At 58.8% G+C, this 57671-nt stretch carries 53 protein-coding genes and 1 riboswitch (2 of these 54 only partly in view); of the genes, 24 read left to right on the forward strand and 29 right to left on the reverse strand.

Annotated elements, in window-relative coordinates:
- From uvrA to LZP73_RS05860, 3 genes are all read left to right on the forward strand, one after another.
- Positions 1-613, forward strand: partial view of an excinuclease ABC subunit UvrA gene (gene uvrA, locus LZP73_RS05850; RefSeq protein ID WP_234233538.1) — the end only. The gene continues 2225 nt to the left of window position 1, outside the view; 613 of the gene's 2838 nt are visible here — the last part of the coding sequence; its start codon lies beyond the left edge, outside the window; it ends in the stop codon at positions 611-613.
- A 139-nt stretch (positions 614-752) separates the two neighbouring features.
- The gene (locus LZP73_RS05855; RefSeq protein ID WP_234233539.1) at positions 753-1730 is read left to right on the forward strand and encodes a M28 family peptidase; all 978 of its coding nucleotides are present in this window, start codon (positions 753-755) and stop codon (positions 1728-1730) included.
- 181 nt (positions 1731-1911) lie between these two features.
- Positions 1912-3729, forward strand: a complete 1818-nt coding sequence (locus LZP73_RS05860; protein WP_234233540.1) for a DEAD/DEAH box helicase — start codon at positions 1912-1914, stop codon at positions 3727-3729.
- A gap of 84 nt (positions 3730-3813) precedes the next feature.
- On the opposite strand, the gene LZP73_RS05865 is transcribed toward LZP73_RS05860, so the two are convergent.
- Positions 3814-4431: an HAD family hydrolase gene (locus tag LZP73_RS05865; protein ID WP_234233541.1), complete on the reverse strand. Its 618-nt coding sequence runs from the start codon at positions 4429-4431 to the stop codon at positions 3814-3816.
- A gap of 298 nt (positions 4432-4729) precedes the next feature.
- On the opposite strand from LZP73_RS05865, the gene LZP73_RS05870 reads away from it, so the two are divergent.
- Entirely contained in the window at positions 4730-5662 is a 933-nt protein-coding gene (locus tag LZP73_RS05870) for a TAXI family TRAP transporter solute-binding subunit (RefSeq protein WP_234233542.1), read from the forward strand.
- 5 nt (positions 5663-5667) lie between these two features.
- Positions 5668-7572, forward strand: a complete 1905-nt coding sequence (locus LZP73_RS05875; RefSeq protein ID WP_234233543.1) for a TRAP transporter permease — start codon at positions 5668-5670, stop codon at positions 7570-7572.
- A gap of 20 nt (positions 7573-7592) precedes the next feature.
- On the opposite strand, the gene LZP73_RS05880 is transcribed toward LZP73_RS05875, so the two are convergent.
- The 8 genes from LZP73_RS05880 to metB all read right to left on the reverse strand — a co-directional run bounded on the left by LZP73_RS05880 (position 7593) and on the right by metB (position 15814).
- Positions 7593-7838 (reverse strand): cysteine-rich CWC family protein, encoded by a 246-nt coding sequence (locus LZP73_RS05880; RefSeq protein WP_234233544.1) that lies wholly within the window; start codon positions 7836-7838, stop codon positions 7593-7595.
- The gene (locus LZP73_RS05885) at positions 7835-8221 is read right to left on the reverse strand and encodes a GFA family protein (protein ID WP_234233545.1); all 387 of its coding nucleotides are present in this window, start codon (positions 8219-8221) and stop codon (positions 7835-7837) included. The genes LZP73_RS05880 and LZP73_RS05885 overlap by 4 nt, the downstream gene beginning before the upstream one ends.
- Before the next feature lie 81 nt (positions 8222-8302).
- On the reverse strand, positions 8303-9328 hold the full coding sequence (locus LZP73_RS05890) for a DUF2955 domain-containing protein (protein WP_234233546.1): 1026 nt from the start codon (positions 9326-9328) through the stop codon (positions 8303-8305).
- Between the two features lie 15 nt (positions 9329-9343).
- Positions 9344-10402 (reverse strand): HlyD family secretion protein, encoded by a 1059-nt coding sequence (locus tag LZP73_RS05895; protein WP_234233547.1) that lies wholly within the window; start codon positions 10400-10402, stop codon positions 9344-9346.
- Between the two features lie 21 nt (positions 10403-10423).
- A complete protein-coding gene (locus tag LZP73_RS05900) occupies positions 10424-10909 on the reverse strand; it encodes a MarR family transcriptional regulator (protein WP_234233548.1) in 486 nt (161 codons plus the stop codon).
- Positions 10910-11133: 224 nt separating this feature from the next.
- Positions 11134-12024 carry a methylenetetrahydrofolate reductase gene (gene metF / locus LZP73_RS05905; protein ID WP_234233549.1) on the reverse strand — a complete coding sequence of 297 codons (891 nt, stop codon included), beginning with the start codon at positions 12022-12024 and terminating at the stop codon, positions 11134-11136.
- A gap of 196 nt (positions 12025-12220) precedes the next feature.
- The gene (locus LZP73_RS05910; RefSeq protein WP_234233550.1) at positions 12221-14614 is read right to left on the reverse strand and encodes a bifunctional aspartate kinase/homoserine dehydrogenase II; all 2394 of its coding nucleotides are present in this window, start codon (positions 14612-14614) and stop codon (positions 12221-12223) included.
- 33 nt (positions 14615-14647) lie between these two features.
- Complete coding sequence (gene metB / locus LZP73_RS05915; RefSeq protein WP_234233551.1) at positions 14648-15814, reverse strand: cystathionine gamma-synthase; 1167 nt, start codon at positions 15812-15814, stop codon at positions 14648-14650.
- 214 nt (positions 15815-16028) lie between these two features.
- On the opposite strand from metB, the gene metJ reads away from it, so the two are divergent.
- Positions 16029-16343, forward strand: a complete 315-nt coding sequence (metJ, locus tag LZP73_RS05920) for a met regulon transcriptional regulator MetJ (protein WP_234233552.1) — start codon at positions 16029-16031, stop codon at positions 16341-16343.
- 102 nt (positions 16344-16445) lie between these two features.
- Positions 16446-17180, forward strand: a complete 735-nt coding sequence (locus LZP73_RS05925; RefSeq protein WP_234233553.1) for a sulfite exporter TauE/SafE family protein — start codon at positions 16446-16448, stop codon at positions 17178-17180.
- A gap of 18 nt (positions 17181-17198) precedes the next feature.
- Here the strand turns inward: LZP73_RS05925 and traF are convergent, their stop codons facing one another.
- The 7 genes from traF to LZP73_RS05960 all read right to left on the reverse strand — a co-directional run bounded on the left by traF (position 17199) and on the right by LZP73_RS05960 (position 24272).
- Positions 17199-18011, reverse strand: coding sequence for a conjugal transfer protein TraF (gene traF / locus LZP73_RS05930; RefSeq protein WP_234233554.1), 813 nt, complete (start codon positions 18009-18011; stop codon positions 17199-17201).
- Between the two features lie 546 nt (positions 18012-18557).
- Entirely contained in the window at positions 18558-19112 is a 555-nt protein-coding gene (locus LZP73_RS05935) for a response regulator transcription factor (RefSeq protein ID WP_234233555.1), read from the reverse strand.
- Positions 19109-20440: a sensor histidine kinase gene (locus LZP73_RS05940; protein ID WP_234233556.1), complete on the reverse strand. Its 1332-nt coding sequence runs from the start codon at positions 20438-20440 to the stop codon at positions 19109-19111. The genes LZP73_RS05935 and LZP73_RS05940 overlap by 4 nt, the downstream gene beginning before the upstream one ends.
- Positions 20437-21366: a dTDP-4-dehydrorhamnose reductase family protein gene (locus LZP73_RS05945; RefSeq protein ID WP_234233557.1), complete on the reverse strand. Its 930-nt coding sequence runs from the start codon at positions 21364-21366 to the stop codon at positions 20437-20439. The genes LZP73_RS05940 and LZP73_RS05945 overlap by 4 nt, the downstream gene beginning before the upstream one ends.
- A gap of 107 nt (positions 21367-21473) precedes the next feature.
- Positions 21474-22391: a pseudouridine synthase gene (locus LZP73_RS05950; RefSeq protein ID WP_234233558.1), complete on the reverse strand. Its 918-nt coding sequence runs from the start codon at positions 22389-22391 to the stop codon at positions 21474-21476.
- A gap of 97 nt (positions 22392-22488) precedes the next feature.
- On the reverse strand, positions 22489-23064 hold the full coding sequence (locus tag LZP73_RS05955) for an LON peptidase substrate-binding domain-containing protein (protein ID WP_169564615.1): 576 nt from the start codon (positions 23062-23064) through the stop codon (positions 22489-22491).
- A gap of 149 nt (positions 23065-23213) precedes the next feature.
- The gene (locus tag LZP73_RS05960) at positions 23214-24272 is read right to left on the reverse strand and encodes an alpha/beta hydrolase (protein WP_234233559.1); all 1059 of its coding nucleotides are present in this window, start codon (positions 24270-24272) and stop codon (positions 23214-23216) included.
- Positions 24273-24590: 318 nt separating this feature from the next.
- Here LZP73_RS05960 and LZP73_RS05965 point away from each other — a divergent pair, with 318 nt between their 5' ends.
- Together LZP73_RS05965 and LZP73_RS05970 are read left to right on the forward strand one after the other, a co-directional pair.
- On the forward strand, positions 24591-26984 hold the full coding sequence (locus LZP73_RS05965) for a TonB-dependent receptor plug domain-containing protein (protein WP_234233560.1): 2394 nt from the start codon (positions 24591-24593) through the stop codon (positions 26982-26984).
- A 137-nt stretch (positions 26985-27121) separates the two neighbouring features.
- Entirely contained in the window at positions 27122-27583 is a 462-nt protein-coding gene (locus LZP73_RS05970; RefSeq protein ID WP_234234226.1) for a YhcH/YjgK/YiaL family protein, read from the forward strand.
- A gap of 54 nt (positions 27584-27637) precedes the next feature.
- On the opposite strand, the gene mrcB is transcribed toward LZP73_RS05970, so the two are convergent.
- The 3 genes from mrcB to LZP73_RS05985 form a co-directional block, all read right to left on the reverse strand.
- On the reverse strand, positions 27638-29977 hold the full coding sequence (gene mrcB, locus LZP73_RS05975; protein ID WP_234233561.1) for a penicillin-binding protein 1B: 2340 nt from the start codon (positions 29975-29977) through the stop codon (positions 27638-27640).
- Between the two features lie 3 nt (positions 29978-29980).
- Complete coding sequence (gene hrpB, locus LZP73_RS05980; RefSeq protein WP_234233562.1) at positions 29981-32512, reverse strand: ATP-dependent helicase HrpB; 2532 nt, start codon at positions 32510-32512, stop codon at positions 29981-29983.
- A 113-nt stretch (positions 32513-32625) separates the two neighbouring features.
- The gene (locus tag LZP73_RS05985) at positions 32626-34884 is read right to left on the reverse strand and encodes a putative bifunctional diguanylate cyclase/phosphodiesterase (protein WP_234233563.1); all 2259 of its coding nucleotides are present in this window, start codon (positions 34882-34884) and stop codon (positions 32626-32628) included.
- 225 nt (positions 34885-35109) lie between these two features.
- Here LZP73_RS05985 and thpR point away from each other — a divergent pair, with 225 nt between their 5' ends.
- On the forward strand, positions 35110-35637 hold the full coding sequence (gene thpR / locus LZP73_RS05990; RefSeq protein WP_234233564.1) for an RNA 2',3'-cyclic phosphodiesterase: 528 nt from the start codon (positions 35110-35112) through the stop codon (positions 35635-35637).
- A gap of 20 nt (positions 35638-35657) precedes the next feature.
- On the opposite strand, the gene LZP73_RS05995 is transcribed toward thpR, so the two are convergent.
- Positions 35658-36155, reverse strand: a complete 498-nt coding sequence (locus LZP73_RS05995; protein ID WP_234233565.1) for a GNAT family N-acetyltransferase — start codon at positions 36153-36155, stop codon at positions 35658-35660.
- Between the two features lie 105 nt (positions 36156-36260).
- Positions 36261-37538 (reverse strand): aminopeptidase PepB, encoded by a 1278-nt coding sequence (gene pepB / locus LZP73_RS06000; RefSeq protein WP_234233566.1) that lies wholly within the window; start codon positions 37536-37538, stop codon positions 36261-36263.
- 180 nt (positions 37539-37718) lie between these two features.
- On the opposite strand from pepB, the gene sfsA reads away from it, so the two are divergent.
- The 11 genes from sfsA to LZP73_RS06055 all read left to right on the forward strand — a co-directional run bounded on the left by sfsA (position 37719) and on the right by LZP73_RS06055 (position 47061).
- Positions 37719-38423, forward strand: coding sequence for a DNA/RNA nuclease SfsA (sfsA, locus tag LZP73_RS06005; protein ID WP_234233567.1), 705 nt, complete (start codon positions 37719-37721; stop codon positions 38421-38423).
- Between the two features lie 189 nt (positions 38424-38612).
- Entirely contained in the window at positions 38613-39056 is a 444-nt protein-coding gene (gene dksA, locus LZP73_RS06010) for an RNA polymerase-binding protein DksA (RefSeq protein ID WP_169564604.1), read from the forward strand.
- A 91-nt stretch (positions 39057-39147) separates the two neighbouring features.
- On the forward strand, positions 39148-40023 hold the full coding sequence (gluQRS, locus tag LZP73_RS06015) for a tRNA glutamyl-Q(34) synthetase GluQRS (protein WP_234233568.1): 876 nt from the start codon (positions 39148-39150) through the stop codon (positions 40021-40023).
- A 19-nt stretch (positions 40024-40042) separates the two neighbouring features.
- The gene (gene pcnB / locus LZP73_RS06020) at positions 40043-41512 is read left to right on the forward strand and encodes a polynucleotide adenylyltransferase PcnB (protein WP_234233569.1); all 1470 of its coding nucleotides are present in this window, start codon (positions 40043-40045) and stop codon (positions 41510-41512) included.
- A 6-nt stretch (positions 41513-41518) separates the two neighbouring features.
- Positions 41519-42007 carry a 2-amino-4-hydroxy-6-hydroxymethyldihydropteridine diphosphokinase gene (gene folK / locus LZP73_RS06025; protein ID WP_234233570.1) on the forward strand — a complete coding sequence of 163 codons (489 nt, stop codon included), beginning with the start codon at positions 41519-41521 and terminating at the stop codon, positions 42005-42007.
- A gap of 56 nt (positions 42008-42063) precedes the next feature.
- The gene (gene panB, locus LZP73_RS06030; RefSeq protein ID WP_169564600.1) at positions 42064-42858 is read left to right on the forward strand and encodes a 3-methyl-2-oxobutanoate hydroxymethyltransferase; all 795 of its coding nucleotides are present in this window, start codon (positions 42064-42066) and stop codon (positions 42856-42858) included.
- A 24-nt stretch (positions 42859-42882) separates the two neighbouring features.
- A complete protein-coding gene (gene panC / locus LZP73_RS06035) occupies positions 42883-43728 on the forward strand; it encodes a pantoate--beta-alanine ligase (protein WP_234233571.1) in 846 nt (281 codons plus the stop codon).
- Between the two features lie 43 nt (positions 43729-43771).
- Entirely contained in the window at positions 43772-43924 is a 153-nt protein-coding gene (locus tag LZP73_RS06040) for a hypothetical protein (RefSeq protein ID WP_234233572.1), read from the forward strand.
- A gap of 228 nt (positions 43925-44152) precedes the next feature.
- Positions 44153-45520 carry a Na+/H+ antiporter NhaC family protein gene (locus LZP73_RS06045; protein ID WP_234233573.1) on the forward strand — a complete coding sequence of 456 codons (1368 nt, stop codon included), beginning with the start codon at positions 44153-44155 and terminating at the stop codon, positions 45518-45520.
- Positions 45521-45599: 79 nt separating this feature from the next.
- Positions 45600-46334, forward strand: coding sequence for a hypothetical protein (locus LZP73_RS06050; RefSeq protein WP_234233574.1), 735 nt, complete (start codon positions 45600-45602; stop codon positions 46332-46334).
- Positions 46324-47061, forward strand: a complete 738-nt coding sequence (locus LZP73_RS06055) for a 23S rRNA pseudouridine(2604) synthase RluF (protein ID WP_234233575.1) — start codon at positions 46324-46326, stop codon at positions 47059-47061. The genes LZP73_RS06050 and LZP73_RS06055 overlap by 11 nt, the downstream gene beginning before the upstream one ends.
- A 58-nt stretch (positions 47062-47119) precedes the next feature.
- On the opposite strand, the gene LZP73_RS06060 is transcribed toward LZP73_RS06055, so the two are convergent.
- Together LZP73_RS06060 and LZP73_RS06065 are read right to left on the reverse strand one after the other, a co-directional pair.
- Entirely contained in the window at positions 47120-49276 is a 2157-nt protein-coding gene (locus LZP73_RS06060) for a S46 family peptidase (protein ID WP_234233576.1), read from the reverse strand.
- A gap of 174 nt (positions 49277-49450) precedes the next feature.
- The gene (locus LZP73_RS06065) at positions 49451-50650 is read right to left on the reverse strand and encodes an aromatic amino acid transport family protein (protein ID WP_234233577.1); all 1200 of its coding nucleotides are present in this window, start codon (positions 50648-50650) and stop codon (positions 49451-49453) included.
- 243 nt (positions 50651-50893) lie between these two features.
- Positions 50894-51002, forward strand: a riboswitch (yybP-ykoY riboswitch).
- A gap of 86 nt (positions 51003-51088) precedes the next feature.
- Between LZP73_RS06065 and LZP73_RS06070 the strand changes: the two genes are divergently transcribed.
- The gene (locus LZP73_RS06070; protein WP_234233578.1) at positions 51089-51643 is read left to right on the forward strand and encodes a TMEM165/GDT1 family protein; all 555 of its coding nucleotides are present in this window, start codon (positions 51089-51091) and stop codon (positions 51641-51643) included.
- 63 nt (positions 51644-51706) lie between these two features.
- On the opposite strand, the gene katB is transcribed toward LZP73_RS06070, so the two are convergent.
- The 6 genes from katB to LZP73_RS06100 form a co-directional block, all read right to left on the reverse strand.
- On the reverse strand, positions 51707-53170 hold the full coding sequence (katB, locus tag LZP73_RS06075; RefSeq protein WP_234233579.1) for a catalase KatB: 1464 nt from the start codon (positions 53168-53170) through the stop codon (positions 51707-51709).
- A 231-nt stretch (positions 53171-53401) separates the two neighbouring features.
- Positions 53402-53629: a YgjV family protein gene (locus LZP73_RS06080; protein WP_234233580.1), complete on the reverse strand. Its 228-nt coding sequence runs from the start codon at positions 53627-53629 to the stop codon at positions 53402-53404.
- Between the two features lie 152 nt (positions 53630-53781).
- A complete protein-coding gene (locus LZP73_RS06085; protein ID WP_234233581.1) occupies positions 53782-54255 on the reverse strand; it encodes a cupin domain-containing protein in 474 nt (157 codons plus the stop codon).
- A 33-nt stretch (positions 54256-54288) separates the two neighbouring features.
- Positions 54289-54726: a PaaI family thioesterase gene (locus LZP73_RS06090; protein WP_234233582.1), complete on the reverse strand. Its 438-nt coding sequence runs from the start codon at positions 54724-54726 to the stop codon at positions 54289-54291.
- Positions 54727-54909: 183 nt separating this feature from the next.
- Positions 54910-55359, reverse strand: a complete 450-nt coding sequence (locus tag LZP73_RS06095) for a hypothetical protein (RefSeq protein ID WP_234233583.1) — start codon at positions 55357-55359, stop codon at positions 54910-54912.
- Positions 55360-55447: 88 nt separating this feature from the next.
- Positions 55448-56050, reverse strand: a complete 603-nt coding sequence (locus tag LZP73_RS06100; protein ID WP_234233584.1) for a DUF2238 domain-containing protein — start codon at positions 56048-56050, stop codon at positions 55448-55450.
- A gap of 180 nt (positions 56051-56230) precedes the next feature.
- On the opposite strand from LZP73_RS06100, the gene serA reads away from it, so the two are divergent.
- Entirely contained in the window at positions 56231-57460 is a 1230-nt protein-coding gene (gene serA, locus LZP73_RS06105; RefSeq protein WP_234233585.1) for a phosphoglycerate dehydrogenase, read from the forward strand.
- Positions 57461-57599: 139 nt separating this feature from the next.
- On the forward strand, positions 57600-57671 hold the 5' portion of the coding sequence (ygfZ, locus tag LZP73_RS06110) for a tRNA-modifying protein YgfZ (RefSeq protein ID WP_234233586.1). Its footprint extends 903 nt past the window's final position; only the first 72 of its 975 coding nucleotides appear in the window; it begins with the start codon at positions 57600-57602; its stop codon lies off the right edge, out of view.

Below are 57671 nucleotides of genomic sequence, written 5' to 3' on the forward strand. Positions count from 1 at the left end.
CTGCCAGGGCGACGGACTGATCAAGGTAGAGATGCACTTCCTGCCGGACGTGTACGTGCCCTGCGATTCCTGTAAGGGCAAACGTTACAACCGCGAGACCCTGGAGGTCAGGTACAAGGGCAAGAACATCCACGAAGTGCTGCAGATGACGGTCGAGGATGCCCGCAGTTTCTTCGATGCGGTACCCGCCATCGCCCGCAAACTGCAGACCCTGATGGATGTGGGCCTGTCCTACATACGCCTGGGGCAGAGCGCCACCACACTGTCCGGCGGCGAAGCCCAGCGGGTCAAGCTCGCCAAGGAATTGTCCAAACGCGATACCGGCCGCACCTTGTATATCCTGGATGAACCCACAACCGGGCTGCATTTCGCCGACATCCAACTGCTGCTGGACGTGCTGCATAGGCTCAAGTCCCACGGCAACACCATAGTGGTCATAGAGCATAACCTGGATGTGATCAAGACCGCCGACTGGATCATAGATCTGGGTCCCGAAGGCGGCGCCGGTGGCGGCATGATACTGGCGACCGGCACCCCGGAAACCGTGGCAGAGCATCCGAGCTCACATACGGCGCGCTTCCTCAAACCCCTGCTGGCCCGGCTACCCCAATAAGCGGCCACCGTTGCAGCGACGCCCCAGCGCTCAGGTGCTAGGGCGTCGCTCTTCCAAAGCGGCCCAATGCGAACAAGCTGCACTCTCCTTGGGCAGCTGTGTTATTGTCGGTTCAATGACTCCTTGGTTGCAGCCGAGAATGCCTATGTATCGCACCTTGCTCCTCACCCTATTCCTGGGACAACTCCTGGGCTGCGCCCATGTGCAGCCAAGTTGCAGCGCTCACCCGACGCAGGTCTGGGCGGATCTGACGCAACTGGAAGCCGATATCAGGGTGCTGACCAGTGACGAGCTGGCGGGTCGCAAGACGGGCACCCAGGGCGCGGCCCTGACCCGGGCATATCTGAGTCAACGCTTCGCCGACATAGGCCTGCAGCCCTGGCAGCCGGAATTCGCCGTCCCCTTCAACTATGAGGCGGGTTTCAGCGAGCGCCAGGGGGTCAATCTGGTCGGCCTGCTTCCCGCCAGAGTGCCGAGCCGGCACTGGCGTATCCTGGTGGCCCACTATGATCACCTTGGCGGGCAAGGGACGCGGATATATCACGGCGCAGACGACAACGCCTCCGGCGTCGCCGCCCTGCTGCAATTGGCCGAAAGAGCACGGCACCTCAGGCAGGCGGGCGGCGCCATGGCTGACACCAACCTGATGTTCGTGGCGACCGATGCCGAGGAGCCAGGTCTATATGGCAGCCAGGCCCTGGTCGAGCAGCTCAAGCAGAGACTGCCGAAGGCGAAATTTGAGCTGATGGTCAATCTCGACATGATAGGCCACCCCAGCCATCCCTATGGCATCTACCTGGAAGGCAGTCGTAATTTCAACCAGTTCGCGCGTTTCCGGCCCCGGCTGTCGGCTGCCAATGGCCTCTGCATCCGACTCAGTCACCCCAGGCCTTTAGGCCGCAGCGTCGAGCGGGTCGACTGGTTGCGGGCCTCGGATCATTATCCCTTCCACCAAGCCGGCATTCCCTGGTTGTATTTTGGGGTGCCGCCCCATGCCTATTACCACACGCCGGAAGATACCCTGGATAAAATAGATCTGCCCTTCCTCGGCGCAGTGACCGAGTCGGCATTTGAATTAATTCAAATAAATCGAGAGTTTTTAACAAATCTGCCTTAAGTGGCGCGGTTCTTGCTGTATTTTAGCCCCTATTTGGGATAAAAATAGCGACTGTGATTGGTAAAGGCGGAGTGATGCTGCTATAATCTGGCGTTTTCGGTGCGGGAAATCGACACGGGGTTGATTTTCTGTCTGTGAAACTTAAGCGCAACTCCGTGCGCATCCACAAGGCTACAACCCAATGTCATCCAATGAAAGAACTTTCCGTGAACTCGGCCTGTCCGAGAACTTGTTGCGTGCTCTCGACGAGCTAGGTTATGAAAAACCAACGCCTATTCAATCTGCCAGTATCGATCCCCTCATGGCAGGCCAGGACATCATAGGTCAGGCACAAACAGGTACGGGTAAGACCGGTGCCTTCGCATTACCCTTGTTAAACAAGGTCACCAGCCAGTCTACGCCACAGATTTTAGTCCTGGCACCCACCCGCGAACTGGCGGTGCAGGTTGCCGAGGCTTTCGCCAGCTACGCCAAATTCATGAAAGGCTTCCACGTACTGCCTATCTATGGTGGCCAAAGCATGCAGCAACAGCTGAATGCCCTGAAACGTGGTCCTCAAGTCATAGTAGGCACACCGGGTCGCGTCATGGACCACATGCGTCGCGGCACCCTGAAGCTGGATTCCCTGAAAGCCCTGGTGCTGGACGAAGCCGATGAAATGCTGAAAATGGGCTTCATCGACGACATAGAATGGATCCTCGAGCATACACCGAGCGAGCGCCAACTGGCCCTCTTCTCTGCCACCATGCCGGAACAGATCAAGCGTGTTGCCAATCAACACCTTAACAAGCCGGTCAACATCAGCATCGCCGCCAGTCACACCACGGTCGAGTCTATCGAGCAACGTTTCGTGCAGGTTTCTCAGCACAACAAACTCGAAGCTCTGGTGCGGGTACTGGAAGTGGAAAACACCGAAGGCATCATCATCTTCGTGCGTACCCGTAACTCTTGTGTCGAGCTGGCCGAGAAACTGGAAGCCCGTGGTTATGCCTCATCCCCCCTGCACGGTGACATGAACCAGCAGGCCCGTGAACGCGCGGTAGATCAGCTGAAACGCGGCAAGCTGGACATATTGATCGCCACAGACGTCGCCGCCCGCGGTCTGGACGTTGAGCGTATAGGTCACGTAGTTAACTACGATATCCCTTATGATTCAGAAGCCTACGTCCACAGGATCGGTCGTACCGGTCGTGCCGGCCGTACAGGTATGGCGATACTGTTCGTGACCAACCGTGAGATGCGCATGCTGCGCACCATAGAACGTGCCACCAACAGCCGCATCTCCCCCATGGCCATTCCAACGCCGGAAACCGTCGCCGAGCGCCGTCTGTCACGTCTTGGCGAGCAGATCGCCCAGACCATCAGTGGCGATCTGGAATTCATGAAGAATGCGGTTGCCCAGCTATGCAACCAGCTGGAAGTGGACACAGATCTGCTGGCCGCTGCCCTGCTGCATCAGGTTCAGCAGGAACGCCCGCTGCAATTGCCTTCTATCCACGAACGTGCCCGTGACAGCCGTGATGAACGTGCGCCACGCGAGCGCAGCGAGAGAGGCGAACGTCCACGTCGTGACGCCCGTCCATCACCGACCAGTTTCGGCAGTGCCGAAGCACTCAAAGACAACCCGGACATGAAGATGTGCCGTTTCGTCATAGATGTGGGTCGTGAAAATGGTGTGGGTGTGGGCAACATAGTGGGCGCCATCGCCAACGAAGCCAACATAGACAGCCGCTACATAGGCCAGATCCAACTGTACGATCAGATGACGACCGTCGATCTGCCGGACGGCATGCCGAAGGAAGTGCTGCAACACCTGAGGAAGGTACGCGTCTGTGGCAAGCCACTGAACATACGTGAAGTGGGCGATCAGGTACTGCCGGATGCCGGCCGTGGCGCACCGCGTCGTCCCCGCAGCGACAAGCCCATGGGTGAGCGTAAGCCTCGCGGCGACAAGCCACTGGGTGACCGCAAGCCGCGCAAACCACGCGATAACGGTTAATCACAGCAACGACAGCCCAGGCTGTCGCCGATAAAAAAGGAGCCCATGGCTCCTTTTTTATTGCCTCGGATTTATTGCCTCGGCTCAAGCGCGCTCTTTGGGCCAGGCACAGATCAACTCATGGTAACAGGGGATCAGCAGATCGGCCTGGGAAGCGTAATCCGGCAAGGCATCCGGACAATAGAGGCCACTCCTGGCACCGGCATTGCGCGCCGTTTGCAGATCGTAAATATAGTCACCTATGTAGAGCACCTGCGCCGCCGGGATCTGCCACAGATCGCAGATCCTGTGCAGGCCGTCGGGCGCAGGTTTGGCCCTGGCATCGTCACGGGTCAGCACTGTGGTTATTTCTATCCCAAGTTTGTCGATAGTCAGCTGCGCCGCCGCCCGCATGTTACGTGTCAGGATCGCCAGCGGCATCTCCAGCTGCTGCAGATAACAGATCAGCTCCCTGGCGCCGGCAACCCAGCTGGCCGCCGCCGAGCTGGCCATCTCATACTCATGCACCAGCGCCTGGGCCCGTTGGCGCTCCCCTGGATCCCTCAGCTCATGCAGATGGGCCAGGATATCCGTGCCCGAGGCGATCCCCAGCTCACGCCTCAGGCCGGCGAAGTCCGGGTTGGAATGCGCCAGGGTACCGTCGAGGTCGAAGATCACCGCCCGTATGTCTGTCAGCTTAAAATCATTTTGCACTTGGCTCACTCTGGTATTCCCGGGTTATTTTGTCTGTTGTCTCTGCCTTGCTCTGCAGTCTGTCATTGGGCTGCGACTCATCTTCTGCAGCGCCAGTTAAGCTTAGCCTGCAGGTGCAAGCTTATGCCAGGCTTAACTGAAGCAACCCGGGCAATTCGGCGTCGCGTCGCGCAGCCCGGCTTAAGCACCTGGCTGTTGGCCTCGACGTGAGTGATGACTGGGGTTATGCTGACGCTTCCACTAAAGTCTCACAGCGCTCCGACCAGGTTAGCAATACACTGGCATATAAAAATTAAAGGACTAGATCATGACCTCAAGACTCAAACGCACCCTCCTGGCCCTGTCACTCGCCATCAGCCTGCCCGCAGGCGCCGCCAACTACAGCATAGGCACGGGCAGCCAGAGTGGCACCTATTATCCGCTTGGCGGCATGCTGGCCAAGGTGTGGAGCGACAACATAGAGAATTTCAACATGCGCGCCGAAGTCACGGCCGCCTCGGTGGAAAACATCATCAAGGTCTCCTCAGGACAACAGCTGGTAGGCATAGCCATGGGGGATTCGGTCGCGTCCGCCATCCAGGGACGGGCGCCGTTTCGCAAGCCACTGGATGTGGCCGTGCTCTTCGCCCTCTACCCCAACGTAGTGCAATTCATAGTGCCGGCCGACTCAAGCATTAACACCATAGCGGATCTGAAGGGCAAGAAGATCTCCGTTGGGGCCCCCGGCTCAGGCACCCGGGTCGGCTCTACGGCGATCCTCGAGGCTCTGGGTATTCACCAGGGCGACTTCAAGGCCCAGAGCCTGAACTACACTGCCACCACCAATGCCCTCGCCAATGGTCAGATAGACGCGGGTGTCATCATAGGCAGTGCCGGCGTCGGCGCCATCACTGAATTGGCGCTGACCCGGGATATCCGTATCCTCTCCTTCAGCCAAGCCGAGCTGGCCAAGGTGCATGCCGCTCTGCCCGCCTACAGCGGCATGGAGATCCCCGCCGAGACCTATAACAAGGTCACGGCATTTACGGCCCCAGCTGTGTGGAATGTCCTGGTGGTGAAGAAAGATCTGGATCCTGCGCTGGCCACCCGGATGCTGGAAACCGCCTTCGGCAACATGGACAAGATAAGCAAGGTGATAGCCGACGCCAAGAACACCACGGTCGGCAACATGGACAAGCTGCAGGGGGTGCCGCTCCATGCCAGCAGCCAGGCCTTCCTCACCAAGATGAAGGACCAATAGCCCGAATGGAATACCAAGAGCCCCCAACCGCCAAACTTGGCGGTTTCGATTATCTGATAGGCGCCATCGCCATCGGCCTCACCCTGTTTCAGATCTGGCATGGTCTGGCGGCCGAGCTGTCGGCGCCCGTGTTCTTACCCCTGCACCTGAGCTGGGTACTGGTGCTGATCTTCCTGGTCAGCCCCAGCTTCGCCAAGACGGCGCCCAAGCCGATATATCACTTGGGACGCGGGCTGGACTTCCTCTGCGTCTGCGCCAGCGTCTGGGCCGGCTATGTGCTGTCCAGCTTCGACTATGACGATCTCAGTTTCCTGATGGACGGACTGACCCCAGTCGATCTCTACAGCGGTGCCCTGTTGCTCTGCTTGCTGCTGGAGGCCACCCGCAGAACCGTGGGTTGGATCATGAGTGCCATCGCCATACTCTTTCTCGCCTATACCTTGTATGGCGATGTGCTGCCGGCGCAATTTGCCAGCAAGGGTTTCGAGCTGCAGGAGGTGATCCGCTTCCACATCTTTTCCACCAACGGGGTATTCGGTGCGCCGCTGGCCATCTCGGCCGGGGTGGTATTCGTGTTCGTGCTCTTCGGCGCCCTGCTGCAGGTCACAGGGGCCGGCCAGTTCTTCATCGACTGTGCCTTCGCCATCGCCGGCAAGTACCGCGGCGGCCCGGCCAAGGCCTCGGTGCTGGCCTCGGCGGCGCTGGGCTCCATCTCCGGCTCGGCGATCGCCAATACCGTCACCACAGGCGCACTGACCATACCCATGATGAAGCGGCTGGGTTATAAGCCTGAGCAGGCGGCCGGCATAGAAGCCGCGGCCTCCACTGGGGGCCAGATAATGCCGCCTGTGATGGGGGCCGGCGCCTTCGTGATGGCCCAGTTCACCGGCCTGCCCTATGCGGAGATTCTGCTGGTGTCCATAGCCCCGGCGCTGCTGTATTTCTTCTGCACCTTGCTCTATGTGCATCTGATGGCCTGCAAGCTCGGGCTCGAGGGCATGACCCAGGTGGAGAAGATAGGCGCTGTGGTACGCCAAGGCTGGCATTATCTGCTGCCACTGGTGCTGATCACCGCCCTGCTGCTACTGAGCTATTCGCCGGTATTGGTAGGGCTGGCGGGCTGCCTGGCGATAGTGGTGGCGGCCTTCAGCCGGCGCAAGACCTGGGTATCGGGGGCGGCACTCCTGTCCGGCCTGCGGGGCGGCGCGCTGATGATCTTGCCCATCAGTGCCGCCTGTGCCACGGCTGGGATAGTGGTAGGAGTGGTAGGCCAGACCGGCATAGGGCTGCAATTCACCCAGGCGCTGCTGGCCCTGTCCGGCGGCTATCTCTGGGGGGCCTTCATACTGATCGCCCTGGCCGCTGTGGTACTGGGCATGGGCCTGCCTGTGACCGCGGCCTACATAGTCTTGTCCGTGATGGCGGTGCCGGCGTTGAATGAATTTGGCCTGCCGATCCTCACCGCCCACCTCATCGTCTTCTGGCTGTCGCAGACGTCCAACGTCACCCCGCCGATAGCGCTGGCGGCCTTCGCCGGCGCCGGCATAGCCGGCGCCTCGCCTATGAAGTCTGCGGTCCAGGCCTTCAAGCTGGCCTTCGGTTTCTTCATCATCCCGCTGATGATGGCCTACTCGGGCCTCCTGTGGCGGGCCGGAGAAACTGGAATGGAGTTCAGCCTGGCGATCCTGGCCACCATGGGGCTGATCGTCGCCTTCGCCTGTGGCATAGAGGGGCGGCTGGTGAATGGCCTCAAGCCGGGCATTCGCCTGCTCTTGCTGGCCATCGCCGGCAGCATGTTGGTCGAACAGCCCTTGGTACGCATCGCCGGCTTGCTGGGGCTGGGACTGGTGTTGTTGTGGGATTGGCGCCGCGGCCAGCCAACGCCGGCCTCTCAGACCTCTGAGCTCTAAACTCTAAAGCCTAAGCCCTGTTAATCCAGGCGCTTATAGCCTGAGGCGGCTTCCTGTTGCAGCCGCCTCAGGCAAGCTTCACAGATGCAGGCGCCGGCGTCGGCCGGCTTGGCCAGGGGCGGAAATGTCTGCTGCGCGCACCAGCAATCCTCAATCCCCCGGCCCGCCAGCACGGCGCAGTGATTCGCCTGGCGGCATAGGGGGCAGAACTTGGCCCCGCTGTCTCGTTCCTTAAGCGGCATGGCGGCCTCTCCTGTGTCTGTCATTCTGTTTGCCTGTCGCTCGGATGATTGACGCCATCGAGCAGGGGAATCTCCCCCAACTCATAGGGATCCACGCCCTCGAGGCAGGCCACGTTGAAGGCATATTCGCCCGGTTCGGATCTGCGTTGATGATGGGTATAGATGCCACAGACGGAGCAGAAGAAATGTTTGGCCGTGCGGGTGTTGAAGCGATACAGACTCAGCTTGTCCTCTCCCTCGAGTATCTTGAGATCCGCCAGCGGCACGGAGGCGACGATCGCCCCGCGCCGACGGCACATGGAGCAATTGCAGCGGCGCAGCCTGACCAGCCCCTGGGGCAGACTCAGCGCCAACACCACGGCGCCGCAGTGGCAACTGGCCTTGTGTAGCGGGTGAATCTTCTGCATCTGCCTATCCTCCTCTTGCCTGGCCCCTGCCCGGCTACCGCCATCATATCCCTCCGGTAACAGTCACGACAAGGGTCCGGCCTAGCCGAAGCGGGTCGCCTCGAAGCTGTTGAGGAGTTTATGCAACAGATAACAGGCCAACAGGGTGGCGACTATCGCCACCGAGATGCTGCCGACCCGGTAGAAGGCGCTGAAGATGAAGTCCTTGCCCGGTGCCAGGTACTGGCCGAAGAGGATGCCCAGGGTGGTCATGGCGCCGAAGCCGACGCCCGAGCCGCTGGCCTCCTTCACATGGGCCAGGGAACAGAGCATGAAGCCGACCCACAGCAGCGGCACTATCAGGAGCAACAGCCCGGACCAATTATAGAGGATGAACTGCACCAGCAGGCCTAGGGTGACCCCGAGCACCGTGCCCATGGCGCGCTTGCGGGCATAGCCCAGGGCGCCGTTCCAGTGCATGGGAAACAGCAACAGCACTGTGGTCGCCAGCGCCGATAAGGAATCGCTGAGATCCAGCACCTGGAACACCAGGTAGGACAGGGTCGCGACCCCGGCACCGAGCAGGGCCTCATGGCGCATGCGGTGCGGCGCCTTGGGGGCCGGCTTGGGAGGCGTCCTGGGCGTGACGTCCGGCCACAGGGCCGTCATCAATAATGCCAGCAGCACAGACAGCAGAGTGGCGCCGATATTAGTGACTATCAGGGTATTGAGATCGACCTGGGGGTAACTGGAAAAATGCAGCATTATGCTCAGGTTCAGCACCCCACTGGCCCCGAACAGGAACAGGCTGCCCCTGGACATGGCGGCAAAGCGGTAGAGGAAGAGCACGAACACCAGCGGGGTCATGATCCCCGGCTGATCGCCGAACAGGCCACCCAGCAGGCCGACCTCCAGTCCGGACACCAGCGAAGACAGCAGCATCTGCCGTATCACATGGGCACTCACCCTGGGCACCAGCCCCAGCAGCAGCATGGGAAACACGGTGAAAAAGACCCCGTAGTTCAGGCCAAACAGCTTGCTCAGCAAGAAACCGGTCGTGGCACCACCGGCGATCCTCAGACACTGGCGCACGTCATTGGCGGTCGATGGGATATGGTTCAATAGCATGCTGGGCTCCGCGGCTTAGTAGATATAGTGCAGCAGGCTGATGGCCTTGATCTGCGCCCAGGCCAAGGCACGGGTAACACTGTTGTCGGGCAGCAGCTGTACCGTTGCCCTGGCTCCCGCCGGCAACCGGTGATCCAATCCCTGCTCCAGCTGCAGGTGCAGCCGCAGCCGCTGGGCATCGCGCACCCAGCGATCCGACTCCACCGGCGAGGCCAGTCGGCCGTTGGCATCGAACTGGCCGGCACTCACCCCGGCATCCTGACTTATCACCCCGGCGGGATACAGACGGCCGGGCTCGCTGTCGAAGGCGATCAGCGCCCGGGAATCCGCCGCCAGGTTGCGCAGACTCTTCTCACGAAAATCGGCGATGATATCCAGCTTGTCCGATACCAGCGCCAGCAGCGGCTGGCCCTGGGTGGCGAAGCTGCCGACTTCGAGCTGCAGGTTGGTGACTATGCCGTCCTGATCGGCGCGCACCTTGGTATAACTGAGGTTCAGCTGCGCCTTGGCCAGCATGTTGCCGGCCTGGCGCAACTTGAGATTGCCTTCCCCCTCGCTGCCGCGGCTGACTCTCAGCTTGTCGACCCTGGCCTTGGCGGCGAGCAGCTGGGCGTGCGCCGATGCCGCATCACTGTCGGCCTGATCCCTGAGTTGCTGCGACACCCCATGGCTGGCGAACAAGGCATTCAGACGCTTGGCCTCGCTGCGTTTCTGCGCCGCTATGCTGGTGTTGGCCTTGACCTCGGCCTCGGCCGCCAGCAGGGCCGCATCCAGCTCGGCATTGTCCTGGCGCGCCTGCTCCAATGCCAGCTTGGCCTGCTCCAGTGCCAATTCGAACGGCGCCGGGTCTATCTGGAACAGCAGCTCGCCCTTGGTCACACTCTGGTTGTTGGCTACGCCTATGGCCAGGATCTTGCCGCTCACCTGAGGAGTCACCTTGGTCACTACCCGGGTGGCCATCGCCTGGGGCGTCAGCGGCATGGCGGTGTCGGCAAACAAAAAATAGCCAAAAACCAGGGCGAAGCCCAGCATGGCCGATTTAACTAAACGGGAAAAATGTTGATCCGGTGTCATCTCGTGTCTCACTTATCTCTGCTACTTACAGTCTTGCTTGGGCGTGGCGCTGGCGGTCGCCAGTTTGGCACTGGCGTTGTCGCTGATGAGGCCTATGATCCGCTCGAATTCGCTCAACTCTGTCTCGCTTATGCCCTGCAACAATTCCCTTCTGACCTGCATTATGTGGGCCTCCACCTGCGCCACCAGTTCGTGCCCGGCTGGGGTGAGGCTGACGATCCTCGCGCGCTTGTCCTGGGTGCAGGCATGCCGGCTCACCAGGCCCTGCTGCTCCAGCTGTCCCAGGGTGCGCATCAGCGAGGCCACTTCGATTTCCAGCGCCTCGGCGAGCACCTTCTGGCTCAGGTTATCCCCCAGGCGCACCAGCTTCCACAGCGCTGTCCAGCGCGAATAGGTCAGGCCCATGGGCTGCAATTCCATGCAGGCCACGTTGCACCACAGCCTATGCAGGCGTCCCAGACGCTCCGCCAGCGACAACTCTCTCAACCTCTCAAGTTCGGTTTTCATCAGTACACCCAATTTACTTAGCCTGCTAAGCATTATAGTTAGTTAGCAGGCTAAGTAAATAGCCGGGATGAAAATTTTGCGCTCACCGGCCGGCATCCCAGGGCTAAGTCGCCGGAAAACCTGGCAATTAAGGCATGAAAAATTTGAGTGACGGGAAACTCAGGCAGGCATAAAAAACGCCGGCTATGCCGGCGTCTCTAGGGGGAAAACTGTGCTGGACGGGATCAGACCCCGGGCCTGACACCCAGGGTATGGCAGATGGCGTAGGTCAGCTCGGCGCGGTTGAGGGTATAGAAATGGAAGTCCTTGACCCCCTCGCGGGACAGCACCTTCACCATGTCGATCGCCACGTTGGCACCGACCAGCTGACGGGTGGCGGCATCATTTTCCAGCCCCTCGAATTGCTGGTGCAGCCAGCCCGGCAGCGACACATTGGTCATGCCGGCGAAACGTTTCAGCTGGGTGAAGTTGGTCACAGGCAAGATGCCGGGCACTATCTCCACGTCTATGCCGGCGGCGACGCAGCGATCGCGGAACCTCAGGTAGGACTCGACGTCGAAGAAGAACTGGGTGATGGCCCGGCTGGCACCCGCGTCTATCTTGCGCTTGAGGTTGATCAGATCCGCCTGGGCATTGGCGGCATCCGGATGCACCTCCGGATAGGCGGCAACCGAGATGTCGAAGTCGGCCACGCTGCGCAGCAGACGCACCAGATCGGCGGCGAAACGGGTCGGCTTGGGGCTGCCCGCCGGCAAGTCGCCGCGCAGCGCCACTATGTCACGCACCCCTGAATGCCAGTAATGCTTGGCCAGCTCCAGCAGTTCCTCGTCGCTGGCATCCACCAGGGTCAGATGCGGCGCCGCCACCAGCTTGGTCTCATTCTGGATGCGTTCTATCACGCCGTGGGTGCGGTCACGCACCCCGGAGTTGGCGCCGTAGGTGACGGACACAAACTTGGGATTGAGCGGCTCCAACCGGCGCACCGAGTTCCAGAGTATCTGTTCCATTTCAGGGCTTGAGGGCGGGAAGAATTCGAAGGACACATTGATGTCGCCATTGAGCTCAGACAGACTCTGGTTCAGCGAATGTGAATGTTGTGCGTGGTGAAAAGCCATGTGTGCTCCCTCGAAACCTGTAATGTTATTCTTAACGGACGTTTAGACGTCTATATGTCCACATACTAGAGAAACTGAGAGTTAAGTCAAGTCAAAATATGCCCTCATGGGATCATTTTCAGCATGGGGAAAACCAGGCAATAAAAAAGGGCTCGAATGAGCCCTGCATGCAGCGAAACCCGGTCGAACCAAGACGTCACTCCAATAACAGATCGCGGCAGATCTGCGCCAGATCCGACTGCACAGCGGCGGCCGTGACCTCACGGCCGGCGCCCGGACCGCGGATGATCAGCGGATTGCCCTGATAGAAGGCGCTGCGGATCACGAACACGTTGTCGCCAGGGGTCAGGTTGGCATAGGGATGATGCCTGTCCACCCATTGCAGGCCGACCTCGGCCTTAAGCTCAGCGTCCAGGCTGTCGAGCGAGGCGACATACCTGAGCACCTTGTTCTGCTCGGCTGCGGCGGCAAACTGCTGCAACATATCCCTATCCAGCTCGGCGATGCGCGCGACAAACTGCTCCAGGGGCAAGCCGGCGAGCGCCTCAGGTACCAGGGAATTGAGCTGGATATCCGCCAACTCCAGCTCCAGACCTATTTCGCGGGCGAGGATCAGCAACTTGCGCTGCATGTCCCGCCCCGAGAGATCGTCCCTGGGATCCGGCTCTGTGATCCCCAGGCCCTTGGCCTCAAGCACAAGTTCAGAGAACGGCTTGCTGCCATCATAGTTTTCGAACAACCAGCAAAGGGTACCGGAGAAGATGCCACCGACGGCCTGGATCTTGTCACCGCTGTTATGCAAGTCGTTGAGCGCATGCTGAATGGGCAGGCCCGCACCACAGCTGGCGTTATAGCGCCAGAATAAGCGTCTGTTGCCCAGCTGTTGTTTCAACTCACGATAGAAGGCCAAGGGACCCGAGCCGGCCAGTTTGTTGGCGCTGACCAGGTGAATGCCGCGGGCGAAGAACTCGGGATACTGCAGGGTCAAACTGGCGCTGGCGCTGATATCCAATGCCACCAGCTCATCACAGTCGAGCCCTTGCAGTTGTTCCAGGAGTCGATCGAATTGCCAGGCACAGGCGTTTGCCTCGAAGTCTGAGCGCCAATTGGCGGCATCTATGCCTGTGTCACAGAGCAGCGCTCTTTTCGAGCCGACCAGGCCGAGGAGTTCGACGCTGGCCTCGAGTTCGTTACTGAGTCCTGCGGCCGCACGGCCGAACAAGTCTATCCAGGCCTGACCTATGTTGCCGACGCCGAGCAGCACCACCCCTATGCGCATTCTCGGACCGGCGCAGCGGCGGTGTACCTTCTGGGTCAGGAGGTTCACCTGTGCCTGGGGCACCAGGGTCACCAGGCTGGAGTCACCCGAATACAGGGGCCTGGCATCGCGGCTCAGCAGCCGGGCGAAGCTGCGTCTGAAGTTCGCCGCATCGGCGCTCACCAGCGCCACCAGCCCCAGCTGATTGTCGACCCTGAGATCTTCGAGTGCGAGTTCGGCCGCCAGGGTTTGCAACAGGGCCGATACCTGCTTCTCATTCTCCTGGGTGAAGGCCAATTCGACCCTTTGCTGCGCCAGTGACCAATGGGCCAGGGGCATCAAACCGGCTTGCTCGAGCAACAACAACAGTTCGCCCAATTCATGGCTCAGCTTGAAATTGAACAGTGAAACGCTACTCAGGCTGGTCACCACAGGGGCACTGGCCGATGAGCTCTGTGGTGCTATCAGGGTAAAGTCCGTGTGTGATGCATAGCTGGAGCGCACCGCCAGGCTGACGCGGGTATCAAACAATGGCTGCAGGGTGCGGGAATGCAGCACAGGCGAGCCCAGGCGGGCCAGGCGATCGGCTTCGGCCAGCGACATGCTGGCAAGCAGCTTGGCATCGTTGATCTTGTTGGGATCTGCGTTGAACACCCCTTCCACATCCGTCCATATGGTCACCCTCTCTATGTCGGCCAGGCTGGCGATCAGGGTGGCGCTGAAGTCGGAGCCGTTGCGCCCCAGCAGCAAGGTGTCACCCCGGGTATTGGCGCAGATGAAACCTGTGATCACCAGGCGCTCGTTGGGATGGGCGGCCAGCAAGGCCTGCAGCCTGTCCCTGGAGTCGGCCACCCGGATCTTGGGCACGGCGCCCTCGTCGGCGATCAGCAGGCCACAGGCATCCACATGGGAGGCGGCCACACCCGATTCGCGCAGCAGCGCCGCCATCAGGCGTGCCGACCAGCGCTCACCGAAGCTCACCACCTGGTTGAGCTGGTAGTCGTTGCGCAGCTCCAGCGACAACAGGCTGATCAGCTGAGCCTTATCCGTCGCCAGGCGCTCACGCAGTTCCCTGGCATGCTCGTTGGATAACAGCTGTTCGATCAGATTCTGCTGATAGGCTATCAGCTGTTGCAGCTCTTCCTGCCATAGCTGACCGTCGTCGCGCAGCGCCAGCAGCTTATAGAGGAAATTGGTGCTCTTGCCCGCGGCGGAGACCACCACGAGATCGTCGCTGTGGCCATGGGTCAGCAAGATATGCACCACCCGGCGGTAGCAATCTGCGTCGGCCAGACTGGAGCCGCCAAATTTGTGCAAATGACAACGCGCCATGGGTTACTCCTTAATCAACGTTTTAACTTAGTGTTACCGGCGACAGGCGGCGACGGCCGCCAGGCCGGCACTGATATCGGCCAAGAGATCCTCGCCATCTTCGATACCGACGGACAGCCGCAGCAGGGTGTCCTTGATGCCGGCGTCGCAACGCGCCTCTGGCGCCATCGCCCTGTGGGTCATGGTGGCAGGCACAGCCACCAGGCTCTCGACCCCACCCAGGCTCTCGGCCACGGAAAACAGCTTGAGCGCCCCGAGAAAGGCCACCAGTTCCGCCTCGCCGCCTGCGAGCTCGAAGCTCAGCATGGCACCGAAACCCAATTGCTGCCTGGCGGCTATGGCATGGCCAGGATGACTGGCGATCCCCGGGTAGTAAACCCGGCTCACCTGCTCGCTGGCCTGCAGCAGCTCGACGATGCGCTGGGCATTGTTCTGATGTTCACGGATACGCACCGCCAGGGTGCGCAGCCCCCTCAGGGTCAGGTAGCTGTCGAAGGCCGAACCCGTCAACCCCAGGGTGTTGGACCACCAGTGCAGGCGCTCGCCGATTTCAGGGTCTTTGGCCACCACGGCGCCGCCGACCACGTCGCTGTGACCATTGATATACTTGGTGGTGGAATGGAGCACCAGGTCGGCGCCGAGCAACAGCGGCTGCTGCAACACGGGTGACAGGAAGGTGTTGTCCACCAGCACCAGGGCGCCGACCTCATGGCTGGCACTGGCTATGCTGGCGATATCCACCACCCGCAGCAGCGGATTCGATGGGGTCTCCAGCCAGACCAGCTTAGGTTTCTGTGCTATGGCCTGGGCCAATGCGGCTTCATCCCCCTGATCGACCACGATCAATTTGAACGCTCCCTTGTTCGCCAGGTTGGTGAACAGGCGGTAGCTGCCGCCATAGCAGTCGTGGGGCACCACCAGGAGATCATCAGGGCCGAGCAGGCTGGTCACCAGGGTGATGGCCGCCATGCCGGTGCAGGTCACTATGCCGGTACTGCCATGCTCCAGCTTGGCCAGGGCTTCACCCAGGATACAGCGGGTCGGGTTACCCGAGCGGCTGTAATCGAACTCTCTGGGGTTGGTGTGACCGTCGAAGGCATAGTTGGTCGACAGATAGATGGGCGGCACCACGGCACCATGCTGAGTATCGCTCTCTATCCCCTGACGCACTGCCACTGTGGCTAATCGACGCTCAGTCATGTTCGGCTCCTGAAGGCTGGAATCACACCATAAAGATGTCTGGACGTCTAAATGTACCTAAGCCGGACAGTAGCGTCAATAAGAGTTTGGCCGTTTGGACGTCTAAACATAAAGAAATCCATTCCTAATCATGGTGAATTCGCAGCAATAATTTGACTGTGCTTCGTAAGGGGTTAAAATCTGCCCCGAATTTAAAGATTTTACAGGTGAGTGCATGACTGAATGGAATGGTGAATACATCAGCCCTTATGCTGAACATGGGAAGAAGAATGAACAGGTCAAGAAGATCACTGTCTCCATTCCTCTGAAAGTACTGAAGGTACTGACCGACGAACGCACCCGTCGCCAGGTCAACAACCTGCGTCATGCGACCAACAGCGAGCTGCTGTGCGAGGCCTTCTTGCACGCCTACACGGGTCAACCCTTGCCAGATGATGCAGACTTGTCCAAAGACGCACCGGACAGCATCCCGGCCGAAGCCAAGCGTCTGATGGACGAGATGGGCATAGAGTGGGAAGACATGGAGTAAGCATTTGCTTACCCGGGTCGAAAATACAAAGTAATAAACACAAAGGGATCGGATTGCGATCCCTTTGTGTCATCGGAATCTTAGCTTGTCCATGAGCCCTTCATGATAGAAGTCCACACCCTGGCGCTGGCGTCACTTATCATCTTCTTCGGCGCCCTGACCCAGAGCCTGATAGGTTTCGGCCTGGCTGTGGTCGCCAGCCCGCTGTTGTACATAGTGGATCCCCAGCTGGTGCCGGCGCCCGTGATCATGATGGGCTTCGCCATTTCCCTGCTATCCCTGTTCAGAGACAGAGGACATCTGGAGTTCGGCGGCCTGCAATATGCCCTGCTCGGGCGCATCCCCGGCGGCCTGCTCGGCGCCAGTCTGCTGCTGTTCGCGCCGCAACCCCTGCTCGGCCTGGCGATCGCTTTCATAGTGGCCATCGCGGTGCTGTTAAGCCTGTTCAGATTCAGCCTGCCGATCAACAGGATCAGCCTCTTCTGTGCCGGGGTCGTCTCGGGTATCTTCGGCAATATTGCCGCCATAGGTGGACCGCCCATGGCCATACTCTTGTCGGGCAAAGATGCGAGGCAGTTTCGCGCCGCCCTGTCGGCCTTCTTCATCTTCAGCTCGCTGATCGCCCTGGCCATACTGGCGCTGACCGGGCTGCTGCAAGCCAAGCATCTGTGGTTGTCCTTGCTCTTGCTGCCATCCGTGCTCGCCGGCTATCTGGTGGCGGGACGCCTGATTGGCCTGGTCAACAAAGACAAGACCAGGGCGGTAACCCTGATCTTGTGTGGTGTGAGTGCATTGGTATTGACTGTGAAGTCGAGCCTGAGCCTCTTGGCCCAATGAAGGGGAGCGAACCCGGCATCAGAAATGATAGGAAGTTTGCAACACAGCGCCCATCGCATCATCCGTGCCGTACATGCCAACCAGGTCCAGATTGAACACGCGTCCAAGGCTAACCCCAGTGCCTATGGAATAACGCCCGGCCGTCTTAGCCTCAAGATCTTGCCTATACCCGAGGCGCAATGACAACCAATCGGTCGCCCTGAGTTCACCGCCCATGCGCCAATACTGGCTACCGTCGATGTCGGCAAACTCATAGTGACGGGTCAGCTCTATGTCTGAGCTCAGGGTCAGCATGGACCAATCGTAGGCGATACCCGCAGTGACGCTGGGGGCGACCCTGTAGGTCTGTACCCGCCCCAGGGGGTCGACCCTCTCCAGCTCACGCCTGAACAGATTGCGGCCCGAGACGCCCAGAGTCAGTCCCTCGGTTAATTCCATGGCAACCCCGACATCCAGATTGAACCCGAGATCTTCGTTGCGGTAACTGTCATTATCTAACTCACCGGCCTCAAGGTTGTTGCCAGCCATGGCATAGTAATGACTGTCCAGGTATTGCAACCCGGGGGAGAGCCCAAGCATGACAGGCATGTTGACTATCGACAGCGGAAAACTCAGCGCTAAGCCGAGATCCGCCACTGAGCCTGCAGTCATCTGCCCCCGGGACAGCAAGTCGGTCTCCGCCGGCGAATTGCCGGGATCCAGGCGATGCAGATGGATGAAGCGGTCAGAGGTCGCCATGGCGTTGCTGCGGGCCTCATAATCGCCCTGAGCGCCATAAGATGCCGCGCAGTAGATAACTGAGCATGCCAGTGCCAACCACTTCAATTTCATCTCATTCATCCTCTTGCTTTTATCGTTTAAAGATAGCTCAAGGCCAGGGCGGCGCCGTAGATTTTTTCCGGAGCAACACATTTACCGCCCTGCGCTTGCAAGGCGAATGTGGCCAAGCTGCCCCAAGCAGGTAAATATGAGGATATGTAAGATGTTAAATGGACAATTTGGCACTCTGACCCGCGCCCTGTTCGAGCGGGAAAGCTGGGATGCTCCGCACGGCTATTGGCTGCGGTGATCCGCCGCCGGTTTATTGAGTAACTTACATTGCAGGGTCCGCCTGTGCATTCCCTGCCTGTACGGCTATTGGCAACGGTGATCCGCCGCCGGTTTCTTGAGTAACTTGCGCTGCAGGGTCCGCCTGTGCATTCCTTGACTGTACGGCTATTGGCTGCGGTGATCCGCCGCCGGTTTCTTGAGTAGCTTACATTGCAGGGTCCGCCTGTGCGTTCCCTGCCTGTACGGCTATTGGCAACGGTGATCCGCCGCCGGTTTCTTGAGTAACTTACATTGCAGGGTCCGCCTGTGCATTCCCTGCCTGTACGGCTATTGGCAACGGTGATCCGCCGCCGGTTTCTTGAGTAACTTGCGCTGCAGGGTCCGCCTGTGCATTCCCAATTGGCGGGCGGTGGCGGATACATTGCCCTGATTGGCACTGAGCACCTGCTGAATATGCTCCCATTCCAGCCTCTTGGGGCTCAGTGGCGCTTCATCGACCCATTCATCCAGTTCGCTCTGCCGGCTCGGCGGACTCATTTGTGCCAAGGCGGCCAACAAGGTCTGAGTGTCGACTGGCTTGGCCAGGTAGTTGTCTGCCCCGAGGCGAATGGCCTCGACCGCAGTGGCTATGCTGGCGTAGCCCGTCAGCAATATCAGGGTGACTCGGGGCAATAGCTGCCGCAAGGGCACTATCAATCCCAGGCCATTGGACTCTGCCAGTTTCATGTCGAGCAAAATATGGCTGGGTTTGAATTGACGCGCCGCCAACAGGGCCTCATTGGCATCATGGCTCAGGCGGCACTCGAAGCCATGACGCCCCAGGCGCCTGCCAAGCACTTCGGCCAGGGCCAGATCGTCTTCTATGATCAATATGCGGTTCATGCCTTCTCCTCCGCGAGCGAGGCACAGTCAGCTGCAACACCGGGCTCCATGCCGTCCTCCTCAGCGTCTTCAACCCGCAGCACAGGCAGCCAAATTTCCGCTACCGTGCCCCCCTCAGGATGGTTAGCCATGAGCAATTTCCCGCCGAGCCGCTCCAGGCTGGCATGGCTGAGCAGCAACGCCGCCCCCATGCCTTTGGGGTTACGCACCAGGCTGCTGCCGAGCTGTGCCAAGACTTCGGGAGCAATGCCCGGGCCAAAATCCCGAATGCCGATGCAGAGCTGCCGCTGCGAGCGGGAATAGCGGACACTCAAGTGCACCTCAACGTCGGCTGCATGCTCCAGATTGGCACGGACGGCATTTTCCAGCAGCGCCATGATGGCGGGGATCAGGCTCATGTCGGTCAAGATGCAGATCCGCGCCAAGGCGTCTGCTTCTGCGTCCAGGAGCCAGTCCACCCGGGTCTGGGGCATCAGCAGCAAAATCTTTTGCCTCAGGCTGCGAATCACCGCATCGACCCTTTCCTCCACTTGTCTGCCGGAGCGGATGAACTCGGTGGCGGAGCGCAACTCATTCAGCGTGTGCTCGCAGCGACTCAGGGCCGCATCCATCTCAGTGATGGACACAGACGGCCCGCCAATGTCTTCTCTTATCTCATCATGCAACAAACGCAGGCTGGACAGCGGCGTCGCCAATTGGTGAGCCATCTGGGCCGAGGCCGTGCCCAGTGCCAACAGTTGCTCCTGCCTCAGCTGTGCCTCACGCATGTACGCCAGTTCGGCATCCTGACGGCGCATGCGTGAGGCGATCACGGCCACGCTCGTGGTCATCACCAGTGCCGAGATCAAAAAATTGAGCCACATTCCCAGGTAGTGCGAGCTCATGTCCATGCCATGATGCTGCATCTGCTCTGCGGGTAAACTGAAGAGCATCAGGCTGTAGGCCAGGGTCGACATCAGGGTCAAGAGCCAGGGGGCCCAGATGGGCAAGGTCACAGCCGCCAGCGCTATGGGCAACAAGAGCAAGGAAATGAAGGCATTGGTGGCACCGCCGGAGAAATACAGCCAGCTTATCCAAAACAGGCTGTCGACGGTCAGAGCGACAAACAAGCCGGATCTGGTGGCGAATAGGGCCTTACCCAGCCTGAGGGTGAAGCCCAGGTATAGCGCTTCCAGCACCCAGATGAGGACCAAGGGGTCAAGCTGCAGGCTCAGGCCGAAGGTATCGGCGGCAAACAGGCTGAGAATAAGCTGCAATACCAGGGCCAGGCTGCGCAGCAACGCCACCTGGGTCCTGGAGTTGGTCGTGATAAGGCCGCTGACTCTCACTGTGCCGCGGCCCCGGTCGGCATGACTCCGGCCTCGGCCAATGCCGGTCCGGACTGCGCCAAAGCCGCCTCGACACCTGCCATGAAGCTCAACCCGGGCAAGATCCCCAGACGTGCCAAACGCTCACATTTCAGGGTACAGTCATGGGGGCGTTTGGCGCTGTCACCCGGCTCATCCATGGGATGCAGATGAGCCGTATCCAGCCCGAGCAAATCGGCCAGGGCCAATGCCATCTGATACTTAGTCAGGGTTTCCCCGGCGCTGAAATGATAAATGCCGCTCAGAGGCCGGCCTTGCAACCTCAGGCGCAAGAGCTGTGCCATGGCGGCGGCAACATCGGCCGTCGAGGTGGGGCGGCGCATGGCCCAGTGATCCAGCGCCTGTGGACGCTTGTCGAGCAGAGATTTAAGCAACACGAGCACAGCCGATTCCTCGAGTCGCTCGACTCTGCCATAGAGTATCGGCAACCTGAGCACGGCGGCGTCGGGAACTGTCTCGGCCACTATCTGCTCGCCGCGCCACTTGGACTCACCGTAAAAGTTCAGGGGATTGGGCCTGTCCTGCTCGGCGTATGCGGGCGCTGTGCCGTCAAACACATAATCGGTTGAAATGTAAAGCAGCCAGGCACCATTGGCCTTAGCCGCCTCGGCCAAGGTACGGGTGGCATTCAAATTCAGCGCCAGCGTCGCCTGAGGATCCTGCTCGGACACATCTGGGCGGCGCTCCGCCGCACAGTGAATGATCACCTCGGGCTTATGGCTGGCGACGAAACGCCGGACCTGCTCCGCCTGGATCAGATCCAGGCTATGTTGCCCTGCGCCGACACGACTCAAGCCGGTGGCGATCAGCCTATGCTCACCCTCGAGTCGGGCACAGACCGCCCTGCCCAACAGGCCGGTGGCTCCGGTGATCATAATATTTGCCATGTCTTCCCCTGACGCTATCTGTTGCTGACTGGGCCTAGTCTATGGATTATTGCCTGATTGCGCACGGCTTTATCACCAGGGATGTGACCCAGGTGGCGCTTCCCTGGCTAGAGGGTCAAACCCTCGCAGGCCAGATCCCGGCTTAGTCCGCTGACGGGATCTATGAAGCTCAGTCGCCTGGCCAGTAATTGCAGCGGCTGGGCGAAATCATCCGCCCCCTTGGGCTGTAATTGCGGGTAAAACCTGTCGTTGAGCAAGGGCATGCCCAGGCTCTGCATATGCACCCTGAGCTGGTGTGTCTTGCCCGTGATGGGGCTGAGTTCGAATAGGCCCAGATTGCCCTTGACCGCCACCAAACTGATTTCCGAATGACTGTTGGCCTCGCCCTCTGCCACTCTCATGGTGAAGCTGGGCAGGCCCTTCTGCAGCCGGTTCTTCACTGTCCAGTGCACCGGCAACTGCAGCTCGCCGGCCGCCAGTTGCGCCTGCAGTGCCGGAGTCAGCCGGGCCAATGCCTGATACTCCTTGCGTATCTGCTTATCGACAAACAGGGCATGATACAGGTGCCGGGTCTCGGGGGTGACCGTCATCAAGATGATACCGGCCGTCTCCCTGTCCAGCCTGTGTGCCGGGACTATGGTGCTGATACCCGTCTTCAACCTGAGCCTATGCACCAGGCATTCGTTGACGAAGTTGCCGCTCGGGGTCACGGGCAAGAAATGTGGTTTATAGACGAGGATCGCATGCTCATCCTGATGCAGTATCCGTTCTTCGAAGGGGATCTTGGCCTCGACAGGCACCTCGCGGTAGTAGTAGACCCTGGCCATGGGACGGCATTGGGTCTCCCGTGTTATCAGGCTGCCATCGAGCCAGTGCACCTTGCCCTCCAGGACCCGGGTCCGCCAGGTCGCGGCATCGATACGATTGAAATGTTGCACCAGAAATTGCAGTACCGTCGAGTCCGGGTCAATTTCACGGGGCAAGACGACATAGGAGGGCTGGGCGGCGCGGGCACTGGCGGTCATATTCAGGTTCTGGTCGATAAGGCAGCGGCAACGAAAGCCTTATTCTAGCCGCTTTTCGCTTTTTCAGTCCATAGCCAGAGCCCAAGCCGGGCCTGGGCTACTCGACGTGGGACTTGATCAACTGCAGCACAAAATCCATGGTCTTATGGCAATCGGGTTGGTTCACCAGCAGCAGTTTATCCCTGTTGTACATGGGCAGCACCTCGAGCCAGCGCTGGCTCACCCATGAAGCATCGTCCAGATTGACATGATTGTAGAGTTCCAGCAATTCGGGATTGACATGGTAGAACTGTTCCAATGCCGCACTGATCAGCTCGAACTCGCCGCTGATGGGTTCTTGGGCCCAGTTCTGGCATGGCAGAGTACTGGCGAGCCACAGCTTATCCAGCTGCTGAGCCGCAGAGAGGATTTTCACCCGCTGACGCCCTTCCAGCACTATGCTGAGACTGTCGTCCTGCAGCTGATTGAAGTCTATGATCTCGCACTGGGTGGCCGTGGGATAGCAAGGGGGCTGGCCGTGTCGCCTGGCGGTGGCGAAGGCCAGTGGGTAGTATCCTTTGAAGACATTGGCGACCATGGTCAAGTAACGGGGTTCGACGATCCGCACTTCTATCCTTCCATCGGGCAGCAACAATGCATCCTGCGTAAGTAACGCCATTTGCTGTGTTTTCATGGCCACCCCCTTCCCCCAAGAGATCGGAAAAGTGTCGATTTGTTTGATCAACGACTTAAGTGTAGCAGTTGGACCAACTTCGGCCATCCAGCGCCACGCTCTCAACTATTAGACATAGACAGGAGGAGATTTGTTGCAGCCGGGGAGATTTAAACGAAGGGCTCCAGGCATTGCGCCAGCGTGCCCTTGGTGATGATTTGGTCCAGCTCCTCGGCCAGGCGCTCACTCATGGCGGCGGCTTGGCGCCAATAGGCCATGCGGCTCTCGGTATCCAGTGTCTTGAAATCTTCCCTGTCGGGGATCTTGGCGAAGGGTAGACTGGCAATAAATGCTGCCGAAGGCGTTAAGATCAAGGCATTGTCATAGTTCACTCCCGCCCGGCGCCACCCCAGGGACTTGTCGAACCAACCCGGGGTGATCTTGGGGTAAAAGTGCGGATACAAGGTCAAGCCGGGGGCATGGGATAGGGGCAGATCGAAATGATAATCCGTGATGCCGCCATCATAGTAATGCCCAGCCTCAACCCCTGGGATCTCGGTTACAGGAGCCAACAGCAAAGGAATAGATCCTGTTGCCAGCATCACCTTGGCCGCATTGTCCCGGGTCAGGCTGGCCTGACGGCTGGGCAGATCCTGCAGGCAAGCGAAGGGCGAGGCGGGATCTTGCTGGCTGAAGACGAAACGTTCGAAGTGCCAGCCCAGGGTCTTGCGGCTCACTAGATTGCTCATGGCGGTCCCCGCCAGGCCGGCAGTCAATGCCAGTCGCCCCTCGGCCCGGTTCAAATGTCTGCCGCGGCACACCAGTAAGTGGCTGCGAATGACGCCATTGCCGGCCAGAGCCGCGGCGCCCTTGTCGCCCAAAATCCCCTGCACCATGAGTTGAACCTGGGCACTGACGGCTTCCCGGCTCGGCTTAGTCTCGTAGCGCTGGCCTATGTAGAAGTCCTCGAGCCTGGCATAGGCCTCAAGCGGCGCCTGCTGTGCCAGACAGGCCAGACGCCAGGCACCGGACGAGGCGCCCAGGGTATAGAGCGGCGCCTGCCTGTCCTTGAAAAACTCGCCGAACAGATACTTATCCACTCCGGCAATGCCCAGCCACTTGGGGCCGCCTGAGGCCGCCAGCAGTTGGCTGAATAGCTCGGGCCTCAGCCCTTGCTCGGAGAGTGTCTTGTATGCCGTCGGACCGGCGAGCAAACGCAGTGCAGGCAAGTCTGTACTCCAAAAAGTCGGTAAAAAATCGCTTCAAAAGATTACAACAGCCATTCCTGGCTGTCTAAATTTTCGCGTTAGCTCAGTCCAAACATCAGAAAATTAACCTGAAATTGTTGAATTTTTAAGCCATTACTCGACAAAGCAACAAAAATGCCGCAAAAATAGAATCACTCGACAACAAGAGCAACCCATAGACAACATACAGCTATAACACCGGGCTCTGAGTTATCACTTTTACGTCTATTGGCATCATTTGTAACAGTGGTAACCTGCGCGCCTTTAACAGTTTGATTAGAAAAATTATCGGGAGATTATATGCGCTTAGGACTCCTCGCATTGGCGGTAGCCGCCAATTTCAGCCTGCCTGCCGCCAACGCCGCGGACGAGCAAGCCCAGGTCGAAAAAATTACCATCATAGGCTCACGCATCGCGCTGCGCACTGTGACCGACAGTGCCGCACCGGTCGACATCATCACGGCCGAACAGCTCGAGTCCACCGGCATGACGGAAACCGCCAAGGCGCTGCAGTTCGCCGCTCCCAGCTATAACTTCCCCTTCTCGTCGGTGACGGATGGCTCGGACGCAGTGCGTCCCGCCAGCCTGCGCGGCATGTCGCCGGATCACACTTTGGTGCTGGTCAATGGCAAGCGCCGTCACGGTTCGGCGCTGGTTCACCTAAGCGGCACCGTCGGCAAGGGCTCCTCCAACGTCGACTTGAATGCCATCCCCATGACGGCCATCAAACGCATCGAAATTCTCCGCGATGGCGCTTCGGCCCAGTATGGCTCGGATGCCATCGCCGGGGTGATCAACGTGGTGCTCAAGGACAGTGCCGACGGCGGCAGCCTGAGTGCCCAGGCAGGCCAAACCTACGAAGGTGACGGCCAGCAGTGGCGGGTTGGCCTGAATCATGGCATGGGCCTGGGAGATGACGGCTTCATCAACCTGTCGCTGGAAGCCCATCACAAGGATTCCACCAACCGCGCCGGGCTGGATCCGCGTCAGCAGTACCCCAAGCTGGCCAACGGCAGTGAAGATCCCAGGGAACTGACCTTTAACAAACTGAACCACCAGGTCGGCGATGCCGAATACGACAACCTGGGCCTGTTCGTGAATGCGGGCAAGGCCATGGGTGACAAGGCCGAGTTTTATGCCTTCGGTGGCCTGAGCAAGCGAGAAACCAAATCCGGTGCCTTCTACCGCCGGGCTCTCGACTCCCGCAACCTGCTGGAAATCTACCCCGACGGCTTCCTGCCGAAGATCAACCCAGACATAGTCGATGGCTCCCTGGTGCTCGGCACCAAATTCGAACTCGGCGAATGGAACCTGGACGCTTCGGCCGGCTATGGCAGCAACGCCTTCACCTACAATGTCGACAACACGCTCAACGCCTCTCTCGGTCCAGACAGTCCGACCCGTTTCGATGCCGGCACCCTCTCTACCACAGAGACCAATGTCAGCCTGGATGCCTCGCGTTATTTCGATTTCGCCAACGACTCGGAAATCATGCTGGCAATAGGCTTGTCATGGCGCCAGAACGGCTATGAGATTGAGGCGGGTGAATCAGGCTCTTACATCAACGGTGGTTATATGGACAGGCCGGCCGGCAGCCAGGGCTTCACCGGCTTCACCCCCGAGTCGGAAGTGGACGAGACCCGCTCCAACAAGGGCATCTTTATGGAGCTGGAAAACCAGCTGACCAATGAATTTTACTGGGCGGCGGCGCTACGCTATGAAGACTATTCAGACTTCGGCGGCAACACCAGCTGGAAGCTCAGCGGGCGTTATGACTTCAACGACAACTTAGCCCTGCGGGCGACGGCCAATACCGGCTTTCGCGCCCCCAGCGTGCAGCAACTCTATTTCACCAACATCTCCACCCTGTTCAACCCGGATCCCGTCACCGGTCAACTGGTGCCGACAGAGTCGGGTACCTTCAATACCCTTTCCCCTGTCACCAAGGCGCTGGACATAGGCCAACTGGAAGCCGAGATTTCCCAGTCCTACAGCCTGGGGCTGGTATATACCAACAACGACGGTCTGGCCGTGACCCTGGACGCTTACCAGATCTCGGTCGACGATCGCATAGTGCTGTCCAGCCAGCTGACACCGGATGACTCGCCTCTGGTCGCCGCCGCCTTGGCGACGACCAGTGCCGAGTCGGCACGTTTCTTCATCAATGCGGTCGACACCCGTACCCGGGGCATAGATCTGGTCATGACCCAGAATATGGATATGGGTCACTATGGGAACTTGAGAGCCAATCTGGCCTATGGTTACAACAAGACGGAAATTGAAGACATACACTTGCCCAATGTCCTCGATGGCTTGGAAACCAAGCTCTTCGATGCTATAGAACAGACCCGCATGACCAAGGCGACGCCAAATCACACAGGCAGCGTTGGCCTGACCCATGACTTGGGCGACTTCAGCACCAACCTGCGCCTGAGTTACTTCGGCAGCTACAGCGTGGGCTACTCCAGTGGCGATGTCGAATACGGCGACAAGTGGGTGACGGATCTGTCGGTCAAGTATGCCGCCACGGATGCGCTCAGCTTCACCGCCGGGGTGCAGAACCTGTTCGACGTGTATCCGGATAAACGCCCGGATGACAACAACTTCAACGGCATCTTCGTTTACCCCCTGACCAATACCCCCTTCGGATTCAATGGCGGCTATTACTTCCTCGAGATGAGGTACAGCTACTGATCCCGATGTGACTTGGGCTGGAGCCAAGACATAAGCAACGACATTAACAACAAAAAGGCCATCACTCGATGGCCTTTTTTAATTGCCCTGGGCAAGGCATAATCTGCGCCATCAGTCTCCTCTATCAGGGCAAACAAATGCTAGTCGACACCCTTGGCAACCGCCATTTCTACACAAGTCTCCATCCCCGCCTGGCCAGGGCGCTGGCACATCTGGCAGCAACAGACTTCGGCAAGCTGGAGGCAGGCAGCTACCCACTGGAAGGTGAAGACATCTTCGTGATAGTCAACGACTATGAGACCAAGCCGAGGGACACAGAGCCCTTCGAGGTCCACAGGAAATACATAGACGTGCAATATGTGGTCAGCGGCGAAGAGGAATTCGGCTATCTGCCACTGGCACAGCAGACGCCATCCAAGCCTTATTTCGAGAAGCACGACTATGCCGAGTTTGATTATGAGTCCAACCGGAGCGATGCCTCCTATATCAAACTCAAGGCCGGCATGTTCGCCCTCTTCTTCCCGGGTGACATCCACATGCCGGGCACGGGCGATACCCCGACATCGGTGCGCAAGGTGGTGATCAAGGTCAGAGTCTGACCTCAGAGTGCAAACTAGGGATGACGGCCAAACTCTGTTTGGCCGTCATCTGCCCTAGTGGCCGCCGAGGATCTTCTTCCACCAAGGCAGGGGCTCGCCACAGTTGGCGGCGGGACGATAGCTCTGACGCAGTGCCGGCAAGGCGACGACCCGGCGGCAATCCGCCTGCTTGGCCTCCCCTGTGTCGACATCGAAATACCCCTGCACCACATTGTCTTCCGGCGTCATCCGCAGGCCGATAGGCGGACGGTTATTCAGGAATGCCTGGTATACCGCCATGGCGCCGCTGCTGCCATAGAGATTGGTCTTGCCATTATCATCCAGACCAACCCAGATGGCGGCCACGTTACGCTCATCGAAGCCGGCAAACCAGGAGTCACGACTGTCGTTACTCGTGCCTGTCTTGCCCGCCAGCGCCACCCCTGGGAAGGCGCGTCCGAGTCTGGCACCCGTGCCCGATTGCACCACCTGCTGCATGCCATACTGCACCAGGTAGTCAGTGCCAGGATCTATGGCCTGATCCTGCGCAGGTCTGGCGACCGGCAGCTGTTGGTTATCGCTGTCCAGCACGGAAGTCACACTGGAAAGCTTGCGGTAGCGGCCGTGATCCGCCAACGTCTGGTACACCTGAGCCACCATGAGTGGCGAGCCATTCACCGCCCCGAGCAAGATGGACGGATAGCTGGGCACAGACTCGGACCAGCCGGCCTTGTCCAGGGTCTGGATCACTGTGTCTATCCCTATCGCCACCCCGAGATTGACGGTCGGCACGTTCATCGACTTCTTGAAGGCGGTCAGCAGCGGCACTTCACCGCTGAATGTCTTATCCACGTTCAATGGTGACCAGGTCTTGCCCTGCTCATTCGTGAGTGTGATGGGCTGATCCGCGAGCGGTGTCGCCAGGTTATACTTATCCCCCTGGGCCAGGGCGCTGGCATAGACGAAGGGCTTGATCAAGGAGCCTATGGGACGGCGGATCTCCAATGCCCGGTTGAAACCATCGAACCCCGGCACCTTATCCCCCACCATGGCCGCGATGCCGCCGGTATACTTGTCTGTCACCACCATGCCGACCTGCAGCTTGGCGTTATTCTTGTCGAAGCGCTTGAAACTCTGGCTCACGGCCTGCTCGGCCGCTTCCTGCGCCATGGGATCCAGCGTGGTATAGACCTTGATGCCGGACTGCTTCAGCAGGCTATCCCCGTAACGCTCGGCCAGCTCCTGCTTCACCAGGGCATAGAAGGCGGGGATCTTTTGATGCACAGGCTTGCTGGCATTTCTGAGTCCCAGCGGCGACTCGACGGCCGCCTTGTATTGGGCCACATTCAGCTCACCCGCTTCCATCAGCAGCCGCAGCACCAGATCGCGCCGCTCCTGGCTGCGCTCCGGATAGCGCCAGGGATTGTAGTAGGAAGGTCCCTTGATGGCCGCCACCAGGAAGGCCTGTTGCGGCAGGGTCAGTTCACCCAGGGGACGGCCGAAGTAGAATTGCGACGCCAGCCCCATGCCATGCACTTCACGGGACTTATCCTGGCCCATGTAGACCTCATTCAGATAGGCCTCGAGGATCTCATCCTTGCTGTAACGGAAATCTATGATCAAGGCCATCACGGCTTCGCGCAGCTTGCGTACCAGCGAGCGCTCGCTGGAGAGAAAGAAGTTTTTCGCCAGCTGCTGAGTCAGGGTCGAGCCCCCCTGCACCGTCCGGCCGGCACTGAGGTTGACGAAGGCGGCCCTGATGATGGCCAAGGGATTGACCCCATGATGCTGGTAGAAGCTGCGATCTTCAACCAACAGCAGGGCGGCGATGATCGGCTTGGGGATGTCGGCCGCGGGCACGAATAACCTGTCTTCGCCATCGCCCGTCACTATCCTGTCCAGCAGCACGGGTTCCAGATGGAATACGGCCAACTGCCGCTTGTCTTCGACCCGCTCAACCGAGCTAACGCCCTGGCCGTCGAAGCTTATCATGACCCTCTGCTCCGCCTGGTTGCCTTCCGGATGCCGGAAAGGCCGCCGCCAGAGTTCGATGCGGGTGCTGGATGCCGAGAACTCGCCCACCTGACGGGGATTGGCCACCTTGCGATAGCCGAGCAATTTCAGCTCAGCCATCAACTGGGGATGACTGATGGCAGCCCCTGGATATAAGGCCATGGAGCGGCTGAAGACCTGCGCCGGCAGGTGCCATTTCTGCCCTTCGAACTTGCGGGCTATGACCTGATCCAGGTAAATGCCATACAGGCTGATGGCGGCGAAGAGTATTATCCCCAGCTTCCAGCCAAGGGACCAGAGGCGTCCGAGCCAGCCACGGGCCGGCTTATTGGCCGGCGTTTTTCTCGCACTTTTATTGGGGGTCTTTCTGGGTGCTTTTTGGGGTGTCGCTTTTATCGTCATAGTCTAATCATTACGAGAAGCCGCGCCCGAGGCCAACGTCTTCTTCTTGGTAAATTTTGTCGGTAAGGTGTTGGCCGGATCATCCGGCCACAAATGCTTGGGATAGCGGCCACGCATCTCCTTCTTGACCTCATGGTAAGGTCCCTGCCAGAAGCTGGCCAAATCCGCCGTCACCGCCAGCGGTCGCTGTGCCGGTGAAAGCAGGGTCATAGTAACAGGGATTTTTCCCTGGGCAAGCATTGGGCTCTGGGACATGCCCAGGGCTTCCTGCAAGCGTACGCTCAGCAGGGCGCGACCGTTGGCATCATAGTGGATCCTGGCCCGGGTCCCGGTCGCCATAGGCCAACTGGTCGGCAACAGGGCATCCAATTTCTGTTGTTGCTCCCAGGACATGAGATTGCGCAGCAGGCCATGGCAATCTATGCGCGCCAGTTGCGCCAGGTTGTTGACCTGGGTCAGGTAGGGCGCCAGCCAGGATTCCAGCGACGCCAACAGCGCCTCATCCGTGAGGCTGGGCCAGTCTTGATCTTGGTAATGTTCGCCCACCAAGGCCAAACGCAGCTGCAACTGTGTCACGCTCTCATCCCAGTTGAGCAGCCCCAGGCCCTTGCGGCGCAGCTGTGCCAGTATCGCGGCGACTATCTGGCTCCGATCCAGATTGGCAATGGCCTGGGTGCTCAGGAGTATCTGTCCCACCTTGGCCTGACGTTCGGCATAGAAACGCCCCTTGGCCTCATCCCAGCCACACTCTTGCTGCCGCGTCACCAGGAAGTCCAGCTCCCGCTCCAACAGAGTGACATCGAAGCGACCGGCGAGGTACACACGCCCGGCGGTTCTGCCCTCCGTCTGCTGGAAGTCGGCAATCACCAACCAGGGATGTCCCGCCAGCGCATCCTCCGGCGCCAGGCTAACCCCTGTGCCATTCGCCAGCTGGTAGCCGTCCACACCCCTGGCCTTGGCGATCCTGTCCGGGTAGGCCAAGGCCAGCAATAGGCCTATGTCCTGATCCCCGGCATGGGACACGGCCTCGGCCAGGGCGCCGCCCAGCTTGAGCTTCTGCTGCCATGACCTGACCTGGGAGCCTGTCTGTCCCTGGCAGGCCAGTGCCAGATAGCCGCCTATGTCAGCCCCTCTCCTTGGCAGGCCCCTGGCCTCGAGCACACCGGCCAGCAAGCAAGCCAGGGTCGCCAGCTCGGGACGCCGTTGTTTTTCGGCCAACAGTTTGGCCTTGAGCAGCATGTGCGCCAGCCTGGGGTGGCAGCCCAGGCGATGGGCCGCCTGCCCCAGGGGGGTGATCTTGCGTCTGGCATCAACCAGCTCCAGCTGGGTCAACAACTCCCAGCCCAGGGTCTCATGCACCTTGGGCGGCGCCGTCAAGAGGGTCAGCTCCTGCAGGGATCTGGCCCCCCAGAAGGCACAGTCGAGCACCATGGGCAGAAGATCCGAATGCAAGATCTCCGGCTCATCAGCCTTGGGCATCCTGTCGTGCTCTTCCTGACTCCAGAGCCGCAGGCAGTAACCCGGGGCCAGACGGCCGGCACGGCCGCTGCGCTGGGTCGCCGACGCTTGGCTGATACGCTTGAGTGCCAGGCGGCTGACCCCTGTCCTGGGGTTGAAGCCCGCATGGCGCCGATAGCCGCTGTCGACCACCAGGCTGATGCCTTCTATGGTCAAACTGGACTCGGCCACATTGGTCGCCAACACCAACTTGCGGCGCCCGGCGGGAGCGGGGGCGATCGCCTTATCCTGAGCCTGGGGTGACAGCTCGCCATAGAGGGGGCAGATGCTGAAGCGCTCACCATCGAGGCGCGCACCGAGAAACTCCGCCAGCCGCAAAATCTCCGCCTTTCCCGGCAGGAAGGCCAACAGGGAGCCGGCAGCCAATTCGGCCGGCACCGGCGAGTCGGGCCCGAGCAACTCGAGCACGCAGCGGCCCATGTGCTCCAACCAGGCTTGCTGGCCCTTGACGGGACGATAGTCGACGGCGACAGGGAAACTGCGGCCCTCGCTGCTAAGGGACTTGGCCTCGGGCATGAGTTCGGCCAGGGGCAGGCCACTGAGGGTGGCCGACATGGCCAGGATCTTGAGATCGTCACGCAGCGAGGCCTGCACCTCGAGCGCCAGCGCCAGACCGAGATCTGTGGTCAGGTGGCGTTCATGGATTTCATCGAAGATGATCACCCCAACCCCCTTGAGTTCAGGGTCTTGCTGGATCATCCGGGTCAAGATGCCTTCGGTGACGATTTCCAGGCGGGTTTGACAGCCGACCCTGGACTCGCCACGGATACGAAAACCCACCTCTTGCCCCAGGCATTGGCCACGGCGCTCGGCAATGAATTGCGCCACGCTGCGGGTCGCCACCCGGCGGGGTTCCAGCATCAGGATGCGGCCGGCTATCTCGGGCCAGTCCAACATGGCCAGCGGCAGGGCCGTCGACTTTCCTGCGCCTGTGGGAGCCTCGAGGATCACTTGGTCATGGTGGGCCAGAGCCTCGCGGATTGCGGGTAACAAGGCATGTATGGGTAGCTGGTTCAAGGGACAAGTATCGCAGAGTGATTCATGGCGCCAGTGTACTAAGAATCCAGCGCCGGCGCCATGTCGCAGGGGTACCCTGCAAGGTTGGGGTGAGCCAGGGCATCCTTGCCGGCTCAAATTTCCCCGCTGACATACTGAGACTGGCGCAGCGGCAACCAGGGAGCGCTCAGCCCAGAGACCAAGGTGGCGAGCCTGGCCGGCGCCGCTATGCCGTAGCCCTGGGCATAATCCACCCCCAAACTCCTGAGTTGGTGGCCTATGCTCTCCGACTCGACAAATTCGGCTATGGTCTCGAACTCCATGTCTAACCCGAGCTGGCAGATGGCCGAGACTATCGCCTGATCGGCACGATTGGCACACAGGTTCTGCACAAACTGGCCGTCTATCTTGACGAAATCCACATCCAGGCATTTGAGGTAAGCGAAACTGGAAAATCCCGAACCGAAGTCATCCAGGGCCAGCTTGCAGCCCAGGGGCCTGAGCAGTTCGATCAAGCGGGTCGCCTGCTGCAGCTGACTCAGGGCGGCGGTTTCGGTGATCTCGAAACATAACTTGTCGACCAGCTCGGGCTCGGCCAACAGCCGCATCTCCAGCCAATCCATGAATTGCGGATCCCCGAGTGAGGTCGCCGACAGATTGACTGACACCATGCTCAGTTCGCGCCAGAGCGTCGGGTGAGCCGTGCCCCATTGCAGCAGATGCTCTACCACCCAGAGATCGACTCTGGGGGCCAGATTATAACGTTCGGCGGCGGGCAAGAAGATCCCCGGCGACAGCAGACTGCCATCGGGCCGCTGCATTCGCAGCAGTATCTCCAGATGCAGTCCGCCATCATAGTCATGCAAAGGGGCTATGGGCTGGAAATAGAGCTCGAACCTGTCCTCCGACAGCGCGCTCACTATGTCCACCGAGGCCAGCATCTCGGTATAACGCCTATGGATCTGAGGATCTGTATCACAGTACAGATGCCAATCGTTGCGCCCTCTGTCCTTGACCACATGGCAAGCCGCATCGGCCTGGCCCACGACATTGTAGATGTCGATATCCTGCTTGTTCAGGCACGCCAGACCTATGCTGACACTGACGTTATGCTGGCGTCCTTCCCAGTTGAAATCATGCTTGAATAGCTGCCGACAGATACGCTCGGCGGCCTGCTTCACTGTATCCAGGGAGCTATTGCACATCAGGATGCCGAACTCATCACCGCCGAGGCGGGCCACCAGGTCTTCCTTGCGCACCAACTCTTTGAGCCTGTTGGCGATCTGGCATAGCAGTCGATCGCCTGCCTGATAACCACTGATATTATTGATCACCTGAAACTGATCCAGATCTATGAAGGCTATGCTGACCTGGCTGTTATCCTTGGTCTTCAGCAACCGGCTGAGCACCTGCTCGAAATGCAAGCGATTCGGCAACCCCGTCAGGGCATCGTAATTGGCCTGAAATGACAGCTCATCCGCCAGACGATAACGCTCGCTGACATCCTCGGCCATCATCAACAGGCTCTGATTTCCGCCCCCGGCCAGTTTTTGGCCTGGGCCACGGCTGAAGCTGAGCTTCAGCCAGTGCGGCCCCCTGAGGGTCTTCAAGGGCAACTCGCACCAGCTGCGGGTCAATACGCCTTCACGCACCACCCTCAGGGTGTTGAGCAGCATGCTATGCTCCTCTGTCCTGACCATGGCGAGCAGGTCGTCGCCATTTTCCAGGGGCAAGTTCTGCATGGCGACGCTGTTCAACAGGCAGAGCCGGTTGTCGTCATTCACCAGGGCGCAGGCCAGGGGCAACTGATGGAATAATCCCTGGTACTTGTCTTCACTGAACTTCTGGGCCCTGTCCTTGCGCCTGAACTCCAGCGCCGCGGCGATCAGACCACTGTTATGACGCAGCTCGGCGACCAAGTCCTGGTGCCAATAACGCCCCCCTGAGCAGTCGAGCGCCCCCACCAGCAGTCGGGTCTCGCCAAAGGTCAAGAGTGGCAACAGCAGCAAGCTGTCGAGATTGAACTTCCGCAACAGGGCCCGCTCCTCCTGTGCCACATAGTGGCTCAGGGGGGTCAACTCTATCTGCCTGGGGTGACGAATCAAGCTGCCGAACAGCGGCTGTTTGACCAAGGTGTAAAGCAACACACGCTCGGGGAATGAGGCAAATTCGGGGGGCAGGTATAGGGCCGGGGTCTGAGTATCTGGGCTGGCCTGTCGGCTTGGCAGCCGGCGACGCTTGGGTAGGCTGAGAATAAAGGCACAATCGCAGGGCAGGCGGGAAGAGATTGTCGCCAACACCCTTGGCATTATCTCATCCAGAGGGGTCTTGGCGCTCCCCTCGAATATTTCCGCCAGTTCATAGGCCAGGGGCCGGGTTGATGCAGCTGACATAAGGTGGCATTCCTTACCAAGAATCTTCCTGAGCCAATTGGGACTTCATTTCACACAGCGTCAGTCACAAAAGTTGAGGCGATATACCATGGAGTCGGTTTTTGAACTTAGTATGAGTATAGGCATAAAATACCTAGAGTAGCGCCGAATGTTGCGCCGTAACGGCATAGGACGGCAGTGACGCCAAGGGCATTATCATGGCAGCCGAAGCAGGAGATACCCGATATGAGCAAGAAACTCTTTCTGGGCTTTGCCCCCGAGCCACATAACCTGGCGAAATTACTGAGATTACAACATGAGCTGCACCCCTGGCTGAACCGGAATGCGAAACCCGTGGCCGTGGCCAACTTACATCTGACGCTGGCGTTCCTCGGCCAAGTGCCCCCGACCGAAATGGAGCGGTTGCGCAAGGCGGTTGCCAAGCTGCATAAACCCGCCTTCAGCCTGACCCTCGACAGACTCAGGCATTGGTCTGGGCCGAAGATCCTCTGCCTGAGCGGCGAGGTCGCAGATCCTGGCCTCGCCGCCCTGGCCAGCGACAGCCAGAGGTTATGCCATGAACTGGGATTGCATTGCAGCGAACAGGCATTCATCCCGCATATCAGCCTATTTCGCAAGGTGAAACAGGCCCCGGAGCCTGTGCCTGAGCCCATAAGTTTAACGCCACACAAGCTGCACTTGTACGAATCCCTGTCGGCCGAGGACGGCGTGCATTACCAGATAATAGAGTCCTGGGAGCTGACGTCGGACTGATGTCGGGTGAATGCCAGGGGTTAACGTTCAACCTTGGGTACCGGCCCCAGCTCCTTATGCATCACCACACAGTCGAGTACTATGCCCCTGGGCGAGCGGTAGACAGAGGCTTCTTCCATGCCATCCCCGCCATAGCCACAGCTGCGGTAGAAGGCGGCCGCATTCAGGGTCGACTCCAGCCTGAGGCCGGCCAATCCCAAGTTCCAGGCCCTATGTTCCATGAATGCCAACAGACGTTTGCCGATGCCAAGCCCCATATACCCGGGGGCCACGAATAGGGCTTCCAGCTGGGCATAGGGCAGATCCAGCATCACGGTGGCCACCACATTCCCCTCGAGCTCGGCGACATAGAAATGCTCAGCCACCACCCGGGTAAACTGCGGCGTCAGGCTCCCCTGGGTCCAAATGGCCAGATCTTTGGCCTCATAGAAACCCTCGCAGCCGGCTAAGATGGCCTCATTGCGTATGTCCCAGCAGCGCTGGGCATCCAGGTGCGTCGCCTTCCTTATGCTTATCATCCTCTTCTCCCAAGTTCCGAGCAACAAGGAATAAAGCATACCAAAATCAATTATTTGTGGGCATAAAAAAACCGCCTTGAGGCGGTTTTTTTGCTGAGCCGAGCGCTAGTCTTTAAGCAGTTCGGCTATGGTCAACACACCGTGGGTGGTCGCCCCTGCGCCCCAAAGCGCCGAAGCAGAATCTTCGAAGGCCCCGGCGAGATCCATGTGCAACCAGTCTGCTGCTGGCGACACGAAACGCCACAGGAAACCGGCGGCATTGGAAGCACCGCCGGCGCCGCCGCCCTTCATGGCACGGCTGTTGGCGGTATCCGCATAGGCAGACGGGCACATGTCTTTATGCCAAGGGTCCAGCGGCAATGGCCAGACGCGTTCGGCCACTGCGGCGGCCTTGCGCTGCGCCAGCTGCAAGGTGTCGGCCTTGGGCGAGAAGATGGCGTTATAGTTGCCACCGACCGCCATCACGGCGGCGCCCGTCAGGGTCGCGGCGTCTATGATGAAAGCCGCGCCCGTGGCCGATGCCGCCTGCAGACCATCGGCCAGCACCAGGCGTCCCTCGGCATCCGTGTTGACCACTTCGACTGTGACGCCATTCTTATAGGTCAGAATGTCACCCAGTTTATAGGCACGACCGCTGATCAGATTCTCGGCACAGCAGAGGAAGAGCTTCACCCGCTTATTGAGGCCGGACTTGATCGCCAAGCCCAGTGCCGCAGTCACAGTCGCCGCACCGCCCATGTCGCACTTCATCCCCAACATGCCTTCGGATGCCTTGATGCTGTAACCGCCCGAATCGAAGGTGATGCCTTTACCCACCAATGCCACGGACACGGGCGCATCTTCGCCCAGCGGATTGTAATCCAGCTCCAGCATGGCCGGTGGCCGTTCACTGCCGCGACCGACCGCATGTAATCCTATCCATTGTGCTTCCAGCAGGGCATCGCCTTCTATGATGCGAAAATTCACCTTGCTGCCACCTATGGCTGCCAACCATTCACCGGCCTGGGTCGCCAGCGTCACGGGTGACAGGTTCTCCGGGGTCTCGTTGATCAGCTGTCTGGCAAAGCTCGCGCTCTCGGCCCTGTGAGTCAGTTCGGCCTGCATGGCGGCATCACCGCACCAACGCACCTCATAACCCGGCTTGGCGGTGGCGAAGCCCTGGGCGAAGACCCACTGGCGGTTGATATCCCACAGCGGCCCCTCGAGCTGGACGCCGTTGATGCCCTGAGAACGTATCTTGCGCGCCGCCATCTGAATTTGACGCAACTCATCGTCGCCATTCAGATGTATCAACGCCTGACCGGCGCCATAGGTCACATCCGCTTTGCCCCAATGGGCGGCGGGGGTTTCCCGGGTCAGTATTACTTGCATTACTTGGCTCATGGTGAGTCCTTATTTTCAGATTTGCCTCAGTTTACTTCATCCCTCCCCCCCACTTAAAGGGAGCGGCCCAAGGATATTTTTTCCCGCTGTAAAGCCTGGCGGAATTTGTTAGGCTATGGCGCCGGCGACTGAGCCGCGGTTCAATGCCTTATTCTTCAAGCCGACTCCTGGAGTACCCGGATGCAATTCGCCCCCCCGCTCGAGAGCGGCATACTGCTTCGCCGTTATAAGCGCTTCCTCGCCGACATAAGACTGGCCGATGGCACTGAGCTCACCCTTCACTGCCCCAACACGGGTTCGATGAAGAACTGCCAATTTCCCGGGGAAAGGGTATGGTTTTCCACCTCGGACAATCCCAAACGCAAGTATGCCCATACCTGGGAATTGATGCAGACCCCAAGCGGCGAGCTGATAGGCATCAACACAGGCCGTGCCAATGCGCTGGCGGCAGAGGCCATAGAAGCCGGGGTGATCCCCGAACTGCAGGGTTATGAGCGACTCAGGCGCGAAGTCAAATACGGTGACGAGAATAGCCGCATAGATATACTGCTGAGCGGCCAAGGCAAGCCGGACTGCTATGTGGAGGTCAAGAGCTGTACCTTGCTCGAAGGCGACAGGGGCTATTTTCCCGATGCAGTCACCAGCCGGGGACAGAAACACCTGCGGGAGTTGATGCAGATGGTAGCCCGGGGCCACAGGGCAGTGCTCTTGTTTGCCGTGCAACACACGGGAATTGACACGGTTCAGGCCGCGACTCACATAGACCCGGACTATACTCTACTAATGGCACAGGCAGTGAAAGCCGGCGTCGAAGTGCTGGCCTACAAGGCCATACTCAGCCCTTCGGGGGCCTCACTGACTGAGGCATGTAGAGTCTTCATTTGAAGGTCATTGGTTTGGGGCATAGATAAAGTTGTAATTCTGTCCGGAAGCAGACATAGTCAACAAATTAAGGATGATAGAAAGTTCAGCCTTGGGTAAAGTTAAAATTTGCCTAGTGATTGAGTTTCTGCTATAGATAGCGGCCGTTCTTAAGGACGCCCCTACAAACGCAATGATTACAGGAGATGCGTTATGCCTGAAGGCACCAGAAAACTTGGCGTACTCGCTATCGCAGGTGTAGAGCCTTACCAGGAGAAACCCGGTGAGGAATATATGAACGAAAAACAACTGGGCCATTTCAAGACCATTCTTGAAGCCTGGCGTAACCAGTTGCGTGAAGAGGTCGACCGGACTCTGACCCATATGCAAGATGAAGCGGCAAACTTCCCAGATCCCGTAGACCGTGCCGCTCAGGAAGAAGAATTCAGTCTCGAACTGCGTGCCCGCGACAGAGAACGCAAACTCATCAAGAAAATTGAGAAAACACTGCAGAAAATAGAAGAAGACGATTTCGGCTTCTGTGATTCCTGTGGTATCGAAATCGGCATTCGCCGTCTCGAAGCTCGTCCAACCGCCGATCAGTGTATCGACTGTAAGACACTTGCAGAGATCAAAGAAAAGCAGATGGCAGGCTGAGTCCCAGTGGCGGTCTCCCGGCAGGAAGCCAATTCCTGATGGGTACCGCCTTTATTTTTACCGTCTCATTCCCAGCCGCTGATTTAACCCTGTGACCACTCTCCCCTACATAGGCCGCTTCGCGCCTTCGCCTTCGGGCCCGTTGCATTTTGGTTCGCTCATCGCCGCCCTCGGCAGCTTCCTGCGTGCCCGTTCGCTGGCGGGCAAATGGCTGCTGCGCATCGAAGACATAGATCCCCCAAGGGAAGTGGCGGGCGCCAGCGACGACATACTCCGCACCCTGGAGGCCTATGGCATGCTCTGGGACGATACCGAGTTATACCAGAGCCACAGGACCCAAGCCTATCAGGCCAGGCTCGATGCCCTCTTGCGCCAGGATCAGGCCTATTATTGCCACTGCAGCCGCAAGCAGATCCAGGCCATGGGCGGCCTCTATGACGGCCGCTGCGGCAGACTCAGGCCACAGCTCCTGGGCGGCGCCATCCGCATCCGCAACCGGGCGGCCATCGCCGCATTCGACGATATCTTGATGGGCAGAGTGAGTGTCGATAACGCCTTCGCCGCCGAAGACTTCATCATCAGACGCAGCGATGGCCTCTATGCCTACCAGCTGGCCGTGGTGCTGGATGATGCCTTCCAGGGGATCAGCGAAGTGGTCAGGGGCTGCGATCTCATCGAGGCCAGTTGTCGCCAACTCAGCCTGTATAACATGTTTGATCTGAAGGCCCCCGACTGGCTGCACCTGCCGCTGGCCTGCGTCAAGCCCGGAGTAAAGCTCTCCAAGCAGAACCATGCCCCGGCCATAGACAAGCGCCGGCCCCAGGCCAGTCTGCAGGCCGCCTTGGCCTTCCTCGGACAGCCCAGGGTAGATGACGCGGGTTCGGTCGAACAGATGCTGGCACAGGCGGTGGCCCAGTTCAGGCTGGATGCCATAGCGCAACAATCTGAGATACTGATAGGCAGCTGATATACTCATTGGCGCGCAATTGGTATATGATAGCCGCCAGATTTTTAACCAAATAACAGATCATAGTTCGAGGTGTCCCATTTTTCGCCGTATCAGCCAATTCTGCAAACAGCTATTTGAAAATACTCAAACAGAGTGCGTACCCGAACAAGCGCGTACCGCGGACGGCCTGAGTCTGGAGATCATTCCCAGGGATGCCCATAGCATTTCCCGCAGGCAAATCAGTGAAAATGCGCTCAAGGTATTGTACCGCCTGAGTAAATCCGGCTATAAGGCCTACCTGGTCGGTGGCGGTGTGCGCGATATCCTGCTCGACATGGAGCCGAAAGATTTCGACGTGGTCACCAACGCAACCCCGGAAGACATCAAGAAATTATTCCGCAACTGCCGCCTGGTCGGCAGACGCTTCCGCTTGGCGCACATAGTCTTCGGTCGTGACGTGATAGAAGTCGCCACCTTCCGCGGCCACCACGGTGAAAGCAATGAGAAAATCTCCAAGCTCAACGCCGAGGGCCGACTGCTGCGCGACAACGTCTATGGTGAGATAGACGAAGATGCCGAGCGCCGCGACTTTACCGTCAATGCCCTGTATTACGATATCAGCGACTATTCCATCCGCAGCTATGGCGGCGGCATGGAAGATCTCAAGACAGGCACCCTGAGGCTGATTGGCGATCCTGAGACCAGGTATCGTGAGGATCCCGTGCGCATGCTGCGGGCCGTACGTTTCGCCACCAAGCTCGAGATGGGCATAGACGCCTCCGCCGCCGCACCTATCAAACAACTGGCCCCGCTGCTGCAAGACATTCCGGCGGCGCGTATGTACGAAGAAGTGCTGAAACTCTTCTTCGCCGGCAAGGCATTGGCCAATTACCAACTGATGCAGGAATACCAGCTGTTTGCCCCTCTCTTCCCCCAGGTGGCCGACGCCATCAAGGATGAGCCCAAGGCGGCCAAGCTGATCCAGGCCATGCTGCGCAACACGGATGAAAGGGTCAGGGAAGACAAGCCTGTGACCCCGGCCTTCTTCTATGCCGCCATCCTCTGGTACCCTCTGTGCCAGCGGGCCGAGGATATCGCCATAGAGAGTGGCCTGAGCCAATATGACGCCTATTTTGCCGCCATGGGTGACGTGATGGAGCAACAATGCCGCACCATCAGCATACCGCGTCGTTTCAGCACCCCGGCCAAAGACATCTGGCAACTGCAGTTACGCTTCGAGCGCAGCCAGGGCACCCGTGCCTTCAAGCTGATGGAGCACCCTAAATTCAGGGCGGCCTACGATCTCTTGCTGCTGCGCGGCGAAGCCGAAGGTGGCCACCTGGCCAAGCAAGCCGCCTGGTGGCAGTCCTTCGTCGAGGCCGACGAGGACGAGCGCAACAGCATAGCCCGCAGTGGTGCCAAGACGGGCAATGCCAGCCGTAACCGCAACGCCAGCCAGCGTCGCCGTCGCCGCCCGGCTGCCGCCAAGAGCAACCAGGCCGAGTAATTAGCCGTGGTGAAGGTCTATATCGCCCTGGGAGCCAACCTGCAACAGCCGGTGGCTCAACTGGACTCGGCCGTACAGGCCCTGGCCGGCCTGGCGCTGCCGGGCAGCCTGCGGGTATCGCCCTACTACGCCTCCCGGCCCATGGGCGATGTCGTCCAGCCGGATTACGTCAACGCAGTGGCCAGCCTGGATACAGAGCTGGCACCGCTGGCGCTGCTCGATGCGCTGCAGGCGATAGAAAACCACCAGGGACGACTGCGGCAGGAACGTTGGGGGCCCAGGACCCTGGATCTGGACTTGTTGCTCTATGGCGATGAAGTGCTCAGCCTCCCCAGGCTGACAGTGCCCCATTACGGCATGCGGGAGCGCAGCTTCGTGTTGATCCCCCTGTGGGATCTGGCGCCTGAGCTGGTGTTGCCGGACAAGACCCGCCTCGAGACGCTTATCGGTCCCCAGATGCGCGCCGAATTGCAGCGACTCGTCCCGGAAGATTGAAGTCCAACCTCAGTTAGCTTATAACTCCAATTCCAATCGATTTTAAGATGACCCCTATGTCTAAAATTACGTGTTCGACCCTGTTGAAGTTTAAACAGCAAGGTAAAAAATTCACCGCCCTGACGGCCTACGATGCCAGTTTCGCCCACGCCTTCGACAGCGAAGGGGTCGAAGTCTTGCTGGTCGGTGATTCACTGGGGATGGTATTGCAGGGACACGACGACACCCTGCCGGTCACCACGGCAGATATCGCCTACCATACCCGCTGTGTGCGCCGCGGGATCAGCCATGCCCTGTTGATCGCCGACATGCCGTTCATGAGCTATGCCAGCGCCGAACAGGCCATGACCAATGCCGCCCTGCTGATGCAGGCCGGCGCCAACATGGTCAAGGTCGAAGGCGGGCACTGGCTGCTGGAAACCGTCACCAAGCTGACCGAGCGCGGCATTCCCGTCTGTGCCCACCTCGGCCTGACGCCGCAATCAGTGCATGTGTTCGGGGGCTTCAAGGTGCAGGGCCGCGACGCCGACAATGCCCAGCGGATTTTGGACGAGGCCAAGGCGTTGCAAGCCGCCGGTGCCCAGCTATTGGTGTTGGAATGTATTCCGGCGTCACTGGCCAAGACGATCACCCAGGCCTTGAGCATACCTGTGATAGGCATAGGTGCAGGCGCGGATACGGATGGGCAGATCCTGGTGATGCACGATGTGCTGGGGATCTCCAGTGGTTATATTCCGCGTTTCTCCAAGAACTACCTGAAACAAACGGGTGAGATCCGCTCGGCCATTCGTGCCTACATAGATGAAGTCGCCGCCGGTACTTTCCCGGGCGAAGAACACACCTTTAACTGATGAGAGTTTGCAAGGTATAGCCCTATGATCACCACAGCCCGCATAGATGAATTACGTGCCCAGGTAAAGGCCTGGCATCGCCAGGGAGACACGGTCGCTTTTGTGCCGACCATGGGTAATCTGCACAGGGGACACATCACCCTGGTCGAGGAGGCCCGCCGCCGCGCCGATCACGTGGTGGTATCTATCTTCGTCAATCCCATGCAGTTCGGACAGAATGAAGATCTGGCCGCCTACCCTCGCACCCTGGCGGCCGACAGCCAGGCATTGATGGAAGCCGGCGCCGAGCTGTTATTCACCCCGACACCGGAAATCATCTACCCCAAGGGCCTGGCACAGCAGACCTATGTCGAAGTACCTGGGATCTCAGACGAGCTATGCGGCCACAGTCGCCCGGGGCACTTCCGTGGTGTCGCCACCATAGTCTGTAAGCTGTTCAACCTGGTGCAACCGGATCTGGCCTTATTCGGCCAGAAAGACTATCAGCAGCTGTTGGTGATCAGGACCATGGTGGAAGACTTGTCGCTGCCGATCGAAATCCTGGGCATAGAAACCATAAGGGAAGCCTCGGGCCTGGCCATGAGTTCACGCAACGGCTACCTCACGGCCGAAGAAAGAGTCACGGCCGCGACCCTCAAGCAGACACTGGATTTCATGGCCGATGCCCTGATCCAGGGGCAGCCCCTGTCCCAGATAGGCACCCAGGCCGAACGTATGCTCATAGAGGCGGGATTCAAACCCGATTACCTCGAAGTACGCAACGCCCACACCCTGGCCCCCGCAGCCGCCACAGACTCTGAGCTGGTGATCCTCGCCGCCGCCTATCTGGGCAAGGCGCGCTTGATAGATAATCTGCTCGTCAAACGCTAACGGCGCCATGACTGATGAAACAGGGGCCTGAGGCCCCTTTTTCATGGCCATTCCCCCCGCCCGACCTGGGCGCCGGCGGCCCAGGCGACGCACCGGTTCGCTTCCCTCCCCCAACATAGGCACAGGCACAGGCACAGGCAAGAATGCCGCCACGAATAGCCCCAGCATCACACCGACAGACAAGCCGGATTTTTAAGCATAAGTTATTGAAATGTTGCTATCAGAGGATCCCGATGGCATCTTAGCTGTATATTTGCGCACTCGCGGCTTTGGATGTATAAACATCTAGACGTCCAAATTGACAGAGCCTATGCTATCCCATATCCTCTGCAATCGGTTGTCGGCTAGCAGAGACCAGAGGTTGCACCCCCAACCCAGTGCCCCAGCGGAGCGGCCGAAGCTAGCGACCAATAACAGGATACCTATGGCTTACCTAAGTTTAAGAGAGACAGAATTGACCAAGCAGACTCAAACCCGCACAGCCCCGGCCAGGGGCAGCCTCATTGCCCTGTTGCCCCTGTTCAGCTTCCTGGCCCTCTTCATAGGCGCGGGTCTGTATTTTCAGCATCAGGGGGTCGACTTCGCCTTCTACCAGCTGCCCAGCGTGGTGGCCATTCTGCCGGCCATTATCCTGGCTCTGGCCCTGTCGAAACAGAAACTCAATCAGGCGATAGAGACCTTCATGGCCGGGATAGGCCATAGCAACATCATCGCCATGTGTCTTATCTACCTCTTGGCCGGTGCCTTTGCCGCCGTCGCCAAGGCCACGGGGGGCGTCGATGCCACTGTTGCCCTCGGACTGTCACTGATCCCGAGCCAACTGTTATTGCCAGGTTTCTTCGTGATCGCCGCCTTCATCGCCACCGCCATGGGCACCTCCATGGGCACGATCGCCGCAGTGGCGCCCATCGCCCTTGGCGTCGCAGATCAGGCGCAGATAGATTATGCCCTGATGGCCGGTGCCGTGATGTCCGGCGCCCTCTTCGGTGACAATCTGTCGATCATCTCGGATACCACCATAGCGGCAACCCGTACCCAGGAATGTGAGATGAAAGATAAGTTCAGGGAGAACCTGATATTTGCCCTCCCGGCTTGCCTCATCACCCTCATCGCCTTCGTGTTCGCCGGTCAGGGCCAGGCCGAGCTGGTCCACCAGCCGGTGGAGATCTTCAAGGTCATTCCTTATTTGACTATTCTGCTGTTGGCACTGGCCGGGCTGAATGTATTTGTGGTCTTGACCATAGGCATACTGCTCGCCGGCGCCACGGCGCTATTCGGCGCCGACTATGGCCTGATCCAGTTCGGCAAGGATATCTATGCAGGTTTCACCAACATGCAGGAAATCTTCATCCTTTCCATGTTAGTCGGTGGCCTGGCGGCCCTGATGCAACAACAGGGGGGGCTGGCCTTCGTCAGCCGGCAGATTGAGCGCCTGATAGGCCGCTTCTCCCGTGCCAGGGGCGAGCCTTCGAGCCGCGCCGCCGAACTCGGCATGGCGGCCATAGTCGCCAGCACCAACGCCTGTGTGGCCAACAACACAGTCTCCATAGTCGTCACAGGCGACATAGCCAAGGAATTGGCCCATAAGCATGGCGTCAGCGCCAAGCGCGCCGCCAGCATACTGGATATCTTCGCCTGCATAGTCCAGGGACTGATCCCCTATGGTGCCCAGGCACTGCTAATCGCCTCGACATTCGGCATCACCCCCTTGGCCGCGGTATCCCATACCTGGTACTGCATGATCCTCTCCCTGGTCGCCATAGTCGTCGTCATGTTGCGCAAGCGGCATTGATGACAAGCACTGCCGGGTGACAAACATAGCAAGCTTGGGTCATCATAGGGCAGATCCGAGCAACGAGTGGTGAGAGACGATGGCGGCAGCCGAGCATGACCCCAGAGAACCCAGCCAATATGATCTGCATAGGCTGGTTATCTATCTGATTTTACTGGGGACCAGCCTATGCGCCCTCGGCTTGTCTCTGGTCATCTGGCGCAACTATAGTCTGCAGGGCATGGCGCTGCTCAATGTCAGGGCCGACACCCTGGGCGACTATATCGCCTCCCCCCTGGCCTATATTTTCAATTTCACCCTGATGATCTCCGGGCTATGCATGCTGTTGGCCATGCTGGCGCTATTCTCACTGCGCCCCAGGATCAGGGGCGGCAACTACCTGGCGGCGGTCGCCTGCTGGGTCGGGCTGGCCATCATTTTGATGGGCATATTCCCCATCAACGATCTCCAACTCCACAGAATTGTCGCCACTGCCTATCTGCTCGGCACCTTCTGCCTACATTGCCTCTGCGTGTATGCCGGCATCAACCGCAGCCCGCTCTGTCCCAGGCCGCTGTTTTACCTCGGCATCGCCGGCCTGCTCAACGCCCTGGTGCTCATGCTGAGGCTGGAGTGGCGCACGCTGGATTTCATGCCCTGTTCCCATGCGGCGGGGGACACTTGTTGGGTCGCCATTAACATCTGGCTGCAGACGCTGCTGACCCTGGGTTGGTGCCTGCTGCTGGCTCTGGCGATGCTCCGCAGCCTCAGGGCCGAAGGGCATGGCCGGCCGGCGACAAGCCTGGGGCGCGCAGGAGCCATAGATGCGGCCTAGGCTGGCCAAGTACCTCGCCCTCTGTGGCCTGGGTTCGCGCAGGCATGCCTGTCGCCTGATTGATGCCGGCCTGGTGACCTTCAACGGCCGCTCCGCAAGCCATACGGACAGAGTCACCCTGGATGGGCAAGAGGCATGCCTGGATGATATCAGGGTCGCGGGCGTCAGGCTCAGGCCGCCCCAGGCACCTAGCTATTGGCTGTTCAATAAACCCGTCGGCGTGGATTGCCGTTTGCTGGCGCAAGACCCCTGCAGCCTGTTGCATCTCCTGCCGGCCGAGCCCAGGTTATATCCGGTCGGCCGTCTGGATAAGGACTCAAGGGGGCTGTTGCTGCTGACCAATGATGGCGAGTTGACCCACAGCCTGATGCACCCGGACTTCGGCCACAGCAAGACCTACCATGTACGGCTGAACCTGGCCTTAGATGAGGCCTTTCTGACCCGGATGGCCCAGGGCGTCAGCTATAAGGGCATTTGCACCCTGCCATGTGATACCCGCCGCCTGACGGACGACAGCTTCGAGATAGTCCTCACCCAGGGGCTTAACCGCCAGATCCGCCGCATGTCCCAGGCATTGGGCTACCGGGTCATAGATCTGCAGCGGGTGGCGTTGATGCGCCTCGAACTGGGTGACCTGGCAGAGGGACAGATGCGCCCGCTGACGGAGCAGGAAATCGCCGGGTTAGTGTGCCTCAAGCAGGAAAAATCCCCGCCAACAAACCCATAAAAAACCAATAAAAAAGCCCTGAAGAGCAGGGCTTTTAGCAACCTGGACGCCAGAGGCGCTAGTTCACTATCTCCATCTCGGCCAGCAGGTTGTCGGCCTCATCCAGATACTTCATCACCCATAGCATGTAGCGGCTGTCGAGCTGGATGGAGCGGTTGAGGTTAGCATCATAGGCCCAGTCGCCTATGATGCTCTCATAGACGCCATCGAACAGCAGGCCCACCAGCTCGGCACGGCCGTTGAGGGTCGGCGAGCCTGAGTTGCCCCCCGTGGTATCCAGGGTCGAGAGGAAGTTCACAGGCACTGAGCCGAGCGACTCGGTGCCGAAATCCCCGTACTGCTGCTGTTTTATCAACTCGAGTTCACGCTTGGGAGCATCGAAAGGCGCCACGCCCGTGTCTTTCTGCACTATGCCCTCCAAGCTGGTGAAGGGCGCCGCCAGCATGCCGTCGGTCGGCGAGTAGCCTTGCACCTGCCCGACCGAGACCCGCAGGCTAGAGTTGGCATCGGCATACACAGGCTTACCCTGCTCGCGATTGAAGGCTATGATGGCATCCATGTAGCGCGGACGCACCCGCATCAGCTCACCTTCTATGGCCTTCTGTTGTTTTTCCAGCGCCATGTCTGTGTCATACATGGCGACCGCAAGCCGGATGAAAGGGTCATCGGATGCCTTGAAGTCGGCGACGGATTTCTCCATCCAGCCCAGACGTGTGTCCTTATTGCCCAATTCGGTATTGGCGTATAGCTTATCCACTGTCTTGGCCAGTTCGGCAACATCCAAGCTCTCGCCTATGCCAAGGGCCTTATCCAGCGCCGGCAAATGTTGCTCACCCGGCAGCGCCGCATAACGCTCGAGCAAGTCGAGCAACACCGCCTTGTCGACACTCGGGGCATAACGGCGATCCAGACGTTCCATGCTCGCCTTGAAGCGGATCATGTCGCGTTGCTGATAGCCGGGCTCGCGCTGCATGTCCGGCAGGGTCTTTTCATTGGCGAGACGGTACAAGTCGCGGGCCGTCGGCAGCATGCCTGTGTAGCCCATATAACCCATCAGGATATCGCGTTCCTGATGGGCTTCGTTGCGAATGTTCAGCTTATGCAAATCGGCAAGGGTATGGCCGTACTTGGCTTCCCTGGCGCCATCTTGCTTGATCCAGGCCGACAGCTCGGCCTCGCGGGCCCGACGGTCGGCCAGCATGCTCGACTTGCCATAGAACTCGATCATGGAAGTAAAGTTCTTGGCATAGTTGGCCAGCCCGGCGAGCAGGCTCTCGTACTTGATGCGCTCGTCACTGCCTTCGGGCGCGGTCGCCTTGATGATGTCGATGAAACCTTCCCGCAGCTGTTTGCCCGCTGGATAGGCCCATTCGAACTGGTTCTGCACCTCAGCCGCGGTGCGATATCTGTTGGTGCGCCCAGGGTAGCCGGCCACCATGACAAAATCCCCCTCACTCACGCCTTTGGCCGACACCTTGAGGAAGCTCTTGGGCTGGAAAGGCACATTGTCAGTGCTGAAGTCCGCCGGCTTGCCATTCTTGGCCACATAGGCGCGATAGAAGGAGAAATCGCCCGTGTGGCGGGGCCACATCCAGTTGTCTATGTCGCCACCGTATTTGCCGACACTGGCGGCCGGGTTATACACGAGCCGCACATCACGGATTTCCAGTTGCTTGACCAGGTAATATTCCAGGCCACCGTGGAAGCTGTAGACCTGGCAGCGATAGCCAACCTCCTTCTCACACCCGGCCACCAAAGATTTCTCGGCCAGCTCTATGCCGCGATAGAAGTCTTGGCCCATCAACTTGCCCAGGCCGGCCTGCACCTTGTCGGTCACCTCTGTGACCGCTTCCGTGACATAAATACGCGAGCCCGGGGTGGCCGGCAGTTCGTCGGCAAACGTCTTGGCGAGGAAACCGTCCTGCAGCAGGTTCTTTTCCGGGGTGGAGTTATATTGGATGGCGCCGTAGGCGCAGTGATGATTGGTCACCACCAGCCCCTTGGGGGACACGAAAGAAGCTGTGCAGCCACCCAGGCTGATAACGGCATTCATGGGAAATTCGGTCAGCTTGGAGATGGACTCGGCATCTATCTCCAGTCCCTTGGCCTTGAGTTCATCTGCCATGGCCGGAAGCTGATGAGGCTGCCACATGCCCTCATCGGCCTGAGCCCCAAAACTTGCGGCAAGCACCGCGCTGAGAAACCATCTTTTCATTATACTAAATTCCTTTTAGTGTTTTATTGATTGAGTCGGGCTTATCCAATGCCAATGCCGGGCTAAAAAAAAAAGAGCCAGACACAAGGTCTGACTCTATCATATTGTTTCCAATCACGAATAGCGAAAAACAAACTCGCTTACACTAACCGGCTCAAGAGGCTGCCGCGGTCACTAGAGTGCCACCGCCAGCTGGGCGGCTATGATGATGACTCCCAGCAAGGCCGTCAGCAGCAGTGCGGGTTTCCCCCCCGAAACCTGGTAGCCCGTCATCTGTTGTTTGCGCTGTCCAAGTGCCATGGCCACAGGTAAGAAAATAATCATGATCACCAGAGGCATGGCGGCAAACCCCAACACAGTGACGAAACCGTCGGGATAATACAGGGCACATAACAGCGGTGGCACGAAGGTGATAAGCCAGGTTTGCAGGCGTCCGAACACGGTCGAACGCGCCCGGGTGAGTTCGGCAATGAAGTCGAACAGGCTCATGGTCACCCCAAGGAAGGAGGTAATGAGCGCCAGATCGGCAAACAAGCCAATACATTTGCTCACTATGGATGAATTCGCTATGGCTTGCAGCGCACTGATGAGCCCGGAGAGCGAACCATGGAAGCCCGTTACCGTCTCGCCGCCGAGGGTGCCTAAGGTCGCACTAAGCCATAACAGGTAGCAGATCAGCGGAATGCTAGAGCCTATCAGCAACACCTTGCGCAGCGTGACGGCATCGCCATCCAGATAGCGCACCAAAGTGGCAATACACACATGAAAACCGAAGGAGGTGAATACCACAGGGATGGCCGCCATCCAGAAGGTCATGTTGCCGTCCCCCGCCGGGGTCGTCCTGCCCTGGGTCGCAAACCAGGAGAGATCCACTTCGGGCAACAGGAATACGACCACCAGGACCAGCATGCCTATCATGAGTGAAAACAGCAGCCGCGATGCCTTGTCGATCCAGGCGACACCAAAGGCGGCAAAGCCCCCCAGAAACACGGTAAACAGGATAACGGCGAGCTGGCTGTCCAGTTGCATGCCAAACAAGGCCTGGGCCTTGAGCACCAACAGCGAGGAGCCGCCGCTCAGATAGGCCGCGGTCAAGGCGATCAGCAGGCTGAGAAAGGAAGCGCCTTGAATAAACTGTCCCACCTTGCCCAGCGTCTTACCCGTGATGGCATGGACGTTGTCCCCCACGCCGGCACGCAGGTTGATCTCCAGCATGAGCAATGAGGTATAAGCGGAAATCCCCCAAACCAAGACCAACAACAAAAAGGCGGGTATCACACCTAAGGCGGCTGTTGCCAGCGGCAGGGCCAACATGCCGGCACCAATCGCCGTCCCCCCGACTATGGCGATGGAGCCCAAAATTTTCAAATTCACCACGTATATCCTATTTTGATTATTTTAATTATTGAATGGTCTCAGCTGCTGGCCGCTTCAGCGAATGCTCAACAGGGCTTCGACATTAACAGACGCAGCCGATAACAGGCAATACACTTGGCGTCGAAAAAGGCAACTCTGTCCAGCCACTGTGGGAGTTCTTGGCCTGAATGCCTCGCCATGGGGCAGATTGCTCATCCCGGGCTTGAACCCGCAGGGATAGGCGTTATAATGCCCTCCTCGCTTCGGGGGAGTAGCTAACCATAGTTTGAGTCAGGCTTAAATTATGGGGTAAGTATCAACATACTTGGCCAAATGCCATGGTACTTACAGCAGATCACACAGATCTGCCCGGCAAGACCCGAGCATGGTTTCCGGCACTTTGGGGTGGACGGAAGTTGTGCTCGGTTGTCTGAATTTCACCCCTAAGGATCTATTTTGCAAGCACTGTTAGCCTCAACCTTTACCGTTGCCATCGCCGAGATAGGGGATAAGACCCAATTGCTCGCCTTGCTGCTGGCCGCGCGTTTCAAGAATAAGACCGCCATCATCTCGGGCATACTGTTCGCGACCCTGCTCAACCATCTGGCGGCGGCCTGGCTGGGACAATGGGCCATTGCCTGGGTCGATCCAGATGTGGCCCGCTATCTGGTTGCCGCCTCTTTCTTCGCCATGGCCCTGTGGATTTTGGTGCCGGATAAGGTCGAAGCAGGGGAAAGCCGCGTCTATCTTTGGGGGGCCTTCATGGCGACCTTCATATTGTTTTTTCTCGCCGAGATGGGCGACAAGACCCAGATAGCCACCTTGGTGCTGGCGGCCAAATACGACGCCTTGGCCATGGTAGTGGCGGGCACGACCCTGGGCATGTTGCTCGCCAATGTGCCCGTGGTCATCGCCGGCCACTTGAGTGCCGACCGGCTGCCGCTGCAGTGGATCCACAGGGGTTGTGCCCTGCTATTCGCCGCTTTGGGAATGGCGACGCTCTTGTGGTAGGAAAATAACACAGGGAGGCATGGCCTCCCTGTTGTTTGCGACCGGTATCGGCCGGCTAAAGGCTTAAAGACCCAGGGCCAGCCTGACTCTCTGGCCATAATCCCTGTCGGCGGCACTGAAGTGCTGCAGCATCTTCAGTTGCACCCCCAGGGTTACCTGGCTCAGGCTGCCACTTATGTTGCCGATCAAGCGGGCTTTTTCATCCTCGGGCAAGAGACGATACAAGTCCCCCGCCTGACTGAAGTCATCCTGATCGTAGCGGCTGTAACGGCTCGCCTCCCCCTCCAGTCTCAATGGCGGCTCGGCAAACTGAGCCGCTTCGCCGAGTCCGTCGGCCGAGTTGGGGCCATAGTTGACGCCGGCATCGCCGCCCGTCTGGTTGCCCGGGAAACCACACTGACCGCCCGCCATGGCGCCGCCGCGTTGGTAATGCCTGGCCTTGGCGGCATGGGGACAGTTCACTGCCAACTGGTTGTAATTGGTGCCTATGCGATAGCGCTGGGCATCGGCATAGGCAAACAGGCGCGCCTGCAACATCTTATCCGGCGAGGCACCGACACCCGGCACCAAATTGCTCGGCGCCAGCGCCACTTGCTCGACTTCGGCAAAATAATTCTGCGGCAAACGGTTCAGCTCAAGCACCCCTATATCCATCAGTGGATAGTCCTTATGGGGCCATACCTTGGTCAAGTCGAAGGGGTTTATATGATAGGTATTGGCCTCGGCTTCGGGCATCAGCTGTATCTGCACAGTCCAGCGGGGGAAGTTACCGTCGGTTACCGCCGCCACCATGTCGCGCTGTGACGAATCCGGATCTATCCCCTTGAGTATGTCCGCCTGCTCGGCCGTCAGGTTGGCTATGCCCTGCTGGGTCTTGAAATGAAATTTAACCCAGAAACGCTCGCCTTCGGCATTCCAGAAGGAGAAGGTGTGGGAGCCGAAGCCATGCATCTGACGGTAATTGGCCGGTATGCCCCTGTCCGACATGAGGATGGTCACCTGGTGCAGGGCCTCGGGATTCAGGGCCCAGAAATCCCACATGGCCTGGGGATCTTTGAGGTTGGTCTGCGGATGGCGTTTCTGGGTATGGATGAAATCGGGGAACTTGATGCCGTCACGCAGAAAAAACGTCGGGGTATTGTTGCCGACGATATCGTGATTGCCACGGCCAGTGTAGAAACGCAGCCCGAATCCCCGGGGATCACGCTCGGCATCGGCACTGCCCATCTCGCCACCGACGGTGGAGAAGCGCACGAAGGTCTCTGTCTGCTTACCCACGCCGTTGAAATGCTCGGCTATAGTGTATTCGCTGAGATCTTTCGTCAGGGTAAAGGTGCCATAGACACCGGTTCCCTTGGCATGCACTATCCGCTCAGGGATGCGCTCACGATTGAAGTGGGCTAATTTTTCAATGAGATGCCAATCCTGAAGTAACAGAGGACCGCGCTCCCCCGCCGACAACGAATTCTGATCGTCTGCCACAGGGGCGCCATTCTGGCTGGTGAGATACTTATCTTGTTGATTCATTATGCTTATTCCTTAGTGTGCTTGTCTTGGGCTAACCAGGTTTCTATGACATCGTAAATTGTTGCCATGACACTTTTCCCTTACCTATGCGGCTCAGTTATCTACTGGATGGCTCAAGCATAGGCGGCACTAAAGAATATATAAAACGGTTAAAATAGATGTTATCAATCGTTTTTTAAGATTAACATCCGTGAGCCTAACCGGCGGCCGGGTAAATCGGCCGCCGGCGCCCTAGGACTGACGGTATAGCTTAAACAGATAATAAATGTCTATCAGCACTATGAAGAAGTTCACCAGGGCGACGGGCAGGGCCCCAATCGCCAAACCATAGGCCACGAACAGCGCCGCCCCAGTCAGGTTCCACCAACGCAGTTTCTTGATATTGGCCATCATCAACGAAATGGCGACCACCACGGATGCCAGATAACCCACCCATTCCCATATTGTTGCACTTTCCATACTCACTCCCATAAAAGCCCGGCATGCTTTGCCGGCTAATGACCCGTTTCTTATCGTCGGCACCTGCTGCTATTGTGCCGCAGCGGCCGTCCTGATCTTTGACCCGGATCAGTCCAGGCGAGTCTTTGCCTGGATATTGACCGGCCGCATCCTCACCTGAGTTTATCTATTGCCTCTATATCCACCAGATCCCAACTGCCCTGATGCCGATACAATCGCTTGTTCTGACGGGGATAATCGGCCACGTCCTGCACCAGTCTCTGACCCATGACCAGGAAGACCAAGGGCTGAGTGCCATTGTTGTGCATGGCATGACCCGTGCCATTGGCCGGAAAAGCCATGAAGTCCCCGGCGCCCAGGGCGAAGGTTTCCCCTCCGATATGGGCCTCACCCACACCGCTGAGCACATAGACACATTCCTCCTCGAAATAGTGTTTATGGTATTCGGTACTGTCGCAACCCGGGGCTATGCTGATCTGGTGCACCCCGATATGCTGCAACCCTATGGCGTCGCCGAGGGACTTTTTTGCCCTGGTCGCCCTGGGATTTAAGAAGTGGGTCTTGGTTTCCGCTTCCATGGCCGCAATCTCGGCGGCGGTCAGCAAATGGTCTCTCGGTTTCATCATCCCGACTCCTGAAAAATATCTGTCTCCCGAAGATTAACGTTTCACCACGGCCGCCGTCATGCGGGAGATACAGGTCAACTCTCCCCCGGCGTTGTGGATCAAGACTTCCCATACCGAGCTGCGTTTGCCCAGATGCACGGGTTTGGCCGTCGCCACCAGTACGCCATTGCGGGCGGCGCGCAGATGGTTGGCATTGATTTCCTGACCGACACAATAGTAATTTTCGAAATCGACGGCAAAATTGGCCGCATAGCTGGCAACCGTTTCCGCCAACACCACATTGGCGCCGCCATGCACTATCCCCAGGGGGTTATGCACAGCCGGCGATGCCTGCATGGTCGCCTTCATATAGTCGTCGCCTATCTCACTTATCTCTATGCCCAAGGTCTGCATCAGGGTGCCCTTCCCCTGCATGCCTAAATCCAGCCTGGCACAGTCGGCCAAACTGACGGGTCTGAACCAAATACTCATACTTCACTTCCTGTCGCTAAATATGCGAGCCAGTCTACTGGGCTGGCGGGGAAGTTTAAACACTGAAATCATTGGCGGGACAGTTTTTGGGGAAGGAAACGGCGCCTGGGCAGATCCTGGCAAGCTTGGCGAGCCCGATAGCCGGCCTCGAACCTAGCGTCAATCCTGGTGTCAATTCTAGTATCAATGCAGCCAGCGGCGCTCGCCGGCAAAATTGCCGACCCACACCAACAAGACCGCCCAGCTGAGCACCAGCAGCGGTATGGGCAAGGCTTCGACCCCCAATGCCGCCATGGCATCCTGCACCCCGAACACATAGCCCAAGTGCAACAGCACTGCGACTAGCGACAGGAGCAGCATGCCCAGGGCCTGGCGCCTTCTCAGCAATAGCAGCAGGCATCCCAGCAGGCCAGAGAGCAGGGCACTGCCGAGCACCCAATTGAGCCAGACTGGGGTGGTGTCGTACATGTAGCGCTCGGCCTGGCTCATCTGAGCTATCGCTTGCGAGTCCAGATTCATCTGCACCAAGAAAGTCATCAAACCCAACAGGTTCCACAGCAGGCTCACCAAGGCAAACAGCCGGAACCAGATAGGTACTCGTAGCGGCTGCCCTGCCATAGTGTGCGTCACCATGATACCCCTCCACAGAGTGAATTCGGGTTTAGCATTGCTTAGCTTAGTCTAAGGCGGCGGCTTTAGCCCGGCGGGCACTTGCCGCTGTTCAGCCCTTAAGCCGGCGCAACTGACTGTCATGGCGTCGGGATAAGAGGCTGAGTGCGACTATGGCCCCTATCAATGCCATCAACATGTCCGATTGGGTATCCCAGACATAGCCTTGGGTGCCGAGAAACGCATCGGCCCCTTCGCCGCTTGCCAGTGCCACCCACCATTCGATCAGCTCATAGAAGGCGGATAAGGCCAGCACGAAACAGCCTACCAGGAAGGCGCACCAAGCGCCCGGCTTGACCGCTTCCTGACGCAAGAGGATCTCCCGCGCCAGTATCGCCGGCACAAAGCCCTGGGCGAAATGCCCCAGCTTGTCATAGTTATTGCGCTCGCTACCGCTCACTTGGGCCAACCAGTCAAATAACGGCACCTCGGCGTAGGTGTAATGAGCCCCGACGAACAGTACGCTGCAATGCAGCAAGATCAACACATAGGCCAAAGGTGTCAGCGGAAAACGATTGCGGGTAAGGAGTAACAGCGGCAAAGCCACCAGGGCGGGAATGGCTTCCAGCCACCAGGTGAAGCGATCATGGGGATTTATGACTGACCAAATGAGCACAAGGCTGTATATTCCCAACCACAGGATTCTGTTATGCAAGCTAACGACCTCTTATTCGATATTGTTCTTAATTTAGAATATTAACTTTAGCCATCCAGCCCTCCACAGCAGACAAAAATAATGCTACTTTGGGTGGGCGGTGACAGTGAGCATAGCATAACGCCAATCCACAGCATGATTGGCATAAGATTCGCAACAATAATCAAGGGTACCCACATCATGGCGAAACACTCGCTGGACAAGGATAAGATTAAGATCCTGCTGTTGGAAGGCGTCCACCAATCTGCGGTAGATGTACTGGAGCGGGCAGGTTATACCAATATCGAGTATCACAAGGCATCGCTGGGCGAGGCTGAGCTGCTCAAGGCCATCAAGGATGTCCATTTCGTTGGCCTGAGATCCCGCACTCAACTGACGGCCGAGGTATTGCGTAATGCCGAGAAGTTAGTCGCCATCGGCTGTTTCTGTATCGGCACCAACCAGGTGGATATCACCACCGCCGAGTCCCTGGGTATCCCTGTGTTCAATGCCCCCTTCTCCAATACCCGCAGTGTGGCCGAGCTGGTCCTGGGCGAAATCATCATGCTGATGCGCGGTATTCCCCAGCGTAACGCCATAGCGCACAGGGGCGGCTGGCTCAAGAGTGCTAACGGCAGTTTCGAAGTCAGGGGCAAGACCCTGGGCGTAATAGGCTATGGCCACATAGGCACGCAACTCGGCATCCTGGCGGAGACCCTGGGCATGCGGGTGGTGTTCTTCGACATAGAAGACAAATTACCCCTGGGCAATGCCCAACAGATACATTCGATGGAGCAATTGCTGGCACAAGCCGATGTGGTGAGCCTGCATGTCCCGGAGACGCCCCAGACCAAAGACATGATAGGCAGCGCCGAGCTGGCCTGCATGCGCAAGGGCAGCATCTTCATCAATGCCTCACGGGGCACAGTGGTGGATATAGATGCCCTGACGGCGGCCCTGAAGGAGCTGCACCTGGCTGGCGCGGCCATAGACGTGTTCCCGGTCGAGCCCAAGTCCAACGATGACGAGTTTATCAGCCCACTGCGTGGCCTGGACAATGTGATCCTCACGCCACATGTGGGTGGCAGCACGGCCGAGGCCCAGGAAAACATAGGCATAGAAGTCGCCGGTAAACTGGCCAAGTATTCGGACAATGGCTCGACTGTGTCCGCGGTCAACTTCCCCGAGGTCTCACTGCCGCAGCATAAAGGCACCTCGCGTCTGCTGCATATTCACCAAAACCGTCCCGGGGTACTGATCAAGATCAACCAGGTCTTCGCCGAGCAGGGCATCAACATTGCCGCCCAATACCTGCAGACCACGGCCGAGATAGGTTATGTGGTGATGGAGGTCGATACCCATCAGGCCGAGCAGGCTCTGGAGCACCTTAAGTCCATCGAAGGCACCATACGCACCCGTCTGCTGTTTTAACCTAAAGCCGACATCCTCGGGCTGACACCAAAGAAGCGCACTTATTCTATCCAGGATATGTGCGTTTTGTTTATTCCGGCGCTCAGGTAAATCCGTTACAATTCCAGCTAATGCAACGCATCACTTTCAGGATCTCACTATGACGATTTCGGTTTCTCAACCCAACTGGGATCTGGACGCTCCACAACCAGATCTGCTGTTAGCCAAACTG

Origin of the sequence: Shewanella sp. AS16, from assembly GCF_021412365.1 — a bacterium.
In the GTDB taxonomy this organism is placed as follows: Bacteria; Pseudomonadota; Gammaproteobacteria; order Enterobacterales; family Shewanellaceae; genus Shewanella; species Shewanella salipaludis.

Excerpts from the sequence above, each read along its gene's own strand:
- LZP73_RS05900 (WP_234233548.1), bottom strand. The coding sequence starts at position 10,909 with ATGAAAACCGAACTTGAGAGGTTGAGAGAGTTGTCGCTGGCGGAGCGT.
- LZP73_RS06045 (WP_234233573.1), top strand. The coding sequence starts at position 44,153 with ATGGCTTACCTAAGTTTAAGAGAGACAGAATTGACCAAGCAGACTCAA.
- LZP73_RS05950 (WP_234233558.1), bottom strand. The coding sequence starts at position 22,391 with ATGACCGCCAGTGCCCGCGCCGCCCAGCCCTCCTATGTCGTCTTGCCC.
- katB (WP_234233579.1), bottom strand. The coding sequence starts at position 53,170 with ATGAATCAACAAGATAAGTATCTCACCAGCCAGAATGGCGCCCCTGTG.
- LZP73_RS05970 (WP_234234226.1), top strand. The coding sequence starts at position 27,122 with ATGCTAGTCGACACCCTTGGCAACCGCCATTTCTACACAAGTCTCCAT.
- LZP73_RS05875 (WP_234233543.1), top strand. The coding sequence starts at position 5,668 with ATGGAATACCAAGAGCCCCCAACCGCCAAACTTGGCGGTTTCGATTAT.
- panB (WP_169564600.1), top strand. The coding sequence starts at position 42,064 with ATGTCTAAAATTACGTGTTCGACCCTGTTGAAGTTTAAACAGCAAGGT.
- metJ (WP_234233552.1), top strand. The coding sequence starts at position 16,029 with ATGACTGAATGGAATGGTGAATACATCAGCCCTTATGCTGAACATGGG.
- LZP73_RS06095 (WP_234233583.1), bottom strand. The coding sequence starts at position 55,359 with ATGGTGACGCACACTATGGCAGGGCAGCCGCTACGAGTACCTATCTGG.
- LZP73_RS05890 (WP_234233546.1), bottom strand. The coding sequence starts at position 9,328 with ATGCTATTGAACCATATCCCATCGACCGCCAATGACGTGCGCCAGTGT.
- LZP73_RS06040 (WP_234233572.1), top strand. The coding sequence starts at position 43,772 with ATGGCCATTCCCCCCGCCCGACCTGGGCGCCGGCGGCCCAGGCGACGC.
- LZP73_RS05870 (WP_234233542.1), top strand. The coding sequence starts at position 4,730 with ATGACCTCAAGACTCAAACGCACCCTCCTGGCCCTGTCACTCGCCATC.
- LZP73_RS05895 (WP_234233547.1), bottom strand. The coding sequence starts at position 10,402 with ATGACACCGGATCAACATTTTTCCCGTTTAGTTAAATCGGCCATGCTG.
- LZP73_RS06085 (WP_234233581.1), bottom strand. The coding sequence starts at position 54,255 with ATGATGAAACCGAGAGACCATTTGCTGACCGCCGCCGAGATTGCGGCC.
- LZP73_RS06055 (WP_234233575.1), top strand. The coding sequence starts at position 46,324 with ATGCGGCCTAGGCTGGCCAAGTACCTCGCCCTCTGTGGCCTGGGTTCG.
- LZP73_RS06060 (WP_234233576.1), bottom strand. The coding sequence starts at position 49,276 with ATGAAAAGATGGTTTCTCAGCGCGGTGCTTGCCGCAAGTTTTGGGGCT.
- dksA (WP_169564604.1), top strand. The coding sequence starts at position 38,613 with ATGCCTGAAGGCACCAGAAAACTTGGCGTACTCGCTATCGCAGGTGTA.
- LZP73_RS05860 (WP_234233540.1), top strand. The coding sequence starts at position 1,912 with ATGTCATCCAATGAAAGAACTTTCCGTGAACTCGGCCTGTCCGAGAAC.
- sfsA (WP_234233567.1), top strand. The coding sequence starts at position 37,719 with ATGCAATTCGCCCCCCCGCTCGAGAGCGGCATACTGCTTCGCCGTTAT.
- LZP73_RS05985 (WP_234233563.1), bottom strand. The coding sequence starts at position 34,884 with ATGTCAGCTGCATCAACCCGGCCCCTGGCCTATGAACTGGCGGAAATA.
- LZP73_RS05910 (WP_234233550.1), bottom strand. The coding sequence starts at position 14,614 with ATGGCGCGTTGTCATTTGCACAAATTTGGCGGCTCCAGTCTGGCCGAC.
- pepB (WP_234233566.1), bottom strand. The coding sequence starts at position 37,538 with ATGAGCCAAGTAATGCAAGTAATACTGACCCGGGAAACCCCCGCCGCC.
- panC (WP_234233571.1), top strand. The coding sequence starts at position 42,883 with ATGATCACCACAGCCCGCATAGATGAATTACGTGCCCAGGTAAAGGCC.
- LZP73_RS05945 (WP_234233557.1), bottom strand. The coding sequence starts at position 21,366 with ATGGCAAATATTATGATCACCGGAGCCACCGGCCTGTTGGGCAGGGCG.
- LZP73_RS06050 (WP_234233574.1), top strand. The coding sequence starts at position 45,600 with ATGGCGGCAGCCGAGCATGACCCCAGAGAACCCAGCCAATATGATCTG.
- serA (WP_234233585.1), top strand. The coding sequence starts at position 56,231 with ATGGCGAAACACTCGCTGGACAAGGATAAGATTAAGATCCTGCTGTTG.
- LZP73_RS05880 (WP_234233544.1), bottom strand. The coding sequence starts at position 7,838 with ATGACAGACACAGGAGAGGCCGCCATGCCGCTTAAGGAACGAGACAGC.
- LZP73_RS06090 (WP_234233582.1), bottom strand. The coding sequence starts at position 54,726 with ATGAGTATTTGGTTCAGACCCGTCAGTTTGGCCGACTGTGCCAGGCTG.
- metB (WP_234233551.1), bottom strand. The coding sequence starts at position 15,814 with ATGACTGAGCGTCGATTAGCCACAGTGGCAGTGCGTCAGGGGATAGAG.
- LZP73_RS05995 (WP_234233565.1), bottom strand. The coding sequence starts at position 36,155 with ATGATAAGCATAAGGAAGGCGACGCACCTGGATGCCCAGCGCTGCTGG.
- LZP73_RS05925 (WP_234233553.1), top strand. The coding sequence starts at position 16,446 with ATGATAGAAGTCCACACCCTGGCGCTGGCGTCACTTATCATCTTCTTC.
- LZP73_RS05885 (WP_234233545.1), bottom strand. The coding sequence starts at position 8,221 with ATGCAGAAGATTCACCCGCTACACAAGGCCAGTTGCCACTGCGGCGCC.
- mrcB (WP_234233561.1), bottom strand. The coding sequence starts at position 29,977 with ATGACGATAAAAGCGACACCCCAAAAAGCACCCAGAAAGACCCCCAAT.
- LZP73_RS05965 (WP_234233560.1), top strand. The coding sequence starts at position 24,591 with ATGCGCTTAGGACTCCTCGCATTGGCGGTAGCCGCCAATTTCAGCCTG.
- LZP73_RS05855 (WP_234233539.1), top strand. The coding sequence starts at position 753 with ATGCCTATGTATCGCACCTTGCTCCTCACCCTATTCCTGGGACAACTC.
- LZP73_RS05935 (WP_234233555.1), bottom strand. The coding sequence starts at position 19,112 with ATGAACCGCATATTGATCATAGAAGACGATCTGGCCCTGGCCGAAGTG.
- LZP73_RS06080 (WP_234233580.1), bottom strand. The coding sequence starts at position 53,629 with ATGGAAAGTGCAACAATATGGGAATGGGTGGGTTATCTGGCATCCGTG.
- traF (WP_234233554.1), bottom strand. The coding sequence starts at position 18,011 with ATGAAATTGAAGTGGTTGGCACTGGCATGCTCAGTTATCTACTGCGCG.
- LZP73_RS05955 (WP_169564615.1), bottom strand. The coding sequence starts at position 23,064 with ATGAAAACACAGCAAATGGCGTTACTTACGCAGGATGCATTGTTGCTG.
- metF (WP_234233549.1), bottom strand. The coding sequence starts at position 12,024 with ATGGCTTTTCACCACGCACAACATTCACATTCGCTGAACCAGAGTCTG.
- thpR (WP_234233564.1), top strand. The coding sequence starts at position 35,110 with ATGAGCAAGAAACTCTTTCTGGGCTTTGCCCCCGAGCCACATAACCTG.